The sequence below is a fragment of the Streptomyces sp. NPDC101393 genome (genome assembly GCF_044767385.1).
Lineage (GTDB): Bacteria > Actinomycetota > Actinomycetes > Streptomycetales > Streptomycetaceae > Streptomyces.
Genome location: NZ_JBIWNU010000007.1, coordinates 1 through 56805, shown reverse-complemented (window position 1 = coordinate 56805; position 56805 = coordinate 1). Strand labels below are relative to the sequence as shown.

Genomic DNA, 56805 nt, shown 5'->3' with positions numbered 1-56805 from the left:
GTCCCCCCGATGCCGTAGGCATTATGAATCAGGAATGAGATGTGCATCCGTCCCCGTGTCCCCTGGTCTTCCGGTCATTCTTGGTCTCCCCGTGGACCACGTCGCGCGCCGGTCACGGCGGCGCCATGTGTCCCCTGTTGATTAGTAGGACCGCGAAAAGAGGTTCCGGGTTGGGGCCTTTCGCCAAGTTGTTCCGAAAAAGTTAGGGCATCGGTAGCCGGGCGAAGGAACCCCGGCGTCGCAGAATCCCTCCCCCCTCACACATCAGGGCCGGTGAGGGCGTCGAGAGCACCGAAACCGGACATCGCCCTGTCACCGCACCGAGTGACGAGGCCCGCGGCGCGCCCCCGCCGGTTTCCCTAAGGGAGCGTCAGCCGGGTCCCGATGACGAGCCGTTCGGGGCGCGACCCGATGACTTTCCGGTTGGCCTTGTAGAGCGCCTGCCAGCCGCCCTTGACGTGCTGGGCGCGGGCGATCTTGTCCAGCGAGTCACCGCGGCGGACGACATAGGTCCGGCCGACGGTGCCGGTCCCGCCGGCGTCCTCGCCCTCCCCTGTCTCTTCGCTCTCCCCCGTCTCATCGGTCTCGCCGGTCTTCGGGGGGTCCAGGGTCTTCGGGGGGTCGATGCGCTTCCCGCTCAGCCCGTATCGCTTCGCACAGACGGGCCAGGCGCCCCAGCCCTGCTCGGCGAGCACCTTCTCGGCGACCGCGATCTGCTCGTCGCGGGTGGCGAGATCGGCCCGCCGCGCGTAGGCGAGACCGCCGAAGCGCTCCCAGGTGGGCTGCCAGAACTGCAGGCCGCCGTAGTAGCCGTTGCCGGTGTTGATGTGCCAGTCACCGCCGCTCTCGCACTCGGCGATGCAGCCCCACGGCCAGTACTTCTCGGCGCAGGCGTACACCGGTGTGCCGCCGTCCCCGCCGCCCCGCGCCCCCTCGGCACCGGCACCACCGGGCAGGCACAGGACCAGGGTGGCGGCCGCGGCGAGCAGCCCTGCGGGTACCACGGAGCGCCGGGGCGCCGGAGAGTGGTCAGCCATAGCGGATGACGCTAGGCAGCGTTTCGCGGGGGGACCGCCGCGCCGCGCCCCCGGCTCCGCGAGCCCACCCGGTCCGGTGTACCGCAGGCGGCCACCTGCGCCGGGCTCTGCGCAGGAGTTGGCACTGCGTGACCGTCCCGCCGCCCCTCCCCCGCTCGCACCCCCTCCACTGCCCCTCATTGCCCCCCTCTGCCCTTACCTGTCCCCCGCCCCCTCGTCCTGCTGTGCGCCGATTGGTTCGATTCTGTTCCCGTACGCGCGTGACTCCGGCCGCAGCTCACCCGTTGTCCCTGTACGAGCCGGGAGACCGCCCGGCAGCCGCTCAGAGATCGAGGAGCCACCCGTGCCGCGCATGCTCGACGTCAGCGAGGACGTTCGTGCCGAGATCGGCGACGAAGAAGCCGACCGCTTGCTGGCCGGTGGCGACGCCCCCGGCCATTACGACTGCACCTCCTGCCGCACCCCGGGCGACAGCGAGCAGGAGCGCACCAGCACCGTCCTGTTCGTCGGCGAGGAGACCGCGGTGCTCGCGTTCGCGCACGCGACATGCATCCCCTCGCAGGTCGTCCCGGTGTCCGAGGAGCAGCTCCAGGGAGCCGTGCGCTCCATCACCGGCGAGGACGCCGCCGCTCCCCGCGACCCCGGATCGGGCCCCGCCCTGCAGGCCCCGGTCCCCACCGCCGACCGCCAGGCGACCCTCGGGATCACCTGCGGCCTGGTGCTGATCGAGGGCGAACTCCGCCCGGCGCTGGTCGTCGAGCCCAACGGCCCGATCGCCCGCCCCGGTTCGGTCAGCCTGGACGACGACTTCCTCCCGCTGCTCCTGGAGCAGGGCTTCGGCCCGGTGACGGACATGACCCAGCTGCCGGCCCCGAACCCGGGCTGGTCCGCGCTGCTCGCCATGGGCAAGCTGCACGCCGTGCTGCAGCCGGCCGCGGCGGGCAGCCAGTCGGCGTGGTGGCAGGCGCACCAGCCGCTGGCCGTCTCCGACGGCTGGCGCTCCGCGGCGACCAAGTACCAGTCGGTGCTGATGTACGCCGCGCCCGCGGGCACCATCGGACATCAGCCGCGCGAGGACCTGATGCGCCAGGCCCTGGAGCAGGCCGCGGCCAAGGGCGCGCTGGTCGCCGCGGCGATGCCGCTGGCCGGCACCTGACCTGACCTGACCTGCACCACCCCGATCGCGGGAGCAGTACAGTCCGTTGTGGCTGGATTGCTCCCGCGATCAGCCATTTCCGGCCGAAAGCCGCATCCCGTGGCGATCAGGGTCGTTGGCACCTACGTGCACGCATACGACCCGTCCTCCCGCGCCCAGTACCCCCACCCGATCCCCGGAATGCGTCCGTCGCACGAACCCGGGGCCGCACACCACGCGGACCACAGCTCGGCCACACCGATCTATGACGCGCTGTACGCCGAGTACCGCCGCTCCTTCCGGGCGCTGCCCGGGGACCGTACGGACGAGGCGGAGGTACCGGACGGGCTGCGCGGCACGGCGAGTTGGGGGCGGACCACCGCGTCGACGGGCCACTGGGAGGTCGTCGGGCGGCAGCCGTACCAGCCGCGGCACGTCCCGGCGGCGCTGCCCCCCGGACAGCGCGACGCCCGGCCGCACGGGCGCTGATCCGCCCGCGGCAGCCGGGCCGCCGTCTGCCGTCCGCCGTTACTTCTTGCGGCTGCGCTTCTCCCGCACCCGCACCGAAATGTGGATCGGCGTCCCCTCGAAGCTGAACTCCTCGCGCAGTCGGCGCTCGATGAAGCGGCGGTAGCCGGCCTCCAGGAAGCCGGAGGCGAAGAGGACGAAGCGCGGCGGCTTGGTGCCGGCCTGGGTGCCGAAGAGGATGCGGGGCTGCTTGCCGCCGCGGATCGGGTGCGGGTGGGAGGCCACGATCTCGCCGAGGAAGGCGTTCAGCCGTCCGGTGGGGATACGGGTCTCCCAGCCGGCGAGCGCGGTCTCGATGGCCGGGACGAGCTTCTCCATGTGGCGGCCGGTGCGCGCGGAGACGTTGACCCGCATCGCCCACGGGATCTGCACGAGGTCGCGCTCGATCTCCCGCTCCAGGTAGAAGCGGCGCTCCTCGTCGAGGTTGTCCCACTTGTTGTACGCGATGACCAGGGCGCGTCCGGCCTCGACGGCCATCGTGATGATGCGCTGGTCCTGGACGCTGATGGACTCGCTCGCGTCGATCAGGACGACGGCGACCTCGGCCTTCTCCACGGCCGCCGCGGTGCGCAGCGAGGCGTAGTAGTCGGCGCCTTCCTGGAGGTGCACCCGGCGGCGGATGCCGGCGGTGTCCACGAACTTCCAGGTCTTGCCGCCGAGTTCGATCAGCTCGTCGACCGGGTCGCGGGTGGTGCCGGCGATCTCGTTGACGACCACCCGCTCCTCGCCGGCGACCTTGTTCAGCAGCGACGACTTGCCGACGTTCGGGCGGCCGATCAGCGCGATCCGGCGGGGGCCGCCGAGGGCCGCGCCGAAGGTCTGCGCGGGGGCCTCGGGCAGCGCCTCCAGGACGGCGTCGAGCATGTCGCCGGTGCCGCGGCCGTGCAGCGCCGAGATGGGGTGCGGCTCGCCGAGGCCCAGCGACCACAGTGCGGCCGCGTCGGCCTCGCCGGACAGGCCGTCGACCTTGTTGGCGACCAGCACGACGGGCTTGCCGGAGCGGCGCAGCAGCTTGACGACGGCCTCGTCGGTGTCGGTCGCGCCGACCTTGGAGTCGACGACGAAGACGACCGCGTCCGCGGCGTCGATGGCGAACTCGGCCTGGGCGGCGACGGAGGCGTCGATGCCGAGGACGTCCTGCTCCCAGCCGCCGGTGTCGACGACCTTGAAGCGGCGGCCGTTCCAGTCGGCCTCGTAGGTGACGCGGTCGCGGGTGACGCCCGGCTTGTCCTCGACGACCGCCTCGCGGCGGCCGATGATGCGGTTCACCAGGGTCGACTTGCCGACATTCGGGCGGCCGACGACGGCGAGGACGGGCAGGGGGCCGTGGCCGGCCGCGGCGATGTCGCCCTCGACCTCCTCGGGGTCGAAGCCCTCCAGCGCGGCGAGCTCCATGAACTCCGCGTACTCGGCGTCGCCAAGCGCACCGTGCTCGTCGCCGGTGTGGATCTGGTCGTTCATGAAGTCCGTTCCTCGTTCATCTTCGTCATCGGTGGACCGCTCGTACGCGGTCCACTACTCAAGTGTGTCGGTCAGCGCCCGGTGAGGCGCCTGGCCGCTGCCAGGTGGGCGGTCAGCCGCTCCTGGATCCGCACGGTCGCCTCGTCCAGCGCCTTGCGGGTGCGCCGCCCGCTGCCGTCGCCCGCCTCGAAGCCGTCACCGAAGACGACGTCGACGCGGCCGCGCAGCGGTGGCACGGACGGGGACAGCCGGCTCCTGCCGTCGGTGCTGCCGAGCACCGCGACGGGGACGACCTGTGCGCCGGAGCGCACCGCGAAGTACGCGAGGCCGGCCCGCAGGGACGCGAAGTCGCCCTCGCCCCGGGTGCCCTCCGGGAAGATCCCCAGCACCCCGCCGCCCGCCAGCACCCCGAGCGCGTCGGTGATCGCCTTGCGGTCAGCGGTGCTGCGGTCCACCTTCAGCTGCCCGATGCCGCGCAGGAACGGGTCCAGCGGGCCGACGAAGGCTTCTTTCTTGATCAGGAAGTGCACCGGCCGGGGCGCGGTGCCCATCACCATCGGGCCGTCGAGACCGTGCGAGTGGTTCACGGCGAGGATCACCGGGCCCGCCGACGGCACCCGCCAGGCGCCCAGCACCCGCGGCTTCCACAGCCCGTACATCAGGCCGATGCCGATCCGCCGGCCGGTCGCGGCGCCGGCCGGGCTCGGCGCCTGGCTGCGCATCGGCTGCCCGGCGGCGCGGCTCGCGGGCACCCTGGCGGTTTCGGTCACCGAACGACCCGTCCCGCCTTTTCGGCCCGCGCACCCTCGATGAGGGTGACCACGCACTCGATGACCTGCTCCAGGGTCAGCTCGGTGGTGTCCACCTCGACGGCGTCGTCCGCCTTGGCCAGCGGGGAGGTCTTGCGGGAGGAGTCCGCGGTGTCCCGCTTGATGAGCGCCTCGCGGGTGGCGGCCAGGTCTCCGGCCTCCTTGCCCTTGAGCTCGCCGCTGCGGCGGGCCGCCCGCGCCTCGGCGGAGGCGGTGAGGAAGACCTTGAGGTCGGCGTCGGGCAGGACGGTGATACCGATGTCCCGGCCCTCCACGACGATGCCGTTCGGGGCCTCGGCGGCGATGGAACGCTGCAGGTCGGTGATGCGGGCCCGCACCTCGGCGACGGCGCTGACGGCGCTGACCGCGGCGGTGACCTCCTGGGTGCGGATCGGGCCCGCGGCGTCCAGGCCGTCGACCGCGATGGTCGGGGCGGCCGGGTCCGTGCCGGAGACGATCATGGGCTTGGCGGAGGCGTCGGCCACCGCCGTCGCGTCATTGACGTCGATGCCGTTGGAGAGCATCCACCAGGTGATCGCGCGGTACTGGGCACCGGTGTCGAGGTAGCCGAGGCCGAGGTTGGCAGCCACGGCCTTGGACGTGCTGGACTTGCCCGTGCCAGCGGGGCCGTCGATGGCGACAATCACTGCAGCCGGGGCGGTCCGGGCGGCGGTTTCCACGGTGACGAACACCTTTCTTGTACACGGGGCGGGGGTCCAAGGCCATACAGGCCTCGGACAAGGTTACTGGCTCACCCGCCCCGCGCCGTCCACGGTGTCACTGCCGGATGGACCAGCCCCGCTCGCGCAGCTCCGCGGTCAGCGCCGGCACCGCCTGCGGCTCGACCATGAGCTGGATGAAGCCCGCCTGCTGCCCGGTCGCGTGCTCGATGCGGACGTCCTCGATATTGATCCCGGCCCGGCCGGCGTCGGCGAAGATCCGGGCCAGCTCGCCCGGCTGGTCACCGATGTGGACGGCGACGATCTCGTAGACGGCAGCGGCGGCTCCGTGCTTGCCCGGCACCCGCTCGCGCCCGGAGTTCCCGCGCCGCAGCACGTCCTCGATGCCGCCGACGCCGCCGTGGCGCTTGTCCTCGTCGGCGGACTCCAGCGCCCGCAGGGAGCGCACCGTCCGGTCCAGGTCGGCGGCGACCTCGGAGAGGACATCGGCGACCGGGCCGGGATTGGCGGACAGGATGTCGATCCACATCGCCGGGTCGGAGGCCGCGATCCGTGTCACATCGCGGATGCCCTGACCGCAGAGCCGGACGGTCGTCTCATCGGCGCCCTGGAGGCGGGCGGCGACGAGGCTGGAGAGGAGCTGCGGGGTGTGCGAGACAAGGGCCACGGCGCGGTCGTGGGCGTCCGCCTCCATGACCACCGGGACGGCCCGGCACAGCGCGACCAGCTCCAGGGCGAGGTTGAGCACCTCGGTGTCGCCGTCGCGGGCCGGGGTCAGCACCCAGGGGCGGCCCTCGAAGAGGTCGGCGGTCGCGGCGAGCGGCCCCGACCGCTCCTTGCCCGCCATCGGGTGGGTGCCGAGGTAGGCGGTCAGATCGCCGCCCCGGGCCTCCAGCTCGCGGCGCGGGCCGCCCTTGACGCTGGCCACGTCGATGTAGGCGCGGGCGGCACCGCGCTCCATGGCGTCGGCCAGAGCCGCCGCGACATGGGCGGGCGGCACGGCCACGATGGCGAGGTCGACCGGGCCGGGCGGCGCCTCGGCGAGACCGGCGCCGAGCGCCGCGGCGGTGCGGGCCTGCGCCTGGTCGTGGTCCTCCAGGAAGACCTGCACACCGCGCGCGTGCAGTGCCAGAGCGGCGGAGGTGCCGATCAGGCCGGTGCCGATGACGAGTGCGGTCCTCACTGCGCGATGTCCTTCCGCAGGGACCCGGCGGCGCCGAGGTAGACATGGGCGATCCCGGCCTTCGACAGGCCGGTCTCGACATGGGCGAGCACCCGCACCACGCGCTCCATGGCGCCGGTGACGTCCAGCTCCTGGGCGCAGATCAGCGGGACGTCGGTGATGCCCAGGCCACGGGCCGCGGCGGCCGGGAAGTCGCTGTGCAGATCGGGGGTGGCGGTGAACCACACGCTGATCAGGTCGTCCGGGACCAGGTCGTTGCGTTCGAGGAGGGCGGTGAGCAGTTCGGCGACCTGCTCCTGCATGTGCTCCGCGTCGTCCCGCTCCAGCTGGACGGCCCCGCGGACCGCTCGTACCGCCACGTCACTGCTCCCCTGCTCCGTGTCCGCGCGCACCTGCACGCAGCTTCAGCGTAACCAGCCGCGCCGACATCCGTACGCGGCGCCCGGCCACCGGGACGGTGCCGGAGCCCGCGCGCACCGGGACACCGACCGCGCCGTGCGCACGGCCCGCCGAATCCGGGTGACAGCCGCCTGCGCCGGCGGCGACAATCGCCGCCATGTCCGCCGATACCGCAGGTCACGCCCTGGTCGCCGAGCACACGGTGTATGCGTGTGTGATGGGCTCGCGCGCCTTCGGGCTGGCCACCGAGGACAGCGACACCGACCGGCGCGGGGTGTATCTGGCGCCCACCGCCCTCTTCTGGCGCTTCGACAAGCCGCCGGCCCATGTGGAGGGCCCGCGCGAGGAGGAGTTCTCCTGGGAGCTGGAGCGGTTCTGCGAGCTGGCGCTGCGCGCCAACCCCAACATCCTGGAGTGCCTGCACTCCCCCTTCGTCGAGCGCGCCGACGCCACCGGCCGTGAGCTGCTCGCGCTGCGCGGCGCGTTCCTGTCCCGGCAGGTCCACCGCACGTTCGCCGGTTACGCCACCGGGCAGCTCAAGAAGCTGCGGGCGGATGTGCGGCAGCACGGCGCGCCCCGCTGGAAGCACGCCATGCATCTGCTGCGGCTGCTCGCGAGCTCGCGTGATCTGCTCCGTACGGGGGTGCTTACGCCGGATGTCGGCGACGCCCGCGCGCAGCTGCTCGCCGTCCGGCGCGGTGAGGTGGCGTGGGACGAGGTGGAGCGCCGGATGGCGGTGCTGACGGATCAGGCCGCCGCGGCGGTGTCGCGGTCACCGCTTCCGGAGGGGCCGGACCGGGACCGGGTGGCGGATTTCCTGTTCCGGGCCCGGCGCGGGTCGGCGCTCGCCGCCCCGGACGGTCCGGGCGCGCACGATCAGGTCGTGTAGCGCGTCCCGGCCCGCGGGGGTGTCGGGGAGGGAGGTCGCCTCCTGGGCGGCGTCCAGCCGGGCGTGCAGCGCCTCGATGTCGGCGCGCAGCCGGGCCGTGTCCACCACTTCGGCGGCCGGGCCGTGCTCGGCCGCCTCCTTGGCCGCGATCAGCTCCGGCACGTAGGCGGGCGCGGTCAACTCTCCGACCAGGGTGGGTAGATGGGGCTGGAGCTCGCCGCTGTCCATGAGGAGGATGCCGGTGAGCAGCACCCGCAGGGTGTAGAGCAGCGGCTTCAGCTCGCCGGTCTTCTCGAAGAGCCGCCACTGGGTGGTGGCGAAGCCGCGGTAGTGATGGGCGTGGTGGGCGGTGAGCAGGCCGGGGGCGAGCGCGGTCAGCTCGTCGTGCACGGGTGTGGTGTGCACGATCAGCGGGGAGAGCAGCTGCTCCAGTACGTAGCCGTTGCGGCGCAGCAGCAGCCGGGCGAACTTGCGCAGGTCGTGCGTGACCAGGTCCATCTCGACGCCGTCCCGGTCCCACATCAGGGAACGGGTCTCGGCCGGCTCGTGCAGGCCCACCAGATCGGCCACCGGCAGCAGATGCGTGCCGCGCAGGTCGACGTCGGAGTCGCGGGAGGGGAAGCCGTAGAGGTGGGCGCCGGAGACCGTCGCGAAGAGCAGCGGATCGCGCTGTTCGGCGATCACCGCGCCCAGGTCCACGACGGGCAGCCCGGCCGCCCGGAGGACGGCCTCCCGGGCGGCCGTGTCCGCCGGCGCTCCCGCGGGCAGCCGCCCGGTCGTTTCCGTCCGTGGCTCAGGCATCCCAGGCCTCCCCCAGTGCCAGCAGTTCGTCGCGGTACTCGACCCGGCCGGCCCACTCCTCGGGCCAGGCACCGGCTCCCAGGTGCGCGCCCGCGAAGGCGCCGGTGAGGCAGGCGATCGAGTCGGAGTCGCCGGAGGTGCAGGCGGCGCGGCGCAGTGCGGTGAGCGGCTCCTCGGGGAAGAGCAGGAAACACAGCAGCCCGGTGGCCAGCGCCTCCTCCGCGATCCAGCCGGCACCGGTGGCCAGGCAGGGATCGCTCTCCGGGTCGGGTGCGCGCAGCGCCGCGTCCAGCCGGTCCAGAACGCCGAGGCAGTCGTCCCAGCCACGGGCGGTGAACGCCGCGACCGACGGGTCCTGGCTGCGCCGCCACAGGTCGCCGAGCCAGTCCTGCGGATAGTCGGTGCGGTGGTCGTGGGCGTACGAGCGCAGCAGGCCGGTCAGCTCGGCGGGGCGGGCGCCGGAGGCGAGGACGTGCACGGCGTACGCGGTGAGGTCGCTCGCGGCGAGCGCGGTGGGGTGCCCGTGGGTCAGCGCGGACTGGAGTTGCGCGGCGCCGGAGCGCTGCCGCGGGCTCAGGCCGGGTACGAGCCCGAGGGGCGCGACCCGCATGTTGGCGCCGCAGCCCTTGGACCCGATCTGGCTCGCCTCGGTCCAGGGCAGCTCCGGTGTGCTGAGCAGCGCACAGGCCCTGAGGCAGGTGGCGCCGGGGGCGCGGTCGTTGTCCGGGGAGCGCCACCAGTCGACGTACTCCGCACGGACGGGTGCGGCGAAGCGCTGCGGGGCGAGGGCGCCGCGTCCCATGGCCGTGCGCAGTCCGCGGGCCAGGGCGAGGGTCATCTGGGTGTCGTCGGTGACGAAGGCGAGGTCGGGCAGCGCCATGTCCCGCCAGGGGCCGGACCTGGCCAGGATCGCGGGCACGTCGTGGAACTCGGTGGGAAAGCCGAGCGCGTCCCCGAGAGCGAGCCCGATGAGCGAGCCGGTAGCAGCGGACCCCATGGAAAAACCACCCCTTAACGTCATGGTGACCATAAGGGGTGGTGTCCCGGCGCCGCAAGGGAATTCGCGGGCCGTGCGGGTCCGGTGCGTACCGGACCCGGTGCGTCCTACAGCTCGACCTCGCGCATCAGCATGCCGACCTCGGTGTTGGTCATGCGGCGCAGCCAGCCGGACTTCTGGTCGCCCAGCGGGATCGGGCCGAAGCTCGTACGCACCAGCCGCTCGACGGGGAAACCGGCCTCGGCGAGCATCCGGCGCACGATGTGCTTGCGGCCCTCGTGGAGGGTCACCTCGACCAGGTAGTTCTTGCCGGTGTTCTCCACCACCCGGAAGTGGTCGGCGCGGGCGTAGCCGTCCTCCAGCTGGATGCCGTCCTTGAGCTGCTTGCCCAGGTCACGCGGGAGCGGGCCCTGGATCGCGGCGAGGTAGGTCTTCTTGACGCCGTAGCGCGGGTGGGTCAGACGGTGGGCCAGCTCGCCGTGGTTGGTGAGCAGGATGATGCCCTCGGTCTCGGTGTCCAGCCGGCCGACGTGGAACAGCCGCGTCTCACGGTTGGTGACGTAGTCGCCCAGGCACTGGCGGCCGTCGGGGTCCTCCATCGTGGAGACGACACCGGCGGGCTTGTTCAGCGCGAAGAAGAGGTACGACTGGGTGGCGACCGTCAGGCCGTCGACCTTGATCTCGTCCTTCTGCGGGTCGACCCGGACACCCTGCTCCATGACGATCTGGCCGTTGACCTCGACGCGCGCCTGGTCGATCAGCTCCTCACAGGCACGCCGCGAGCCCATACCGGCCCTGGCGAGCACCTTCTGCAGCCGCTCGCCCTCTTCGTCACCGAAGGTCTTGGGGGTCTTGACCTGCGGCTTGTTGTGGCGGGCGCGGTTGCGCTCCTCGATCTTGGCGTCCAGCTCACGGGGCCGCGAGGGCGCCTGGCCGCGGCCGCGCGCGGGCGCGCCCTTGCCGCTGGTCTTGCCCGCGCCGGTGCGGGGGCCGCCCTTGGCTCCGCCACGGGCCGCCGCGCCCCGGCTGCCGCTGCTCTTGGGGCCGCCGCTCCTGGGGCCGCCCTTGCGCTCGTCGTCACGGGCCGAGGAGCCGCCCTGCCCGCCGCCGGATCCGCCCACGTCGTAGCGGCGCTCCTCGGGACGGGGCCGTCCCGCGCGCTTCTGCTGGTCGTCGCGGCCCCCCGTGCCCGAGCGTCGGCGGTCGCCGCCGGCGTCGCCCGCGCCCCCGTTGTTCCGGTTTCCGCTGTTCCTGCCGCTGCTTCGCATCAATGATCCGTCTGAGAGTCGCCGCTGTCGTCTACGTCGAACGACGGGATACCTTCCGGGGAGTCGCCCTCGACCGCGTCCGCCTCCGGGAGGAACGGTGCGAGCTCCGGGAGCTCTTCCAGGCCTCGCAGGCCCATCCGCTCCAGAAAGTAATTCGTCGTCCTGTACAGGATCGCACCTGTTTCAGGTTCCGTCCCCGCCTCCTCCACCAGACCTCGCTGGAGCAGGGTGCGCATCACACCGTCACAGTTGACGCCGCGTACGGCCGAAACCCGGGAACGGCTGACCGGCTGACGGTACGCGACCACGGCCAGAGTCTCCAATGCGGCCTGGGTGAGCCGGGCCTGCTGCCCGTCCAGGACGAAGCTCTCCACCGCGTCCGCGTACTCGGCACGGGAGTAGAAGCGCCAGCCGCCGGCCACCGGCCGCAGGTCGAAACCGCGCCCCTGACGTGCGTAGTCCTCGGACAGCTCGCGCAGCGCCAGGGCGACCGCGCGGCGGCTGCGCTGCAGTACACGGGCCAGGTGCTCCTCGGTCGCGGGCTCGTCGACGACCATGAGCACGGCCTCCAGAGCGGGCTTCAGCTCCAGCTCGGTGACCCCGAGCGCGCCGGCGGGGAGCCGCGGATCCCCGGCCGCCGCCGGGCCGCCGCCGGCCTGCGCGAGGCTCTCGGTGATGTCATATGTCTCATCGGCGGATGCCGCAGCACTCGCGCCGCCGTCGTGCCCGCTCATGGCCGCTCCTCCTCGTGTGCCCGCTCCTCGTCCGGGCCTGCCGCGGCCCGTGGACCTGCCGCCCGAGCGCCGCGCGGGCCGGATTCCTGGTCGAACTCGTCCGTGACGACCGGATCGGCCCCCTCGTCGCCCGTCCAGCGGACCGTCAGCGCCCCCAGGGCCTCGTCCTGGTCCAGGACCACCACCCGCTCGCGGTAGAGCTCCAGCAGTGCGAGGAAACGCGCCACGACCGTGAGGGTGTCCGGCGCATCGGCGACCAGCTCCTGGAAATCGGCCTCGCCGGCCTCCCGCAACCACGCCATCACCACCGCGGCCTGCTCCCGCACGCTCACCAGGGGGGCGTGAATGTGGTCGATGTAGACCTGTGGTTCGGCCTTGGGCTGCATCGCCTTCACCGCGAGCCGCGCGAATCCCTCGGCACCGATGCTGATGACGACCTCGGGCAGCAGCTCGGCGAGCTCCGGCTCCAGACCCACCGTGCGGGGATGGCGCCGCGCCTCGTTGGCCAGCCGCCCGCTGAAGATGTCCGCGATCCGCTTGTACGCGCGGTACTGCAGCAGGCGGGCGAAGAGCAGGTCGCGGGCCTCCAGCAGCGCCAGGTCGGCCTCGTCCTCCACCTCGGCGGCGGGCAGCAGCCGGGCCGCCTTCAGATCCAGCAGCGTCGCCGCGACGACCAGGAACTCCGTCGTCTGGTCCAGGTCCCAGTCCGGCCCCATGGCCCGGATGTGCGCCATGAACTCGTCCGTCACCTTCGACAGCGCGACCTCGGTGACGTCCATCTTGTGCTTGGAGATCAGCTGCAGCAGCAGATCGAAGGGCCCCTCGAAGTTGTCCAGCCGGACGGTGAACCTGCCGTCGTCGCCCTCGGCGGGGGAAGCGGCCTGGTCGGCGGCGGACTCGGCAGTGGACTCGGCCGCGGACTCGGCCGCGGGGGCCGGAGCCTCGCCCGTCTCGGTGGAGCCGACCGGGCCGGTCGGCTCCACCGAGACGGCGGGCTCCGGCTCGTCCGCCGGGCCGGAGCCCGGGTCCGCCCCGGGGCCGCGCCCGAGGGTGCGGCGGGCGCGGGGCGAGGAGGCGTCGTCGTGGGTCGTCGGCATCGTGGTCCATGGTGCTGCGGTCCCCGCGCCGGGGCGACGGGCTGGTCACGGCGGGGCTCCCCTGGCGCCGCCAGGAAATCCGGCCGAGGGGGCAGGCTATCCGGCCGGGCTCGCGCCCCCGGGGACGCCGGGCGGCAGGAGTCGGGGTACTACCGCCCGCGCAGCCGCCGCACCAGGATGCTGGCGTCGCCGCGCGACTCCAGGTCGGCGAGGACGACGGCCACCGCCTCACGCACTATCCGGCCGCGGTCGACGGCGAGGCCGTGTTCGCCGCGCAGCACCAGGCGCGCGTGCTCGAGGTCCATGAGCTCCTCGGCGGAGACATAGACGGTGATCTTCTCGTCGTGGCGCTCCCGGCCGCTGGGACGGCGGTTGGCGCCGCGCCCGCCGCCGCGCCGGCGGCCCTGCCCGCCGGCCTGGGTGGCCGCGGCGGCGGCGTCCGCGCCGGCCTGACCCGCCTGGGGGCGGAGCCCCTTGGAGCTGTCCTGGTCCGCCTCGCGGCCACTGTGCTCGGCGGGTACGGCGGACGGCGGGGCCGTGCGCGCGCCGGACGCTCCGCCGTCGCCCGACGGCGGAGCGGGAATGTCGGCGCCGGTCTCCGGTCGCCGCCGCACCGCGGTGGAACCCTCGGGCGCCTCGGCCACCGGGTCGGCCTCACCGGCCGGCGAAGGCACCCGGGGCGCCTCGCCGTTGGCCGTGGAGCCGCCCGCCGCCCTACGGGGAGACGAGGACTGCAGTCCCATCCCCCCGGTGGTGCGGAACAGTTCATCGGCTCCCGGCAGACTCACTCGGCGTGACACCGGGCGAGCACCTCCCTGGCGAGCTGGCGATAGGCGGCGGCACCGACGGAGTTGGAGGCGTACGTGGTGATCGGCTCGCCCGCGACCGTGGTCTCGGGGAAGCGGACCGTGCGGCCGATGACGGTGTGGTAGACGTGCTCGTCGAAGGCCTCCACGACGCGCGCCAGCACCTCGCGGCTGTGCACCGTGCGGGAGTCGTACATCGTCGCCAGGATGCCGTCCAGCTCCAGCTCGGGGTTGAGCCGCTCCTGCACCTTCTCGATCGTCTCGGTGAGCAGCGCCACACCGCGCAGCGCGAAGAACTCGCACTCCAGCGGGACGATGACCTTGTGAGCCGCCGTCAGGGCGTTGACGGTGAGCAGGCCGAGAGAGGGCTGGCAGTCGATGACGATGTAGTCGTAGTCGGCCAGCAGCGGCTTGAGGGCCCGCTGCAATGTCGACTCGCGCGCGACCTCGCTGACCAACTGCACCTCTGCCGCAGACAAGTCGATATTGCTGGGCAGCAGGTCCATGTTGGGGACCGCGGTCTTGAGGAGTACGTCGTCGGCCGACATGCCCCGCTCCATGAGCAGGTTGTAGACCGTCAGGTCGAGTTCCATCGGGTTGACGCCGAGCCCGACCGACAGGGCACCCTGCGGGTCGAAGTCGACGAGCAGCACCCGTCGTCCGTATTCGGCGAGTGCGGCGCCCAGGTTGATGGTCGAGGTGGTCTTGCCGACCCCGCCCTTCTGGTTGCACATCGCGATGATCTTGGCGGGACCGTGCTCCGACAGGGGGCCCGGGATCGGGAAGTACGGGAGCGGGCGCCCGGTCGGGCCGACGCGCTCGCGGCGCTGGCGCGCCGCGTCGGGCGCGAGCGTCGCCGCGTACTCGGGGTCCGGTTCGTACTCCGCGTCCGGATCGTAGAAGTGCCCCTCGGGCAGGTCGTCGTAGTCGGCGAGACGGGCGGGTTGTCCACTGCCCCGGTCGCCGGCCATGGCGTTCACGTGATGGCCGTCCATGCTGTGGTGGGCTGTCGTGGTCGTGCTCTGGTGGGCTGCGAAGGTCCGGGTCGCGACGGAGCCGACAGCCTGGAGCCCCGAGGGGCCCTGGCCCCGTGCAACCTCTCCTGGTCGACCACCTCCGGGAGTAAATGTCGACTCATTCACAAGTCGTCTTACCTCCTTGGATGTGACCAGGAAACTTATCGATAGGTCAGCGTGACACCATGCCGACGGTTGGCGACTCTATGGCGTGTCGGGCGTCCGCAGCAACACAATCCACCGGACCCGGCCCGATGTGTCGGTGACGGAACCCTCCGATGTCAAGGGCGTAAGGGGCGTCGGACCGATGTTTCGGGGGTGCGCGAATCGGTTAAAGGGTTACGTTCGCGGCGAGTTGAGAGACCGTCGCGCGATGGCGGGCCGACCGCGTGTCGCACATGCTTCCGGCCGGGCCTTGTCGACAAGGCCCGGCCGGAAGTGGCGCGTTGGTGCGCTCGGTTGACGCCTCAGCCGAGGAGCGAACGCAGTTCGACGGACTCCAGGCCGTGCGCCTCGGCGACAGAGGTGTAGACCACCTTGCCGTCGTGCGTGTTCAGGCCCTTGGCCAGCGCCGGGTCACGGCGCAGCGCCTCGACCCAGCCGCGGTTCGCCAGCTCCACGATGTAGGGCAGCGTGGCGTTGGTGAGCGCGTGGGTGGAGGTGTTCGGGACCGCGCCGGGCATGTTGGCCACGCAGTAGAAGACCGAGTTGTGGACCGGGAAGGTCGGCTCGGCGTGCGTGGTGGGACGCGAGTCCTCGAAGCAGCCGCCCTGGTCGATCGCGATGTCGACAAGAACACTTCCGGGCTTCATCTTGGCGACCAGCTCGTTGGTGACGAGCTTGGGGGCCTTGGCGCCGGGGATCAGCACCGCGCCGACGACGAGGTCGGCCTCGACGACGGCATTCTCCAGCTCGTAGGCGTTGGAGACGATCGTCTGCACCTTGGTGCCGAAGATCTTGTCGGCCTCGCGGAGCTTGTTGATGTCCTTGTCGAGCAGCGTGACGTGGAAGCCGAGGCCCACGGCGATCTGCAGGGCGTTCCAGCCCGAGACGCCGCCGCCGATGATGACGGCCTTGCCGGCGTGCACGCCCGGGACGCCGCCCGGCAGCACGCCGCGGCCACCGGCCTGGCGCATCAGGTGGTACGCGCCGACCTGCGGGGCGATCCGGCCCGCGACCTCGGACATCGGGGCGAGCAGCGGCAGCTGGCGGCCGGCCGTCTCGACGGTCTCGTAGGCGATGGCGGTGGTGCGGGACTCCAGGAGCGCGTCCGTGCACTCGCGGGAGGCCGCGAGGTGCAGGTACGTGAAGAGCGTCTGGTCCTTGCGGAGGCGGTGGTACTCCTCGGCGATCGGCTCCTTGACCTTCAGCAGCAGGTCGGCGGTGCCCCAGACCTCATCGGCGGTGCCGAGGATGGTGGCGCCGGCGGAGACGTACTCCTCGTTCGTGATGGACGAGCCGAGGCCGGCGTCCTTCTCGACGAAGACCTGGTGGCCGTGGCGGACGAGTTCGTTCACACCGGCGGGCGTGATTGCCACGCGGAACTCGTTGTTCTTGACCTCGCGGGGGATGCCGACCTTCACGTCGATCACGGTCCTTGAAAGAGAGCTTGCAGGAGGAATTATCCCCTCATGCGGCGCATGACGGAACTGACCGCGCCGTACGCGGCCCACCCAGTCTATTGAAGGATCTCTCGTTGTCTAGCCTTGCAAAGCTTCAATTCTCACCAGAGCCACTACCGATTTCGTAGGCTACTGGGGGTGATCTTCGAGGAGTCCCTCCCCGAGAGCCCGGTGGAGCCGTGCCGCTGCTGGGTCGCCGAGCCGCTCCAGGGTGTCCGCAATCCGCAGTTGCAACGCCGCCTCCAGTCGTCCGGCACCCGCGCCGCGGGCGATTTCCAGGGCGGACAGGCAGGTCCGCAGCGCCTCTTCCGGCCGTCCCGCGTACTCCTGCACCCGGGCCACCTCACCCGTCGCCCGCGCCTGGCCCTGCGCGTCGCCGAGCCTGCGATAGGTACGGGCGGCGGAGCGCCACTCCCGCAGCGCCTCGCCCCACCGGCCCGCGTAGGAGTGCACGGCGGCGATCCGGCCGCGCAGCCGGGCCGCGTCGGCGCTCTCGTCGCGGGCCAGCCGCAGCTCCAGCGCCCGCCCGTACCAGTCGGCGGCCCGCTGCCAGTCGCCCAGCTCGGTGTACGTACCGCCCAGCGACTCCAGGGCCCGGCCGGTGGCCGCCGGATCCTTCACCGAACGGGCCGCCTCCAGCGCCTCCCGGTAGCGGGCGAGCGCGTCGACGGTCCGGCCCGACTGGCCGTCCAGATCGGCGAGGTTGAGCAGCGCCGCGGCCTTCTCGTGTGCCAGACCGCGCCGTTCGGCGACCTCCAGCACCAGTCCGTGCAGCGTGTACAGGTCGGGCGCGGCGGCCTGCGCGCCCTGGTGCGCCAGCAGCGTCCGGGTCAGCGCGGCCATCAACCGCCGGTCCAGGGTGTCCAGTTCACCGTCGGCGACGGCGATCCGGGCCGCGTCCAGCAGCGCCGTACGGCGGCTGCGCAGCCAGCCTGCCGCCTCGGCCGCGGAGGTGAAGCGCAGCGAGCGCGGCAGCCCGGCGACCTTCTGCCGCGCGGGCGAATCGACCGGCTCCCCCATCGCCCGGCAGGACTGCAGCAGCCGTACGGTCCGCTCCAGCATCCGGGCGCGGGCCAGCTGGATCTCGGCGGGCCGCTCGTGTTCCTGGAGCAGCGAGCGCGCGAGCGGGTCGAGGCAGCCCGGCAGCCGGAACTGCGGGTGCGCCGCGGCACCGGGCGTACGGACGGCGGGCTCCTCGCCGCTGCCGCTGCCCTGCACCGTGCCGTCGCTCTCCGCGGCCGGCCGCAGCAGTCCCAGGGCGGCGAAGTCGTGCAGCGTCGTCGACGCCGCCGCGACCGAGCAGCCGGCCAGCGCCGACGCGATATGCGCGTCCACCAGACCGCCGGGCGCCAGGGTGATCAGCCGCAGTATCCGGGCGGCCGGGGCCGGCAGCGCACCGTAGGTCAGCAGGAAGGCCCGCAGGAGCGGGCGCGCCCCGGTGGGCAGGTCCTGGGGCAGCACGACCTCGCGCAGCGCCCGGTACAGATCGGAGAGGGACGCCTTGGGGCGGGCGGCGAGCCAGCCGCCCGCCAGCACCAGCGCGGCGGGCTGGCCGCCGCACTCCTCGGCGACGCTGTCCGCGGTCCGCGGGTCGACGGTGATCCGGGTCGGTCCGGCGTAGCGGGCCAGGATGGCGACGCCGGCGGCGCTGTCCAGGCCGCCGAGGGCGCACGGCCGGACATCGGGGATCCCGGTCAGCGGCCCCTGCGAGACCACCACGACCAGGCAGTCGGGGGCGTCGGGGAGCAGCGGGTCGACCTGTTCGGCGCCCGGTGCGTCGTCCAGGAAGAGCAGGGTGTGGCGGCCGGCGAGCGCGTCGCGCAGGCTCGCGGTCAGCTCGTCCTCGGCGGCGCCCGGCGGGGCGTCGACGCCGAGCCCGGCCAGCAGCTCGCGCGCGGTGCGTTCGGTGCTGACCGGCTCGCCGCCCGGACCGGTCAGCACGGCCCGCAGCACACCGTCGGGGTAGTCGCCGGCGAGGCCGGCGAGGAGTTCCCCGGCCAGGGCGGTGCGGCCGGAGCCGGGCCGGCCGGCGATCAGCAGCACGCGGCTGCGGCTGCCCTTGCGGCCGGAGAGGGTGTCCAGGCCGGCGCGCTCGATGTCGGCGCGGAGCGCCTGGAGTTCACGGCGGCGGCCGGCGAACCGGGTGTCCGGGACGGGCCCCGCCACGGTGGCGGCCGGTCCGGGCGCCGCGTCCCGGCGCGTTTCCGGGGTGCGGGGCCCGCGCGCGGCCGTGGTCGCCGCGGCCGGCCGGTCCGTCGTTCCGGTCGGGAGGTGTCCCTCGCCCACCGCCTGATCCGTCACCGGCCACGCTCCCGTCCACCTGCGCGTACGAGCCCGCCGCGGTCGCGGACGGGAACGCGATCGAGCGTAGTTCACACCCCGTCACGAGCCGTGCGGAGCACGGCGGTTGAGTCACCCGATCGGATCAGCGGATGATCCGACCGGGCTGTCGCGGAGCGCCCCGGTGACGGGCGGGCCGTGCGGGGGGCCGCTCCGTCCGGCTCAGGCCTCGAAGGGGCGGGCCGGCCAGGGCGCGTCGGCCGGCCGGAGCGCGTCCAGGCCCTCGCCCGCCTGCGCGGCGGTCAGCGCGAGGACGCCCACCACCAGGCAGTTGTTGTGCAGCTCGCCCGCGAGCGCCCCGCGGACCAGCTCGGCGAGCGGCACCCGCGCCAGCTCCATGTCGGCCTCCTCCTCGGAGACCTCGAACCGCTCCCCCTCCGCCTCGGACAGGCCGCGGGCGAGGAAGATCCGCACGGCCTCGTCGCAGCCGCCGGGCGTCGTGTAGACGTCGGTCAGCACCCGCCAGTCCTCGGCCTTGACGTGCGCCTCCTCGTACAGCTCCCGCTGCGCGCCGTGCAGCGGGTTCTCCCCGGGGATGTCCAGCAGCCCGGCGGGGATCTCCCACAGCTTGTGCCGTACGGGGTGGCGGTACTGGCGCAGCACCAGCACCCGCCCCTCGTCGTCAAGGGCGAGCGCGGCCACCGAACCGGGGTGAACCTGGTAGTCACGCTTGACGGTGGAGCCGTCCGGCATGACGACCTCGTCGGTGCGCACACTGGTCTTGTTTCCGGTGAACGGCGTCGTGGTCGCGGTGACCGTCCACTCCTCGGGGGTGTCCTTGATCGCCATGCGTCCTCCTGTGTGAGCCTTACCAACGCAGAAACCGGGGCACGGACCTCGAAAGATCCCTGCCCCGGCAACCGTATCCGTCGTGCCCTGCGCTACTTGACGGTGCCCGCCTCGCGGGCCGCGAGCTGCTGCTGCACGGCCGCCTTCACCAGACCGGCGAAGAGCGGGTGCGGGCGGGTCGGGCGGGACCGCAGCTCCGGGTGCGCCTGGGTGGCGACCAGGTAGGGGTGCACCTCGCGGGGGTACTCGACGTACTCGACGAGCTTGTTGTCCGGGGACGTGCCGGAGAACAGCAGCCCGGCCTTCTTCTCCAGCTCACCGCGGTAGGCGTTGTTGACCTCGTAGCGGTGGCGGTGGCGCTCCTCGACGTACGGCAGGTCGTCGTAGACCTCGCGCACGATCGAGCCCTCGGCGAGCTTGGCGGGGTACATCCCCAGCCGCATGGTGCCGCCCATGTCGCCCTCGCCGGCGACGATGTCCATCTGCTCGGCCATCGTGGAGATGACCGGGTCGGCCGCCGCCGGGTCGAACTCGGTGGAGTTCGCGCCCTCGATGCCGGCCAGGTTGCGGGCCGCCTCGATGACCACGCACTGCAGGCCCAGGCACAGGCCGAGCAGCGGGAGCTTGTTCTCGCGGGCGTAGGTGATCGCGCCGACCTTGCCGTCCACACCGCGGTCGCCGAAGCCACCGGGGATGCACACGGCGTCGCAGTCCGCGAGCTGCTCGGCGGCCCCGGCCGGGGTCTTGCAGTCGTCGGAGGTGACCCACTTCAGCTTCACGCGGGTCCTGTTCGCGAAGCCGCCGGCGCGCAGCGCCTCGGTGACCGAGAGGTAGGCGTCGGGCAGGTCGATGTACTTGCCGACCAGCGCGACCTTGACCTCGTGGTCGGGCTTGTGGACGCGCTCGAGCAGGTCCGCCCACTGCGTCCAGTCGACGTCGCGGAAGGGCAGGTCCAGCTTCCGGACGACGTACGCGTCCAGGCCCTCGGCGTGCACGACCTTGGGGATGTCGTAGATGGACGGCGCGTCCGGGCACGCGATGACCGCGGCCTCGTCGACGTCGCACATCAGCGAGATCTTGCGCTTGATCGCGGTGGGCACCTCGCGGTCGGCGCGCAGCACGATCGCGTCGGGCTGGATGCCGATGTTGCGCAGCGCCGCGACGGAGTGCTGGGTCGGCTTGGTCTTCAGCTCGCCGGACGGGCCGATGTACGGGAGCAGCGAGATGTGCACGACGAAGACGTTGTCCCGGCCGACCTCGTGGCGGACCTGGCGGACGGTCTCCAGGAACGGCAGCGACTCGATGTCGCCGACCGTGCCGCCGACCTCGGTGATGACGACATCGACGTCGTCGGTCGCCATCCGCCGGATGCGGTGCTTGATCTCGTTGGTGATGTGCGGGATGACCTGCACGGTGTCGCCGAGGTATTCACCACGGCGCTCCTTGGCGATCACGGTGTTGTAGACCTGGCCGGTGGTCACGTTCGCGGAGCCGTCGAGGTCGACGTCGAGGAACCGCTCGTAGTGGCCGATGTCCAGGTCGGTCTCGGCGCCGTCGTTGGTGACGAAGACCTCGCCGTGCTGGAACGGGTTCATCGTTCCCGGGTCGACGTTCAGGTACGGGTCGAGCTTCTGCATCGTGACCCGCAGGCCGCGCGCCTTCAGGAGCGCACCCAGGCTGGAGGCGGTGAGCCCCTTGCCGAGCGAGGAGGCGACGCCCCCGGTGACGAAGAGGTGCTTGGTCGTCGTGGATTTGGGCGGCATGGCCAAGAGGGAGCTCCCGTGGTCGCGAGGTGGAGAGGTGCGAAGCGGCGCCGCCCTGGGAATTCAGGGGTGCCGTCGCTGCGGTTCGGGGGTGCCGTGACATCTGCCGTGACAGCTCTGGGGTCCCACCGGTCCACGGGATACCAGGCTATCAGCGCTCGGGCATGGTCGCTCCCGGCCACGCATGTGACCTTGCGCGTGACCGAGGCCACCCGATCGGACCCGCCCCACTCGCGCGAGCGTCGCGCGGATCACTTGCGTGCGTCGTATCCTGCTCGGACACTCGCTACGAGCCGTCCGGGAAGGCACCACCCCCGCCGCCCGATTTCCGGTCCCGCTGCTCGGCGACGTTTCATGGGCAGGACGGACAGACACACGTCCCATGGGGGGCGTCACTCCAGTTCGACGGGAGAGGCACGTGGCCGGGCGCATCGAGGACTACGCACTCATCGGCGATATGCAGACCGCCGCTCTAGTGTGCCGGGACGGCACGGTCGACTGGCTGTGCCTGCCCCGCTTCGACTCTCCGGCGGTCTTCGCGGGACTGCTGGGCACCGAGGAGCACGGATTCTGGCGGATGGGACCGGTGAACGGTTCCGAGGAGCGGCCGCTGCCGGCCGACCGCCGCCGCTACCGAGGCGATTCACTGGTACTGGAATCCGAGTGGGACACCCCGCGCGGCACGGTACGGGTGATCGACTTCATGCCGCCGCGCGACGGCGCGCCGCAGGTCATCCGCATCGTGGAGGGCGTCAGCGGCCGCGTTCCGATGCGCTCGGAGCTGCGGATGCGGTTCAGTTACGGCTGGGTCGTGCCGTGGGTCCACAAGGTGGACGGCCGGACGGTCGCGGTCGCCGGGCCGGATTCGGTGTGGCTGGACTCGCCCACCGACACCTACGGCAAGGACCTGACGACGTACTCCGACTTCACGGTCGGTCCCGGCGAGCGCATCGCGTTCACGATCAGCTGGGAGCCCTCGCACCACCGGCCGCCGGCCCTGCCGGACCCGGAGGGGTCCCTGGAGGCCACCGAGGACTTCTGGCGCGAGTGGGTCGAGCACTGCACCTACCACGGCCCCTACCGCGACGCGGTGGTCCGTTCGCTGATCACGCTCAAGGCCCTGACGTACGCGCCGACCGGCGGGATCGTGGCGGCGCCGACGACCTCGCTGCCGGAGTGCGTGGGCGGCGTACGCAACTGGGACTACCGCTTCACCTGGCTGCGGGACGCCGCGATCACGCTCTCCTCGCTGCTGCGCACCGGCTACCGCGAGGAAGCGCGGGCGTGGCGCGAATGGCTGCTGCGCGCGGTGGCCGGCGATCCGGAGAACCTCCAGATCATGTACGGCATCGCCGGTGAGCGGGAGTTGGGCGAGAACGAGCTCAGCTGGCTTCCGGGGTACGAGAATTCGCAGCCCGTGCGGGTCGGCAACGGCGCCGCGGGCCAGCTCCAGCTCGATGTCTACGGCGAGGTCACCGAGGCGCTGCACCTGGCGCACATGACCGGCCTGGCCCGCAACGACTACGCCTCCCTCCTCCAGCTGAAGCTGATCCGCTGGGTGGAGAAGCACTGGGACGAACCGGACGAGGGAATCTGGGAGGTGCGCGGCCCGCGCCGCCACTTCGTGCACTCCAAGGTCATGACCTGGGTCGCGGTGGACCGCACCGTCAAACTGATCGAGTCCGGGGACGTGGACGGTCCGCTGGAGCGGTGGAAGGACCTGCGCGAGACCATCCACCGCGATGTGTGCGAGAAGGGGTACGACAAGGAGCGGAACACCTTCACCCAGTCCTACGGCTCGCAGGAGCTGGACGCCTCGCTGCTGCTGATCCCGCAGATGGGCTTCCTGCCGCCGGACGACAAGCGCGTCATCGGCACGATCGAGGCGATCCAGCGGGAGCTGGGCACCGAGGACGGCTTCGTCCTGCGCTACCCCACGTCCGGCGCGGACGACCTCGGGGTGGACGGCCTGGAGGGCGAGGAAGGGGCCTTCCTGGCCTGCTCGTTCTGGCTCGCCGACGATCTCGCGATGATCGGCCGGGTGGAGGAGGCCCGCAAGCTCTTCGAGCGGCTGCTCTCCCTCCGCAACGACCTGGGGCTGCTGGCGGAGGAGTGGGACCCGAAGCTGAAGCGCCAGGTGGGCAACTTCCCGCAGGCGTTCAGCCATGTCCCCCTCATCGACACGGCCCTGCGGCTGACGGCGAGCGGGGCCTACGGGGGCGGGTAGCGCCCGGCCCCCGCAGATCCCAGCACCTCTTCGTTCTCCGGTCCGCCCCGGTCGTCGTCCGCACACGCGGCGTACGGCCGGGGCGGACCCGTTTTCGCCGTACGTCAGGTGCGGGAGCGGGGGGCCAGGGCGAGGACGAGGACGGGGAGGATCAGGAGGCTCGCGGCGGCGTTCAGGCCGCTGTAGCCGATCAGGGCGACGAGGCCGCCGGCGAGCGCGCCGCCGGCCGCGCCGGCCAGGTTCATCAGGGTGTCGGCCAGGCCCTGGACCTCGGAGCGGTGCTCGGGCGCGGTGGATTCGGTCAGCAGGGTCGAACCCGCGACGGTGGCGCAGGACCAGCCGAGGCCGAGCAGGAACAGCCCGGTGACGACGGCCCCTTGGGAGTCGCCCGCCGTACCGGCGACGACGGCCGCGCAGACGTAGATCAGCTGGCCGGCGAGGATCACCCGGATCCGGCCGATCCGGTCGGTGAGCCAGCCGATGAGCGGCGACAGCGCGTACATCCCGGCGATGTGCAGGCTGATGCTGAAGCCGACGACGCTCAACGCGGCGCCGTGGTGGGCGAGATGGATGGGCGACATGGTCATCACGGACACCATGACGGCATGGCCGAGCACGGTCGCGACCAGTCCGAGCAGCGCCGCGGGCGAGGCGCGCACATGGCGCAGCGCGGCGGCGATCCGGGTGGTGAACGGGGCGGGGCGCGTGCCGGTGGGCGTGGGGCCGCCGGGGAGTGCCGGCCGCCCGTCGGCGGGCGCGTCCTCGGTCTCCCCTCGTGCCAGGGCGGCGGCCAGGCGCAGCGGGTCCGGGCGGAGGAGGAACCAGATCAGTGCCCAGCCGATCAGGAACGCGCCGACGGAGAAGACGAAAGTGCCCGCCTCCTGGGGCTCTCCCAGGGCGCGGGCGACCGGCTCTCCCGGGCCGCTGAGGTTGGGGCCGATGACGCTGCCCAGGGTGGTGGACCAGACGACCAGGGAGAGGGCGCGGGCCCGGTGGGCGTCCTCGGCCAGGTCGGCCGCGGCGTAACGGGACTGGAGATTGGCTGCCGTGGCGGATCCGATCAGCAGGCTGCCGGCGAGCACCAGCGGGACCCAGCCGAGCCGGGCGGCGACGAGCACCAGCACCGAGCCGGCCGCGGCGATCAGCCAGCCCGTGCCCAGGCCGATCCGGCGGCCGCGGGAGCGGGACAGCGTGGCGAGCGGGATGCCGAACAGTGCGGCGCCGAGGGTGGTGCAGGTGGTGGCGAGGCCGGCTCCGGCGTCGGATCCGGTGAGCCTGCCGACCAGCAGCGACCCGGAGGCGAGCATCGAGCCCATGCCGATGCCGGCGATGATCTGGGCGGCCATCAGGACCCGGACCGTACGGCGCTGCACGACGGCAGCCCGCGCGCGGTCCGGGTCCTGGGGTATCCCCGGTGGGCCCGGCCGCCCTGGTGTCCCGGGCGGGCCGGCCGTCCCGCCGTCGGGACATCGGCCGCCGGCGGGATCATTGCGGGGGTGTGCGGTACCTGACATGCGGCACAGCGTAAGAGCGGGAAGGTGCCTGGTACAACGACTTCACGCCGGACCGGCCGCCCGGCGGCCGCGGGTCAGATCAGAACGGGGTGAGGGTGAGGGTGATCTCCTTCGGGGCGCCGTCCTCGATGTACGAGGCGAAGCCGACGACGTCGTCGAAGGCGAAGCCGTACGCCTTGCCGTCCTCGGTCGCGGCGTGCATCGCCTTCGCGTAGTGGTGGGTGAGCTGCTCCTGGTAGAAGGCGGCCGGGTCGGTGGTGGGCTGGGCGGCGTTCGCGGTGAGCGTCGAGCGGTTGAGGGCGGCGCCCAGGATGGCGGCGACGGGGCCCAGGGTGCCGTCGTTGGGGGCGGCCAGGGTGCCGTCGCAGAAGAGGACGTCGCGGGTGGAGGGCTTGTCGAAGGAGACCGAGCCGGGGCCGGTGAAGGCCAGCTTGCCGCCGCTGACCCGGCCGGTGAAGGTGCCCGCGTTGGTGGTCACCTTCAGGTCCTTGCTCTCGTAGGCGGACCAGGCGTCGTCGATGGCCGGCCCCAGGTAGTCCTTGCCGAACAGGCCGCTGTCCAGGCCGTGTCCGGGCGCGATGACGCGCTTGTCGCCGATCACCAGCTTGTCGAAGCCGTCGGCGCCCTTGACGTCCGCGAAGATCTTGGCGCGCGCACCGTCCTTCAGCGTCCCTGCGGTCTGGTCCTTGGCGCCGGTGAGCTTGATGGCGAGCGGGACGCTGAACATGTCCACCATGGTGGTGTTGCAGTACATGCCACCGGAGTTGTAGGTGAACTCCGCGCAGTCGTGGATGACGTCGTAGTTGGGGTCGGAGGAGACCCAGCCCGCGGGGTAGGCCAGCGCGGCGTTGCCGTTGCCGTCCTCGACGGCCTTGAACTTCAGCTTGGCGCCGAGCGCGGTGTAGATCCGGCCGGACATCTGCGGCAGTTGCAGGGTCGTGGTGCCGCTGCCGGCGAGCGGTATCGCGTAGTCGGTGAAGCCGTCGGAGCCGTTGTCGGACATGGCGACCGGCTTCAGCTCGCCCTCGGGGGTGACCCGCACCTGCTGCTTGCCGTCGTTGCCGACGATGTAGACGTAGACCGAGGAATTGGCGTACTCGCCCGAGTTGTTGACGATGTGCAGGGGCATGCCGGCGGCGGCCCGGCCGGTGGGCGCGGGCGAGCCCATGGCACGGCCGGCCAGGACGATTCCGGAGGCGGTGGCGGCGCCGGCGGCGATACCGCCGAGCAGGCTGCGGCGAGAGATCATGAGGTGGCTCCTTGCGGGGCGAGGCGCTGAGCGGTGGGGGCGGAGGCGAGGTGCGGGGCGTCGGCGCGGGAGGCGCCGGTCCTGGAGCTGCCGGTCTTCGCCGACTGTTCGACGGAGACCGCGACGTGGTCGACGAGCAGGGAGGCGCCGGACCTGGTGGCGTCGGTGGGGGTGGCGGATCCTGCGGCGCCGTCCGGGAAGGCACCGCCCATCGCGAGGTTGAGCAGCAGGAAGTGCCCGTGATGGGTGGCCTTCGCCCAGGTGTCGGCGTCCATCTCGGACGCGGCCACGGTGTGGAACTTCTGGCCGTCGACGTACCAGTTCAGCGATTCCGCGGCGCTGTCGGTGCGGTCCAGCTCCAGCGCGTAGGTGTGGTAGCCGGCCTGGCAGGCGGTGTCCGGGCAGGCGCGTGAATTGCCCTTGCCCTGCGTCTCGTTGCACGGCCCGCCGGGATTGACGCCGCAGTGCAGGACGCCCCAGACTTTGTTGATGCCGTTGACGTTCTCCATGATGTCGAACTCGCCGACGCCCGGCCAGTTCTGGTAGTTGCCGCGGTAGTCGGCGCCGAGCGTCCAGAAGGCCGGCCAGTAGCCGAGCGCCTCGTCGCCGGAGACGTCCGGCATCCGGATCTTCGCCTCGATGCGGAGCTTGCCGCCTTCCGGGGCGGCGAAGTCGGTGCGCTGGGTCTCGATGCGGGCGGAGGTCCATTCGGCGCCGTCCTTCAGCGCCGTGATCTTGAGGTGTCCCGAGCCGTCGAGCTGGAGGTTCTCGGGGCGGTCGGTGTAGTTCTGGCGCTCGCCGGTGCCCCAGTTGCCGGGGCCTCCGGGGTAGCCGTGACCGGTGTCGATGATCCAGTCGCCGGCGGAGGGGCGCGATCCGGCAGCGCCGTCGAAGTCCGTGCGCCAGACTTCCTGGAAGGCGGCGGGGGTGGCCTTCCCGGCGGCGGACTTCCCGGCCCCGGAGGGCACCTCCCCGGCCGAGGCCGTGGGGAGGGTGAGGGCGCAGGTGGTGACGAGGGCGGTGCTCGCAGCGAAGATCAGTGCTCTCGTTCGGAATCTCATGCTCATGACATTCTCTCCTCGGCACAGTGGGGGGTCATGAGGAGTTCTCTGGGGGTACACGTTGTGAGAGCGCTCTCATATCGTGTGTGAGGGAACCCTGCCGACTCGACGGCACACCGTCAAGTCACCGCGTGAAAAAAGGAGTTGGATGGTGTCTGAACCGAACGGTCCGCGACCGACCCTGGAGGCGGTCGCGGCCCGCGCCGGGGTCTCGCGCGCGACGGTGTCCCGCGTGGTCAACGGCGGTGCGGGCGTACGCGCCGCGGTCCAGGAGAAAGTCCGCCAGGCGGTGACCGAGCTGGGATACGTGCCGAACAGCGCGGCCCGCTCGCTGGTCACCCGCCGTACCGGCGCGGTCGCCGTGGTCATCGCGGAACCCGAGACCCGGGTCTTCAGCGACCCGTTCTTCGGCCGCCAGCTCCGCGGCATCAGCCGCGAACTGGCAGCCGCGGACACCCAGTTGCTGCTGCTGTTCGTCGAGCACCGCGCCGACTACGACCGGATCGGCCGCTATCTGTCGGCCGGCCATGTCGACGGCGCGCTGATGTTCTCGCTGCACCGCGACGACCCGCTCCCCGAGATCGCCCGCAACGCCGGACTGCCCACGGTCTACGGCGGCCGGCCCGGCTGGGCGGACGCCGACCGCGCGCCGCGCCCGCTCTACGTCGACACCGACAACCGCGACGGCGCCCGCCAGGCCGTGCACCACCTCCTCGGCAGCGGCCGGCGCCGGATCGCCGTCATCACCGGGCCGCTGGACCAGACCTCGGCGCTGGACCGCCTCGACGGCTACCGCGACGCCCTGGGCACCGCCGCACCGGACCCGCGGCTGATCGCCGACGGGGCCTTCACGGCGGCCGGCGGGGAGCGCGCGATGGCCGAACTCCTGGACAGCGCACCGGACCTGGACGCCGTCTTCGCCTGCTCCGACCTGATGGCGAACGGCGCCCTGCGCACCCTGCGGGCCTGTGGCCGGCGGGTGCCGGACGACGTGGCGGTGGTCGGCTACGACGACCTGGAGCCCGCCGCCTGGGCGGATCCGCCGCTGACCACGGTGCGGCAGGACGTGGAGGAGATGGGCCGGATGATGGCCCGGCTGCTGCTGCGCCGGCTGGCACCGGGGGCGGACGACACGGACCGGGCAGACCTCGCACCGGTGATCACGGGGGCGAAGCTGGTGGTGCGGGAGTCGGGGTGAGGGGGCCGGGCCGGGGGCCGGGCAGGCGGGGCCGGGCTGCCGCTCGGCGGGGAGCGGCTCGTCCCCGTGGCCCGCGCCCCCGGACGGGACGACTCCGGATAGCGGACTACGGGTACCGTTCCAGGCCATGGGGCCGGAAGCGAAGATCGAAGCCGAGATCACGGTACGCCGGGCACTGGAGCTGCCCGCGCTGCGGCGCGGGCTGCCCGAGGTGCTGGCCGGTGAGGACCGGCTGGACCGCGCGGTGCGCTGGGTGCACGCCGGGGAGGTTCCGCATATCGCCTCCCTCCTCAAGGGCGGCGAGCTGCTGCTGACCACCGGTCTCGGGCTGAGCTCCCGGCCGGCCGAGCAGCGGGCCTTCATCCGCAAGCTCGCGGACCGCGAGATCGCTGCTCTCGTCGTGGAGCTCGGATCGCGTTTCGAATCGCTGCCCTCCGCGATGGTCGACAGCGCACGGGACTGCGGCCTCCCGCTGATCCAGCTGCACCGCGAGGTCCCCTACGTCACGGTGACCGAAGAGATCCACACCGAGATCATCAACAGTCACTACACCCTGCTGCGGCGGGCCGACGAGATCCTGCGCCGCTGCACGGACGTCCTGCTGCGCGGCGGCGGCGCTCCCGAGGTACTCCGGCTGCTGGCCGTCTTCACCGGCAACCCGCTCTGCCTTGAGGCCCCCGACGGCAGCCCGCTCTACGCCGCGGGGCCGGACGGCGACGACGACAGCGGCGGCCCCGCCGACGCCGACCCCCTGCTGGCCTGGGAGGGGCTGCGCGACACGGGCGTACGCATCGACGTCCCCGGCGGCGGCCACGGCCCCGACGCCGTCCGCGCCCGCCTCGTCCTGCTCCCCGTCAACACCCCCCTGGCGCCCGTCCACCGGATCACCGCCGAACGCGCCGCCGACCTGCTCGCCGTCGTGATGCTGCAGTCCCGCCAGGAGGAGGTGCTCGCGGCACGCGGGCGGGGCGACTTCCTCGCCGACCTCTCCGAGGGCCGCATCTCCGCGACCGAGGCCCCGGCCCAGGCCCGCCTGCTGGGCTTCCGGCCCGGCTCGGACCCCGTGCTCCCGGTGGTCATGAGGCTGCCCGCCGGGCTCCCCACCCCGGGCAGCTGGGCGCTCCTCGCGCAGGCACTGCGTACGGAACTCGCCGCCCCGGGCGTGCCCGTCCTGCTCGGCGTACGCCCCGTGGAGGGCCGGGTCCCGGTGCTCGTGGCGCTGCGCGCCGGACAGGACCGCGACGCGCTCGCCGACCGGATCGCCGAGGCGCTGCGCGCGGGCGTCGTCCGCGCCGGCCTGGACCGGCCCGCCGCGCACCGCCCGGTGGTCGTCGTCGGCACGGCGGGCGACTGGGCCGCGGCCGGCCCGGGGCTGCGGCACGCGGCGGAGGCGGCGGCCGCGGCCCAGGGGCTGCCCGACCAGCCCTGGTACGACGCCCGCCGCCTGGACATCGAACTCCTGCTGTGGCGGATGCGCGAACACGGCGAGCAGGGCGTCCTGACGGACTTCGTGGAACGCGCCATCGGCCCGCTGCTCGCCCACGACCGCGGCGCCCGCCAGCCGCTGCTGCCGACGCTGGAGGCCTATCTGGCCAGCGCCGGGCGCAAGGCCGAGACGGCGCGCGACCTCAACGTCAACCGCCAGACCCTCTACGACCGCCTGGCCCGCATCGCCCATCTCCTGGGCACGGATCTGGACGACCCGCAGACGGTACTGGGCCTGCGACTGGCCCTGCGCGCCCGCCGCCATGCGGACAAGGGGTGAGCGGAGAGGGAACGAGGAAGGGATCGGGCGGCCGGCTGCCCGGACAGAGGGGACGGTCAGGGGCTGCCTGCGCCGGCCTGCCCGGCGATCGTCGGCCCGGCCATCGTTCCGGCGCCGGGAGTCGGCAATTCACCCGGCGGTTGCGCGCTCCGGAATCGCGGTGCACCCGGAGGCGCCGCCGTCGCCACCGCGGTGAGCAGCGCCGGGCAGCCGGACGGACGCCGCATGCCGCGTCCGTCGCGGCGGCTCTCCTCGCGTACCCGGCTCCGGTCCGGGGCCCTGGCCGGCCGCCGCGCCTCCTCGGTTGACGCACTACGGCCAGGCGGCCCGGCAGCCCGCCGCCCCCGACGGCCGCGCGCTAAATCGGCTGTGCCAGCTCGTCGTAGACGCTGAGGACCTGCGCGACCGTGTCGTCCTCGCTCGGCCAGCCGGCGGCCTGGGCGCGTCCCGCGGCGGCGAGTCCGTCGCGGCGGGCGGGGTCGTCGAGGAGGCCGAGGACGGTGCGGGCCAGGGCGGCGGCATCGCCGTAGCGGACGAGTTCCGCGGCGCGGCCGACCAGTTCGCGGGTGCCGCCGGTGTCGGTGGCGACGAGCGGCACACCGGCGTGCAGCGCCTCCTGGGCGATCAGGGAGCGGGCTTCCCAGCGGCTGGGCAGCACCACCAGGTCGGCGGCGGCGAGGAGTTGGGGTACGTCGTCGCGGCGGCCGAGCAGCTGGACGGGCAACTGCTCGGCGTCGATGCGCCGCTGGAGCGCCGCCCGTTGGGCGCCCTCCCCCGCGATGGCCAGCAGTGGCTGCGGATCGAGGGCGCACCACGCGTGCGCGGCGTCCAGCAGCAGGTCAAGGCCCTGGTGCGGGTCGAGGCGGCCCACCGCGAGCAGCAACGGGCGGTCCACGGCGCCCAGTTCCGCCCGCTCCTTGTGGCGCATCCGGTCGTGTTCCTCGGGCTCGGACGGCGCTCGGCCGCCGCGCCGGGGGCGGGGGATCGCCACGGGGGCCAGGCGTGCGTCGCGTGCGCCGCGCTCACGCGCCCGGTCCACGAGATCGGAGCAGACGCCCAGCACCACGGCTGCCGCGCGCGCCACCCGCCGCTCCATCAGGTGCACGAGGCCGGCCCGCGCGCCCGCGGTGTGCGCCTTGGTGTGCCAGGTGATGACCAGGGGGACGGGCCCGCCCCGGGGGCCGCGCAGACCGCGCAACGCCATCGAGGCGCGCATGCCGGCCCGCAGGCCGTGGGCGTGGACGAGGTCGGCGTCCCAGCAGGCGCTGCGCAGCGCGGCCACCGAGGCCGGGTCCATCCGCGGGGCGACCGGCGCGAACCGTGCGCCGGCGCCCACGAAGTCGTAGGTCTCCTCGGCGCCGGGGGTGGCGCAGACCGTTACCCGCACCCCGCGGGCGACCAGTCCTTCGGACAGCGAGCGGACGTGCGCGGCGCTGCCCGCGCTGCCGTGTCCGAGCACCTGGACCGTGCGCAGCGGCGACTGCCCGTGCGACGAGGTCGGGGTGCTGGTCACGTGGTCGGAGCTCCTGGGTCGGAAGGTATGGACCGTACCGGTGGGGCGGTCGGTGCGGGGTAAGGCGAAGCGGTGTACGGCGCGTTGCCCGCGGCGACGCCGTGCGCAGCCGTACGGACGTCCCTCCCGACGGGTGGGACACCACTGGCCGGGCAGGCCGGGCAGGACGCCGCGAGGGTGCCCGCTCTGCGCACCGCGCCCAGGATGCCAGTCCGGCGGCGCCGATTCGGTACCGTCCGGCCGCCGTTCCGGTGGGATGTCTCACCCGCAACTCCACGGGATCACCCACATGGGCGACAAACCGCCCGCTCCGTTCACCATTTGGTTGACGCCCCGCGGGCGGTCCGGTCACGATCCCGCCCTCCGGGAGGCACCGGGCCGGGGGCCCGCGCGTCAGATCGCGGCGGCCGCCCGGCTGATACGGTCCCCTGCCACCGCGGCGGCGACCACGGCGGCGGCGTGCACGGCCAGTCCGTTACGTCCGTTTCCGGCGGCGACGGCCAGCCCGAGGGATGCCCCGAGGGCGTGCACGCCGGAGTCCCCGAGCATCGTGCGCTCCCCCAGGTCGTCCCGGACGACCGCGGCGACGGCGCCGATGGGCGCCGCAGCCAGCGTGCCGGCCGGGCCGCCGCGCAGCAGCCCGCGGGCGCCGAGGGCCAGTACGGCGCCGGCCGCGCGGCCCGGCCTGACGTCGAGGAGGTTCACCAGATGGGCCGACCCGGCGATCACGACGCCCGCCAGCAGCTTGTCGGCCGGGCGCTCCTTGAGCAGGGCGCCCGCGGCGAGCCCGGCGGCGCCGATCCCGAACAGCTTCACCGCTCCGCTGGTCACCTCGCCGTGGCGGAGCGCCGAGAGGTGAGCGCGAAACCCGCGCCGGGGGTCGCCGGCCCCGGACACGTCGTCGTACGCCCCGCAGGCACCGGCGGCCGACACGGCCAGGGCCGCCGCGGTGCGGGTGCGGGCGGGCAGCCCCGGGGCGGTGACGGCGGCGAGCGCGGTGCCCGCGGTCGTCGCGAGCCCCGCGTGCAGGTGCACGGTCCGGCCGGCGTAGTTCTTCCGCTCCCAGAAGGCGGCGGCGCCCGGTGGCCGGCTCCGCAGCGCCCCGTACACGGCCCGTGTCGCCCCCGCCGCCCCGAGCAGCGCCGAGATCGGTCCGCGCACCCTGCCGCCTGCCACCATGTCTCTCCTCTCGCGCGGCACGCTGCCCCGCTCGACTCCCGTCACCCTGGAGGGCGAGATCATCGCGGCGCCTCCAGGATTACTGCTCTGGCCTGGGCCGATGCGCGTGTCCGTAAGGCAGGGTCCGAGCCGAACGCGGCGGGCGCCGGGCCGCACTCCGGCCGGGAGCGGCACGCCAAGAGGCGCCGCCGGGCCTGCCGGCCGCTTCGGTGACGGCTACCGCCCCGTGCGCGCCGTCTCCAGGAGTTCCTCGGCGTGCGCCCGAGCCGTTTCGGAGTCCTCCTGGCCCGCGAGCATCCGGGAGAGTTCGCGGACCCGCTCCTCGCCCTCCAGGACGGTGACCCCGCTCCGGGTGACCGACCCGTCGTTCGTCTTCTCGACCAGCAGCTGGCGGTCCGCGAACGCCGCGACCTGCGGGAGGTGGGTGACGACCACGACCTGCGCCGACTTCGCGAGCCTGGCCAGCCGCCTGCCGACCTCGACGGCCGCCTTGCCGCCGACGCCCGCGTCGACCTCGTCGAAGAGGTACGTCGGCACGGGGTCGGACCCGGCGAAGACGACCTCGACGGCGAGCATCACCCGGGACAGTTCACCGCCGGACGCGCCCTTGGCGACCGGCCGGGGCGGGGCGCCGGGGTGCGGGGCCAGCAGGAGTTCGACCTCGTCGGCGCCGGCCGGGCCGTAGGCGACGGTGCGGCCGCCGACCTCGACGCCGTCCGCCCCCTCCGCCACCTCGGTCTGGCGGATGTCCACGCTCACCCGGGCGTGCGGCATGGCGAGTTCGGTGAGTTCGGCGGTGACCGCGTCGGCGAACCGCTCCGACGACGCGGTCCGGGCGTCGGTCAACGCCTGTGCCAGCTCGCCCAGTTCGGCGCGGAGGGCGTCACGCTCCTCGGTCAGCTCCCCGATCCGGTCGTCGTCGCCCTCCAGTTCGGCGAGCCGCGCGGCGCTCTCCTCGGACCACGCCAGTACGGCGGCGATGTCCTCGCCGTACTTGCGCGTCAGATGCGTCAGGGCGGCGCGGCGCTCCTCGACCGCCGCGAGCCGCAGCGGGTCGGCATCCAGGCCGTCGGCGTAGCCGGCCAGCTCGCCGGCGATGTCGGACATCAGGATGCCGACCTCGCCGAGCCGCTCGGTCAGGGTGGACAGCACCTGGTCGTGGCTGCGTACGGCCTCCAGGGCGCGGTGGGCGCCGGCGACCAGGGTGGCCGCGTCCACCGCCTCCAGGTCCTCCAGGTCGCCGGCCAGCGCGGCGTGCGCGGCGGTGGCGGCGGAGGCGAGGGCCTCGGCGTGCCCGAGCCGTTCGGCCTCGGCGGCGAGTTCGACGTCCTCACCGGGAAGGGGTTCGGCCGCCGCGATCTCCTCCAGGCCGAAGCGCAGCAGGTCGGCTTCCTGGGAGCGCTCGCGGGCCAGCGTCGTCAGTTCGTCCAGCTCGGTGGCGACGGCACGCAGCCGCCGGTGGGCGGCCGCGTACTTGGCGAGCGGGACCGCGACCGCGTCCCCGGCGTAGCGGTCCAGGGCCTGGCGCTGGCGAGCGGGCCGCAGCAGGCCCTGCTGGTCGGTCTGGCCGTGCACGGCGACCAAGTCGTCCGCCAACTCCCCCAGCAGGCCGACGGGGACGGACCGGCCGCCGACGTGTGCGCGGGAGCGGCCCTCGGCGGAGACGGTGCGGCTGATCAGCAGCGCACCGTCGTCCAGTTCGGCGCCGGCCTCCTCGGCCCGTACGGCCGCCGGGGCGCCGGGCTCCATGGTGATCCGGCCCTCCACCACCGCCGACTTGGCGCCGATCCGCACCAGGGCGGGGTCGGCGCGGCCGCCGAGCAGCAGGCCGAGGCTGGTGACGACCATGGTCTTGCCCGCGCCTGTCTCGCCCGTCACCGCCGTGAAGCCCGGGGACAGCTCGACAACGGCGTCATCAATGACACCCAGGGACCGGATCCGCATCTCCTCCAACACGGATACGACCTTACGAGGTCCGGGGACCGCCCCGCGACGGCCTCCCCCTCCCTCCTGCCCAGGACCCTGCGGAAAACCCCACCGAAAGCCGGGTGGATCCCTCATGGTGCGGGGTCACGCACGGCCGCCAGGCTGATCACGGAACGGAACGGGTGGGCGCGACGAGTGGGTCGCGGAAGTGATCGAAGGGTGTGCTCATGGCCAGCGGATTGGCGCGTGCGGCGTTGCGCGGCCACCGGCCCGCGTTCGTGGGGACGGCGGTGGCGACGCTGTTCGCCGCGACGGTCGTCGGTGCGTCGACGACGATGCTCGTGGCGACCGGCACGGACAGTGTCCCGTCCACCGCGCGGCGGGCGATGGAGGCCGCACACGTCGGGGACATGGCAGTCGTCCTCCTCATCGGTTCGATCTATATGTCGATTTTCGTGGTCGCCTCGACGATGGGCACGGCCGTCACCCAGCAGCACCGCGAGTTCGCGATGCTGCGCGCGATCGGTGCCCGGCCGTGGCAGATCCGCCGGGCGACCGCGGCCCAGGCGGTGGTGGCCGCCGTCCCGTCGGCGCTCGCCGGGTGTGCGCTCGGTGCCGTACTGGCGCGGTGGTGGTTCGGCGGCATGGTCGACCAGGGGCTCGTCCCGCGCGCGGTTGCCTTCCATTTCAGCTGGGTGGCGCTGCCGGTATGCCTGGCGGTGGCGGTGATCACCTCGGCGGTGGCCGGGCTGCTCGCGGCGAGCCGGTTCGCGGCGCTCCGTCCCGCGCGGGCCCTGGAGGAGGCGGCGGCGGGGCGACGGGAGCTGGGGCTGTTGCGGCTGCCGCTCGGGCTCGTCGCGGTGGCGGGCGGGGTGGTCGTCTCCCGGCTGCTGGCGGGCCAATCGTCCGATGAGGCGAGCCAGGGGGCGTTCCTGGTGCTGCTGCTCTTCTGCTTCGGCGCGGGGCTGTTGGGGCCGCGCCTGGTCAGCCCGGCGGCCTGGCTGGTGTCCCGGCTGATCGGCCGCTTCGGCAGCGCCGCCGAACTCGCGATGCAGAACGTCACCACGCAATCGCGCCGCTTCTCGGCCGCGGTCGTCCCGCTGGTCCTGGTGGTGGCGTTCGGCACCACCAAGATCGCGGTGCGTACGACCGCTCAGCACGCGACCGGTTCGGCGGGACCCCCGGGCGAGGTGTGGCTGGACTACATCGGCACCGCCCTCTATGCGGGCTTCGCCGCCATCGCCGCCGCCAACACCCTCGCCATGATCACCGCTGAGCGGCGCCGCGACATGGCGCTACTGCGGCTGATCGGCTCGCATCCGCGCCAGGTGCGGGCGATGGCGGCCTGGGAGGCGGCCGTGGTCGCGGGGACGGCCCTGGTCCTCGGCGCGGCCATCGCGCTGTTCACCCTCGCCCCGATGCTGCGGCAGGCGTTCGGCAGCCCGCTGCCGTACCTCCCCTGGACGACGGCCGGGGCGATGGCCGGCGGCACCCTCCTGCTCGCCCTGCTCGCCACCGGCCTGCCCGTCCACGTCATCCTGCGCCGCCGTGCCACGGAAACCCTGGCAACGGCCTGACTCCCAGCGAGGTACCCCCATGCGAGACCCTGAGCCGGACCCCGGGACGCCCCCGGTTCACGCCCCCGAGATCCCCCGCGGTCCGGGCCGCCGCCGCACCCCACCGCCGGCCCGTACGGGAGGACCGGCCGCCGCGGACCCGTCCGGGCCCGGCACCGGGGCCCGGCCGGCCGAGCCGGAGGCCCGGCGACGGCCCCCGCGCCGCCCGGGACGGCCGGCCCTGCTGGCCGCCGTGGCCGCCCTCGTCACCGCTGCCGCGTGCTCGGCTCCGGCCGGCCCGCACCGCGCGGACGGCGCCGCCCCGGCAAACGGAAAGCCCGCGGACCGGGCCGGGCGCGGGCCGTCGCCGGAGGGCATCTGGCGGATGGACGGCTACGGCACCCTCGTCGTCATCAAGGGCCGCAGCCTGAAGAGCTACGACATCACCGCGGTCAGCTGCCTGCCCGGCACGCTCACCGGCACCAGGACGGGCGCCGCCGATGCGCACGGGAGCGTGTTCACGTCCGGCGATGCGGCCCCCGTCAGCGTGACGCCGGAAGGCAAGGACCGCGCCCGGCTGTCCCTCGCGGACAACGTCGGCCGCCGCGTCCTGCACCGCACCGGCGCCCTGCCCGGCCGCTGCCGCACAAGCCCGCCGCGCGACCCCCGGGCGGTCTTCGACGTCTTCTGGCAGACCTACGCCGAGAATTACCCGTTCTTCCGGGCGAAGCACATCGACTGGAACGCGGTCCGCGACCGCCATCGCCCCCGCGTCACGGCGAAGACCACCGACGGTGAACTCTTCGCCGTGCTCCGCGAGATGATCGAGCCGCTGCACGACGCCCACACCCGGCTGGTGGCCTCCGAAGACCTGTGGTTCGCCGGCACCCGCCCCGGCACGGTCCTGCCCACACCCGGATCCATGGCCCGTACCGACAAGGCGATCGCCGCGAACCTCGGCCCGGGGGTCCGCCTGCGGCACTGGGCCGGCGGAAAACTCTCCTACGCCGATCTCCCGGGCCGTATCGGCTACTTCCGCGTCACCCAGTTCGCCGGATACACCGAGAAGGGCGACTACGCCGGCGATGTCGCCGAGCTCGACCGGGCGCTGGACGCGGTGTTCACCAAGGCCCGCACCCACGGCCCCGCGGCGCTGCGCGGCCTCATCGTCGACCTGCGCCTGAACGGCGGCGGTGCGGACCCCCTCGGCCTGCGGATCGCCTCGCGCCTCACCGGCCGCCCGTATCCCGCGTACACCAAGCGGGCGCGCAACGATCCGCACGATCCGGGGAAGTTCACCGCACCGCAGCCGATCCGGGTCGCCCCGCACCGAGGCCCGGCCTACACCGGCCCGCTCACGGTGCTCACCGGGCGGCTGACGATCAGTGCGGGCGAGACCTTCACGCAGGCCCTGATGGAACGCGCCCCCGCGCCCGTCCGCATCGGCGAGAACACCCAGGGCGTCTTCTCCGACACCCTCGGCCGCACCCTCCCGAACGGCTGGTCCTTCGCCCTCCCCAACGAGGAGTTCCTGACCTCCGACGGCCGCACCTTCGACGGCGCGGGCATCCCCCCGCAGATCCGCACCCCGGTCTTCACCGAAGGCGAGCTCGCCGCGCACCGCGACTCCGCCCTGACCCGCGCCCGTGCGCTCCTCGCGCACCGGCCGCCGGGGAGGTGACGACGCTGCCGTCCCCGCCCGGCCCCGGCCCGCCGGGGCGGGTCTCAGTGCGGCGCTCCCCGCCACCCCGCCACCGGAAGGGCGAACTTGGCGACCAGACGATCGGTGAAGGAGGCATGGTGCAGTCGCGCGAGACGTACGGGCACCGCGCCGCGGCGGACCTCCACCCGGGCACCGGCCGGGAGTTCGACACTGCGGCGGCCGTCGCACCACAGCACCCCGTGCGGGGTCTTGGGCTGCACCTCGACCGCGAGCACCGAGTCCGGCGAGGTGACCAGCGGCTTGGCGAACAGCGCATGGGCACTGATCGGGACCATCAGCAGCGCCTCGACCTCGGGCCAGACCACCGGCCCGCCGGCCGAGAAGGCGTAGGCGGTCGAGCCGGTCGGGGTCGCGCAGACCACGCCGTCGCCGCCGAAGCGGGACACGGGCCGGCCGTCGACCTCGGTGACGACCTCCAGCATCCGCTCCCGTGCGGCCTTCTCCACCGACGCCTCGTTCAGCGCCCAGTCGGTGTGCACGACGCTGCCGTTGTTGCGTACGAGGACGTCGAGCGTCATCCGCTCCTCGACCTCATAGGTGCGGGTGACGACCCGGTCGACGACCTTGTCGAGGTCGTCGCGTTCGGCCTCCGCCAGGAAGCCGACCCGCCCGAGGTTGACGCCGAGCATCGGCACCCCGGAGGTCCGGGCGAAGTCGGCGCCGCGCAGCAGCGTCCCGTCCCCGCCGAGCACCACCAGCAGTTCGCAGCCCTCGGCCGCGCACTGCTCCGACTCGACGCGTTCGACGGACGCCGGCAGCGGCAGATCCGCGGCCTCCTCCGCCAGCACCCGTACGCCGATGCCGCTGCGCAGCAGCCCCTGGACGACGAGTTCGGCACTGCGGATGGCCGCCGGGCGGCCGGTGTGCGCGAGCAGGAACACCGTCCGCCCGGCGCCGCTGTCCTCGCGTGCTGCGCTGCCTTCAACTGTCTGGGATGTGGTCAACGGGGCCCCTCCGCCACTGCACGGTCGACATCCGCCGGGTCGAGTGCAGGCGCCCCGGCGCGCAGCCACAGAAAGTACTCGACATTTCCCGAGGGGCCCGGCAAGGGGCTCGCAGTTACGCCAAGAATGCCAAGTCCCAGCTCCGCCGCCCGGCCGGCGACGGCGCGCACCGCCTCGGCCCGCAGCTCCGCGCTGCGCACCACTCCGCCGCTGCCCAGCCGCTCCTTGCCGACCTCGAACTGCGGTTTGACCATCAGCACCAGATCCGCGTCGGGCGCCGTGCAGGCGACGAGTGCGGGCAGGACGATGCCGAGCGGGATGAAGGAGAGATCACCGACGACGATATCGACGGGCTGCGCGTCGATCTGTTCGAGCGTCAGCTCGCGTACGTTCGTCCGGTCCTTCACGGTGACCCGGTCATCGCTCTGCAGGGACCAGGCCAGCTGTCCGTAGCCCACGTCGACGGCGACCACGTGTCCGGCGCCGGCCCGCAGCAGGACGTCGGTGAACCCGCCGGTCGAGGCCCCGGCGTCGAGTGCCCGCCGGCCCTCGATCCGCAGACCGAGCGGGACGAAGGCGGCGAGCGCGCCGGCGAGCTTGTGGCCGCCGCGCGAGACGTAGTCGGGGTCGCTCGCGTCCTCGCGGACGACCACCGCGGCGCTGGTCTCCACCTGGGTGGCCGCCTTGGTCGCGGTCCCCCCGCCGACGGTCACCCGGCCCGCGGCGATCAGCTGGCTCGCGTGCTCGCGCGAGCGGGCCAGCTTGCGGCGCACCAGCTCCGCGTCGAGTCGGCGTCGTGCCACTCCTGCCACCTGTGGTTCAGCTCCTGATGTCGTGCGTCGTCGAGGAAGGGGCGGGCGGCCCGGGGCGCTGGTCGAGGGCGGCCAGCGCGTCGCGCAGCCCACGGTGCACATCCTCGTACACCTCCAGGTGGCCGCTCGCGGGGAGGTGGTCGGCGTCGGCAAGCCGCCCCAGCCGGGCGTCGATGGCGGCGTCGCCGGTCGGTGTGACCACGACGCCGAGCGGCTGCGGCTCGGCGGGCCCGACCGCTTCGGCAGGCCCCGCGGGCAGGCCGGGACCGCCGGGCCCCGCGACTGCCTCCGGCTCCGGGCCGGACATCGGCTCTTCCATGTCCCTGACGCTACCTTGACCAACGGTGCCGACGACGAACGAGCCGCCCCCGACCTGGCGTATCGTCGATCACGATGGCAACCCTCGACCAGTGCCGCGCCGCTCTCGACCGGCTGGCCAAGAATCTCTCCTCGGCGGACGGCGACGTACGCAGCGCCGCCGCGCTCGACCGTTCGCTCAGCTGCCGCATCACGGACCTGGACGTCACCTTCCTCGGGCGCCTGACCGACGGCACCATCCGGGAGCTGACGCACGTCCCCGGTCCACCGCCGCAGAAGGCCGAAATCCGTCTCACGATGAGCGGTGACGACCTCGTCGCGCTGGTCGACGGGCAGCTGAACTTCGCCAAGGCGTGGGGCAGCGGCCGGGTGAAGCTGGAGGCCGGCCTGCGCGACCTGCTGCGCCTCAGGACGCTGTTGTAGACGAGGCCGTGGCCCGGTCCGCGGCCGGGCCGTCCGCCGCGGAGCCCTCCTCGGCGCCGTCCGCGCCCTTCCCCTTGCGGGGCTTGCGGGCCGCCGGGATGACCAGTGGCGTACCGGTCTCCGGGTCGTCGATGACCTGGCAGCCGAGCCCGAAGACGTGTTCCACCAGCTCCGCCGTGACGATGTCGGCCGGTGCGCCCTCCGCGACGATCGCGCCGTCCTTCATGGCGATCAGGTGGGTGGCGTAGCGGGCGGCGTGGTTGAGGTCGTGCAGCACGGCGACGAGGGTGCGCCCCTGCTCCTCGTGCAGTTCGGCGCACAGGTCCAGCACCTCGATCTGGTGCTGGATGTCCAGGAAGGTCGTGGGCTCGTCCAGGAGGAGCAGCGGGGTCTGCTGGGCCAGTGCCATCGCGATCCACACCCGCTGGCGCTGCCCGCCGGAGAGTTCGTCGACATAGCGCTCGGCGAGTTCGCCGATGCCGGTGGCGGCCAGCGACTCCTGGACGATGCGCTCGTCCTCGCCCGACCACTGGCGCAGCAGCCCCTGGTGCGGGTAGCGGCCGCGCGCCACCAGGTCGGCGACGGTGATCCCGTCCGGGGCGATCGAGGACTGGGGCAGCAGCCCGAGCGTCCTGGCGACCTTCTTGGCCGGGAGGGAGGAGATCGCCGCGCCGTCCAGCAGCACCGATCCGGCGGTGGGCTTGAGCATCCGGGAGAGGGCGCGCAGCAGCGTGGACTTCCCGCAGGCGTTCGGGCCGACGATGACGGTGAAGGAGTGGTCGGGGATGGTGACCGAGAGGTTCTCGGCGATGACCCGCTGGTCGTAGGCGAGGGTGACGTTCTCGGCCGTGAGACGGCTCACTTCAGGGCTCCTGGGGGTGGTGGTCGTATCGCTGCTGAGTGCCGTGCGCGGGGCGGGGCGGCCGGGGCGCGCAGTACGGGGTGCGGGGGCCGGACGGTCCGTGCGTGTCCCGTCCGGCCATCATCTCCGTCCGGCCCTCATATCCGTCCGGCCTTCCGCTCGGTGGCCAGCAGCCACAGCAGGTAGCCGCCGCCGAGGACTCCGGTCAGTACGCCCACGGGCAGCTGGTCGGCGCCGAAGAGCCGCTGCGAGGCCCAGTCGGCCGCGACCAGCAGCAGCGCCCCCATGAGGGCGGACGGCAGCAGGTTGGGGCCGGGCGAGCGGGTCAGCCGCCGTGCGAGCTGCGGTGCGGTGAGCGCCACGAACGAGATCGGCCCGGCCGCGGCGGTGGCCGCGGCGACGAGCACGACGGCGGCCAGCAGCACCACGAGGCGGATCCGGTCGACCCGTACGCCCAGCGAGTACGCGGCGTCGTCGCCCATCTCCAGCATCCGCAGCGGGCGGCCGAGGATCAGCACCAGCGGGACGAGTACGGCGCTGACGGCGGCGAGTGGCCAGACCTGGTCCCAGTCACGGCCGTTGAGCGAACCGGTCATCCAGGTGGTGGCGCGGGTCGCCTCGACGATGTTCGCCTTGGTCATGAGGTAGAGCACGATGGCGTAGAGCATCGCGGAGGCACCGATGCCGACCAGGACGAAGCGGTAGCCGTGGATGCCGCGCTTCCAGGCGAGCGAGAAGATGGCGATGCCGGTGGCGATGCCGCCGACGACCGCGCCCGCCGCGACCGCGTAGCTGGTGCCCTGGAAGTAGACGATGACGATCAGCGCGCCGACCGACGATCCCTGGGCGAAGCCGAGGACGTCGGGGCTGCCCAGCGGGTTGCGGGAGACGGTCTGGAAGACGGAGCCGGCGATCCCGAAGGCGGCGCCGACCAGCAGCCCCACCAGGACCCGCGGCAGCCGCAGCTCGTGCACGATGAAGGCCTGGCCGGCGTCGCCGCCGCCGGTCAGCGCGCCGAGCACCTCACCGGGCGTCATCGGGTAGTCGCCGGAGCCGATCAGCGCGACGCCCGCGGCCAGCGCGACGATCAGCAGCAGCGCGCCGACGAGCACGGCGCGCACGTCCAGCCGCAGCGAGAGCCCGCCGCCGGTGCGTACGGGCCGCACCCGACGGGTCGTCCTCGCCCCGGAGTTGCCGCCGCCTGCCGGGCCGGTCGTCCCGGGCGCGGTTCCCTGCGCAGGCTTTGCCCCCTGCTCGGGCTTCACGGTCGAGCTCACAGCTGGGCCATCCTCCGACGCCGTACGAGATAGATGAAGACCGGACCGCCGACGACCGCCGTGACGATGCCGACCTGCAGCTCGCCGGGCCGGGCCACGACCCGGCCGAGGATGTCGGCACCGAGCAGCAGGACCGGCGAGAGGACCGCGGAGTACGGCAGGATCCAGCGCAGGTCGGGTCCGGTGATGGCCCGTACGACATGCGGAACCATCAGGCCGACATAGACGATCGGGCCGCAGGCTGCGGTCGCCCCGCCGCACAGCAGGGTGATGGCGACCATCGCCAGCACCCGGGTGCGGGTCAGCCGGGCGCCCAGCGCACGCGCCTGGTCGTCGCCGAGGGCGATGGCGTTCAGCGGGCGGGCGAGCAGCAGCGCGAGGAGGCCGCCGGCGATGAGGAACGGCGCGATACGGCTGACCGTCGGGGTGGTGGCGGCGGCCAGCGAACCGACCGTCCAGAAGCGCATCTTGTCGAGCGCCGCGGTGTCCATGAGGTTGACGGCGTTGATGTAGCCGGTGAGGACCGCGGTCAGCGCGGTGCCGGCGAGGGCCAGCCGTACGGGCGTGGCGTTACGGGTGCCGCCGAGGACGTACAGCGCGACGGAGACGACCGCGGCGCCGGCGAACGCGAACCACACATATCCGGACAGTGAGGTGACGCCGAAGAAGCTGATGGCGGAGACGACCGCGGCGGAGGCACCGGCGTTGATGCCGAGAACTCCGGGGTCCGCGAGGGGGTTTCGCGTCAGGGCCTGCATCACGGTGCCGGCCAGGCCGAGGGCGGCTCCGACGATCAGGCCGAGGAGGGTGCGCGGCAGGCGCACATCGCGGATGACGACGTCGGTGTCGGAGCCGGAGTAGTGGAACACCCCGTGCCACACCTGGTCGAGGGGTATCTGCTTCGCGCCGACGGCTATGCCCAGGACGGTGACGACCGCCAGCACGGCGACGGAGGCGAGCAGCCCCATGGAGCGCGTGACGAGCCGTCGCTGCGGCGCCGCGGGGGCCGGGGCCTTCGTTGCTTCGGGGGGACTGTCAACCAACACGGGAGTTAGGTTAGCCTACCCTCACAGTTGACCCGCAGGCCCTCCCAGAGAGAAGCGCATCCCGCATGAGCACCCCCCGAAGCGTATCTGTGTCCCGCCGAGGCGTCCTCGCCGCGTCAGGTGCCGTCGGCGTCGGCGCGCTGCTCGCGGCCTGCGGCGCCGGCAAGGGCCCGGGGAGCGGCGGGGGCAGCGGCAAGGGCGGCCCCTGGTCGTTCACCGACGACCGCAAGAAGAAGGTGTCCCTCGACGGCAGGCCGCAGCGCATCGTCGCCTTCACCGGCACCGCGGCCGCCCTGCACGACTTCGGGATCGACGACCAGATCGTCGGCGTCTTCGGCCCGACCAAGCTCAAGAACGGCAAGGCCGACCCGCAGGCGGGCGACGTGGACGTCGACAAGGTCACCATCATCGGCAACGCCTACAACCAGTTCAACGTCGAGAAGTACGCGGGCCTGCGCCCCGACCTGCTCGTCACCAACATGTACGAGCCGGGCGCCCTGTGGTTCGTGCCGGACGACAGCAAGGACAAGATCACCCAGCTCGCCAAGAGCGTCGCGATCACCTCGTCCCGCACCCCGCTCGTCAACATCATCGAGCGCTACGCCGAGCTGGCGAAGTCACTCGGCGCCGACCTCGGGGCCAAGAAGGTCACCGACGCCAAGTCCCGCTTCGAGAAGGCCTCGGCGGCGCTGCGCGAGGCCGCCAAGTCGCACCCCGTCAAGGTGCTCGCCTGCTCCGGCAGCCCCGACCTCTTCTACGCGTCCAACCCGGGCATCAACGCCGACCTCATGTACTACAAGTCCCTCGGCGTGGACCTGATCGTCCCCGACCACCTGGACAAGGGCGGCTACTTCGAGAGCCTGAGCTGGGAGAACGCCGACAAGTACAAGGCCGACGTGCTGATGCTCGACAACCGCACCGCCACCCTCCAGCCCAAGGACCTCGCCGCCAAGCCCTCCTGGGCCAAGCTCCCCGCCGTCAAGGCCGGGCAGATCACGCCCTGGTCGAGCGAGCCGCGCTTCTCCTACGCGGGCGCCGCGCCCCTCATCGAGGCGCTCGCCAAGGCGATCGAGGACGCCAAAAAGGTCAACTGACGCAGCATCACCGCCTGTTCAGCGCCGCACACCCCGCCACCGAGAGACCGCAGCACGTTCCGGGAGGTTCTCCGTATGACCACGACCGTCGCCCCCGCCACCGCGCCCTTCCGCTTCTTCGATGTGCATGTCGTCCGCTCGCAACGGGTCAGCACCTCCGTCGTCCGGATCACCTTCGGCGGCGAACGGCTGGCCGAGCTGGCGTCCGGCGGTCGTGACCAGCGCTTCAAGCTCTTCCTGCCGCAGCCGCACCAGGACATGCCGGTCTTCCACGACACCGGCGACGGCTGGTACGCCGCCTGGCGGGCGCAGGACCCGGCCGAGCGGGCGGTGATGCGCTCGTACACGATCCGCGAACAGCGCCATGAGCCGCGGGAGTTCGACGTCGACTTCGCGCTGCACGGTGACGGCGGGCCGGCCTCCCGCTGGGCCTTCCGCGCCCGGCCGGGCGACCGGCTGTCCGTCCTCGCCCCGGCCGTCGAGGACAACGGCGGCGTCGACTTCCGCCCGCCGCACGGCACCGACTGGATCCTGCTCACCGGCGACGAGACGGCGCTGCCCGCCATCGCCGGCATCCTGTCCTGGCTCTCCCCCGGCACCCGCGCCAAGGTCTGGATCGAGATCGGCCACGAGGACGACCGGCAGCCGCTGCCGGGCTTCGCCGACGCCGACATCACCTGGATCGTCCGGGACGGCGCTCCGGGCGCGCGCCAGGAGCCGGTGCTCGACGCACTGCGCGCCGCCGAACTGCCCGAGGGCACGCCGTACGCGTGGATCGCCGGTGAGGCCGGCACCGTCAAGGCGCTGCGCCGGCACCTCGTGCGCGAGCGCGGAATCGACCGCAGGGCCGTGAAGTTCACCGGTTACTGGCGCCGCGGCGCCACCGAGGAGGACCTGATCGCGGAGCTGACGGCGGGCACCGCGCAGGCCGACGAGGACTGAGCCGGCGGCGGACGGTGGCTCGCCCCCCGCCACCGTCCGCCCGGCGCGCCTCAGCGCCGCCTCACATCCCGATACGCGCCAGCGCCTTGCCCGCTTCGGCCGTGCACCTGCCGTCCCCCGCCGCCGCCCAGGCCGCCGCGCACAGCGCCCGCAGCCCGTCCAGCGGGTCACCGTCGCCGTCCAGGACGAGCGCGTCGCCGTCCGTGCGCGCGCTCCAGCCGCCGCAGCGGAAGCCACCGTCCGCCTCCTCGACCGACGGCTGCGGCCCCAACAGCCCCCGCAGATCGGCGTCCACGTACGTGGGCCGGTGCTCCGGCGGGGCGGCCAGCAGTTCGGCCGCCGTGGTGACGCCGGTGAGCACCAGCAGCGAGTCCACCTCGCCGTTGAAGGCGCCCTCGATGTCCGTGTCGAGCCGGTCGCCGATCACCAACGGCCGCTCGGCGCCGGTCCGCAGGACCGTCTCACGGTGCATCGGCGGCTGCGGCTTGCCCGCCACCTGCGGCCTGCCGCCCGCGGCGGTACGGACCACCTCCACCAACGCGCCGTTTCCCGGGGCGATCCCGCGCTCCTTGGGGATCGTCAGATCGGTGTTGGACGCGAACCACGGCACCCCGCGCTGCACGGCGTACGCGGCCTCCGCCAACCGCTCCCAGTCCAGGGCCGGGTCGAAGCCCTGCACCACGGCCGCCGGGTCGTCGTCGGCGGACTCCACCGGATCCAGGCCCCGCTCGCGCAGCGCCACCCGCAGCCCCTCGCCCCCGATGGCCAGCACCCGGGAGCCCTCCGGCACCTGCTCGCTGATCAGCCGCGCCACCGCCTGCGCCGAGGTGATCACGTCGTCGGGCCCGGTCGGCAGCCCGAATCCGGTCAGCTGTCCGGCGACCGTTTCCGGCGTGCGGGCTGCGTTATTGGTCACATATGCGAGGTGCATCCCGCCGTCCCGCGCCGTCGTGAGCGACTCCACCGCGTGCTCGATGGCCTGCCCGCCGGCGTAGACGACGCCGTCCAGATCCAGCAGCGCCGTGTCATACGCCACGCTCAGGGCGCGCTCGCACCCGCCGGGCAGCCTGCGAACCTGCTCGTTCATGCCGTTTTCGCTCCTCACGCCCGCGCCCGGCACCGAGTGCCCCGTTCCGCATCGCGGAGGCCGCACCGTACCGCGCGTCCGCTGGTCTCCGTATCGCGCATACCGGTATTTCCAGCCACGCACTGGCTGTCCCCCGATCATCCCTCACGGGGTCAGCGGCATAGCATTATTCAATGACCAGCACCGACGGCCTCCGCCTCCTCCCGTTCCGCGGACTGCGCTACGCCCCGGACCGTGTCAGCAGCCTCACCGCCGTCACCTCGCCGCCCTATGACGTCGTGGTACGGCCCGACGGCGTGCGCCACTTGGAGACCGCCGACCCGTACAACATCGTCCGGCTGATCCTGCCGCACGCCGCCGACCCGGCCACCCGCCACCGCCAGGCCGCCGACACCCTGCGCCGCTGGCGCGCCGAGGGCGTCCTCGCCACGGACGACCGGCCCGCGCTGTACGTCTACGAACAGCGCAGCGGCGAGGTGCTCCAGCGCGGGCTGATCGGCGCGCTGCGCCTGGACGGACCGGTGCTGCCGCATGAGGGCGTCATCCCCGAGGTGGTCGAGGACCGGGCCGCCCTGATGCGCGAGGCGGCGGCCAACTTCGAGCCGCTGCTGCTGTCCTACCGCGGCCAGGGCACCGCCAATGGCGCCACCGCCGTCATCGAACGCAGCGTGCGCACCACCCCGCTGCTGTCCACCACCACGGAGGACGGCTTCGCGCACCGCCTGTGGGCGGTCACCGACCCCGCCGACCTCGCGGCCGTCGACGCCGATCTCGCCGGCCGGCAGGCCCTGATCGCCGACGGCCACCACCGCTGGGCGACCTACCAACGGCTGTACGAGCAGCTGCCCGGCGCCACCGCGCGGTCGCCGTGGGCATCCGGTCTGGTGCTGCTGGTCGACACCGCCCGCTATCCGCTCCAGGTCCGCGCCATCCACCGCGTACTGCCGCATCTGCCGCCCACGACGGCGCTGGCGGACCTGGCGGGCGCGTTCCGCGTGCGTCCGCTGCCCGGCGAGCTGTCCGCGGCGCTGGAGGCGCTGGAGAAGACTCCGGGGAACGCCTTCGTGCTCGCGGAGGGCCCGGGGGCCTTCCATCTTCTGGACCGGCCCGACCCGGAGTTGCTCGACCGGACGATCCGCGCGGACCGGCCGGAGGCCTGGCGGCGGCTGGACGCCACGGTGCTGCACTCCGTCCTGCTGGACGAGGTGTGGCGGATCCCCGACCACCCCTCGGACATCAGCTATCTGCATCACACCGAGGCGGCCGTCGAGCAGGCCGCCCGGCACGGCGGTACGGCCGTCCTGATGCGGGCCACCTCCGAGGAGACGGTGCGCCAACTCGCCGAGTACGGCGTGACGATGCCGCGGAAGTCCACGTCCTTCGGACCCAAGCCCGCCACCGGTCTGGTGCTGCGCACCCTGGACGACTCCGCGTCCTGAGTCCGGCCGGCCGGCCGACGGAATGCGGCTGCGGCGGGCCGCCGGAGGCACCCCGTGCCCACCCCGATGACTAGTTAGGTTAGGCTTACCTCACTGCGTCATCGGGCGGGGTGTTGTGCCTTGGCACCATCCCCCCTGAGCAGGACGTGGTCAAGTCCGCATCAGGGAGGACACCTTCATGACTCTCCTCGCGTACCCCGCCGAGGATCCGTCGACCGCCGGCACCCCCGGGGCGACACCGCAGAACACCCGCACCACCGCGCGCGATGAGCCCGTCGAAAGCCGGACCTATCTGCTCAACAACGGCACGGCCGAGCAGTACCGGCACGCCGTCACCGACAGCGTCCAGCGCGTCAGCGCGAAAATCGCCGGCACCGCGCGCCCCTTCACCGGCATCTCCGTCGACGGTCTCACCCCGACCGTGGCCGGCGTCGACCTCGAAACGCCGCTGCACGACCCGGCCGCCGCACTCGACGAACTCGAAGAGGTCTACCTCCGCGACGCCGTCTACTTCCACCACCCGCGCTACCTCGCGCACCTCAACTGCCCCGTGGTGATCCCCGCCCTGGTCGGCGAGGCCGTGCTCTCCGCCGTCAACTCCTCCCTCGACACCTGGGACCAGAGCGCCGGCGGCACCCTCATCGAACGCCGCCTGATCGACTGGACGGCCGCCCGGATCGGCCTCGGCGAACACGCCGACGGCATCTTCACCAGCGGCGGCAGCCAGTCCAACCTCCAGGCCATGCTGCTCGCCCGCGACGAGGCCTGCCGCCGGGAGCTGACCCGCGAGGACTCCCCGGCAGGCGCCACCCGCGCCGACGTCCTGCCCCGGCTGCGCATCCTCAGCTCCGAGTGCAGCCACTTCAGCATCCAGAAGTCGGCCACCCTGCTCGGCATGGCCCCGGAGTCCGTCATCTCCGTCCCGTGCGACGAGAACCGGCGCATGAGCATCCCCGCCCTCGCCGCCGAACTGGCCGCCTGCCGCCGCGACGGGCTCATACCCATGGCCGTCGTCGCCACCGCCGGCACCACCGACTTCGGCAGCATCGACCCGCTTCCCGAGATCGCCGGCCTGTGCGCAGGCCACGGCGCCTGGATGCACGTCGACGCCGCCTACGGCTGCGGTCTGCTGGTCTCCCGCCGCCGCGAGCTGCTGGACGGCATCGAGCGCGCCGACTCGGTGACCGTCGACTACCACAAGTCGTTCTTCCAGCCGGTCAGTTCGAGCGCCGTCCTGGTCCGTGACCGCACCACCCTGCGGCACGTCACCTACCACGCGGACTACCTCAACCCGCGCCGGATGGCGGAGAAGCGCATCCCCAACCAGGTCGACAAGTCCCTCCAGACGACCCGCCGCTTCGACGCGCTCAAGCTCTGGCTGACGCTGCGCATCATGGGCGCGGACGCCGTCGGCGAACTCTTCGACGAGGTCATCGACCGCGCCGCGGACGCCTGGAAACTCCTCCACGACGACCCGCGCTTCGACGTCGTCGTCGAACCCGTGCTGAGCACCCTGGTCTTCCGCTACGTCCCCAGCTCCGACCAGGACCCGCAGCTCAGCGACCGGGTCAACCTGCACGCCCGGGAGGCCCTGTTCGCCTCCGGCGACGCGATCGTGGCCGGCACCGTCGTCGACGGCCGCCACTACCTCAAGTTCACGCTGCTCAATCCGGAGACCACGCTCGACGACATCGCCACCGTCCTCGACCTGATCGCCGAGCACGCCGGCAGCTACCTGGCCGAACAGCCCGAGCCGGCCCTCAGCGCGCGCTGACCCTCCCCGCAGCTTCCCCTCCCCCATCGGAGACCCTCGTGTCCGCCCCATACGACTTCATCGCCATCGGCCTCGGCCCCTTCAACCTGGGCCTGGCCTGCCTGACCGAGCCGATCGACGGACTCGACGGCCTGTTCCTCGACAACAAGGCGTCGTTCGACTGGCACCCCGGCATGATGCTGGACAGCACCCACCTCCAGGTGCCCTTCATGGCCGACCTCGTCACCCTCGCCGACCCCACCTCGCCCTTCTCCTTCCTGAACTACCTGAAGGAATCGGGCCGGATGTACTCCTTCTACATCCGCGAGAACTTCTATCCGCTGCGCGCCGAGTTCAACGACTACTGCCGCTGGGCCGCCGGAAAACTCGACTCCATCCGCTTCGCCCACCAGGTCACCACCGTCGAATACGACGCGCGCGAAGAGCTGTACGTGGTGCACGCCGAACACACCCCCACCGGCGAGCGGAAGACCTACCGCGCCCGCAAGATCGTGCTGGGCACCGGCACCCCGCCCCACATCCCCGAGGCCTGCCAGGGCCTGGGCGGCGACCTGCTGCACAACGCCGACTACCTCGACTCCAAGGCCGCCCTCCAGGCCAAGGACAGCATCACCATCGTCGGCAGCGGCCAGAGCGCGGCCGAGGTCTACTACGACCTCCTCCAGGACATCGACAGCCACGGCTACCACCTGACCTGGGCCACCCGCTCCCCCCGCTTCTTCCCCCTCGAATACACCAAGCTGACGCTGGAGATGACCTCCCCGGAGTACGTGGACTACTTCCACTCCCTCCCCGCGGCCACCCGCGACCGCCTGAACGCCTCGCACAAGAACCTCTACAAGGGCATCGACTCCGAACTCATCAACGGAATCTTCGACCTGCTCTACCAGAAGAACCTCGGCGGCCCCTGCCCCACCCGGCTGCTCACCAACACCGCGCTGCACCAGGCCGGTTACGACGAGGCGTCCGGCACCTACACCCTCGGCCTGCGCCAGGAGGAACAGGGCCAGGACTTCTCCCTCGACACCCAGGGCCTGATCCTCGCCACCGGCTACCGCTACCGCACCCCCGAATTCCTGGCCCCGGTCCACGACCGCATCGCCTGGGACGACGCCGGCCGCTACGACGTGGCACGCAACTACAGCATCGACACCGGCGGCCACAGCATCTACGTACAGAACGCCGAGCTGCACACCCACGGGTTCGTCACGCCCGACCTCGGCATGGCCGCGTACCGCAACTCCTGCATCATCCGCGAACTGCTCGGCCGTGAGTACTACCCGGTCGAGAAGTCCATCGCCTTCCAGGAGTTCTCCGCACCGGCCGGCCCGCACCACCCCATGGAGGTATCCGCATGAGCGCCCCGCTCTTCACCCGCACCGACGCCACGCTCGGCGAATTCTCGCTCCGCCCCGTCGACCCGGCCGCCGACGCAGCGCTCCTGCACAGCTGGGTCACCCATCCGAAAGCCGTCTTCTGGCTGATGCAGGACTGCGACCTGCCGGCCGTCGAGAAGGAATTCGCGCGGATAGCCGCCGACCCGCACCACCACGCCTACCTCGGCCTGCACAACGGCACCCCGGCCTTCCTGATGGAACGCTACGACCCCGCGCACCGCGAACTGGTCGGCATCCACGCGGCCGAACCGGGCGACGTCGGCATGCACTTCCTGACGGCCCCCACCGGCGCCCCCGTGCACGGCTTCACCCGCGCCGTCATCACCACCGTCATGGAGATGCTCTTCGACGACCCGGAGACCCGCCGCGTCGTCGTCGAACCGGACGCCCGCAACACCGGCGTCCACGCCCTCAACAAGGCCGTCGGCTTCGAGATCCTCCGCACCGTCTCGCTGCCCTCCAAAGACGCCTACCTCAGCACCTGCACCCGCGACCAGTTCCTGGCCACCCGAGGAGAGAACTGATGCCGAACCCCTCCCACGGCGCCCCGCACATCCCCGCCCGGGACGCGGTCGCCCACCTCACCCCCGACCTGTGGGCGACGGCCAACCGCCTCCTCATCCGCAAGGGCCTGGCCGAATTCGCCCACGAACGGCTGCTCGCCCCCAAGCGCCTCCCCCAGGACGGCCACTACGCCGTACGCAGCGATGACGGCACCGTCGAGTACCGCTTCGCCGCCCGCCGGCTGAGCCTGGACCACTGGCAGGTCGACGCCGACAGCATCACCCGCCACCGAGGCGACGCCGAACTCCCCCTGGACGCCCTGGAGTTCTTCATCGAACTCCAGCAGGCCCTGGGCCTGGGCGAGGAGATCCTCCCGGTCTACCTGGAGGAAATCAGCTCCACGCTCTCCGGCACCGCCTACAAACTCACCGCGGACCCCCTCAGCGCCGCCGAACTCACCAAGGCCCCCTTCCAGGCCATCGAGACCGGCATGACCGAGGGCCACCCCTGCTTCGTCGCCAACAACGGCCGCCTCGGCTTCGGCATCCACGAGTACCACGCCTACGCCCCCGAGACCGCCGCCCCCGTGCGGCTGATCTGGCTCGCCGCCCGCCGCGACCACTCCACCTTCACCGCCGGCGCCGACCTCGACTACGACACGCTGGTACGCGACGAACTCGGCGAGGACACCCTCACCCGCTTCGCCGCGACCATGACGTCCCTCGGCCTCGACCTCGCCGACTACCACCTCATCCCCGCCCACCCCTGGCAGTGGTGGAACAAGCTCTCGGTCACCTTCGCCGCCGAGGTCGCCCAGCAGCGCCTGGTCTGTCTCGGCACCGGCGACGACGACTACCTCGCCCAGCAGTCCATCCGCACCTTCTTCAACACCACCGAGCCCACGAAGCACTACGTCAAGACGGCCCTCTCCGTCCTCAACATGGGCTTCATGCGCGGCCTGTCCGCCTCGTACATGGAGGCCACCCCGGCCATCAACGACTGGCTGGCCCGACTGATCGCCGGCGACGAGACCTTCCAGGCCTCCCGCTTCTCGATCATCCGCGAGCGCGCCGCCATCGGCTACCACCACCGCCAGTACGAGGCCGCCACCGCCAAGGGCTCCCCGTACCTCAAAATGCTCGCCGCCCTCTGGCGCGAAAGCCCCGTCCCCACCCTGGAACCGGGCCAGCGCCTGGCCACCATGGCCTCGCTCCTCCACATCGACCGCGACGGCAACTCCTTCGCCGCCGCCCTCATCGAGGAATCCGGCCTGGCACCGGCCACCTGGCTGCGCCGCTACCTCGAGGCGTACCTCACCCCGGTCCTGCACAGCTTCTACGCCTACGACCTGGTCTTCATGCCGCACGGCGAGAACGCCATCCTGGTCATCGAGGACGGCGCGGTGAACCGCGTCATCTTCAAGGACATCGCCGAAGAGATCGCCGTCATGGACCCCGACGCGGTCCTGCCCCCCGCCGTCGAACGCATCCGCGCGGACGTCCCCGAGGACAAAAAGCTCCTCTCCATCTTCACCGACGTCTTCGACTGCTTCTTCCGCTTCCTCAACGGCACCCTCGCCGACCTGGACGTCATCGACGAGGACACCTTCTGGCGCACGGTCGCCGAGTGCGTCACCGACTACCAGAAGTCGGCCCCGCACCTCGCCGACAAGTTCCGCCAGTACGACATGTTCGCCGACGAGTTCGGGCTCTCCTGCCTCAACCGCCTCCAGCTGCGCAACAACCAGCAGATGGTCGACCTCCAGGACCCGGCAGGCGCCCTCCAGATGAGCGGCACCCTCCGCAACCCGATAGCCCCGTACGCTCCCTGACCCCCACCACACACACCAAAGGGCGGGATCCACCAGGATCCCGCCCTTTGCCGTCTCACCTCACCGAGGTCACTTCTCCTCGGAAGGCGGCTCCTCCGTCACCTCGGACTCGGCAGCGGCCTCCGCACCGGCCTCGGCCTCCACCTCGTCCACGATCTCATCGGCCACGTCGCCGATCTCGGCCACCGCGACGGACTCCACCAGATCCGCATCCACCGAAGCGGTCGCCTCGGGGTCACCGTCCGACCCGGCCTCGTCCTCGTCCTCGTCATCGTCCCCGAGGGCGTCGGTGAACTCCACACCGTCCAGCTCGGCAAGCCGGTCCGACGCATCCGTCGTACCGCCCTGGTCGGCCTCCAGCGCCTTCGCGAACCAGTCGCGCGCCTCGCCCTCACGCCCCACCTCAAGCAGCGCGTCGGCGTACGCGTACCGCAGCCGGGCCGTCCACGGGTGCACCGCGTTCGACGCCAGCTCAGGACTCTGCAGCGTCACCACCGCCGCGTCCGCCTGCCCCATGTCCCGACGGGCACCCGCAGCGACCAGCCGCATCTCGACCTGCCCGGCCTTGTCCAGCTTCGCCACCTCGGGCTCACCGGCCATCGCCATGGCCTTCTCCGGCCGGCCCAGACCGCGCTCGCAGTCCGCCATGACGGGCCACAGCTCGACGCTGCCGGTCATCCGCCGCGACGCCCGGAACTCGGCCAGCGCCTCGCTGTAGTTGCCCACCGCGTACGCCGCGAAGCCGGCAGCCTCCCGCACCGCGGCCACACGCGACGCCAGCCGCAGCGCCACCCGCGAGTACCCGTAAGCGCGCTCCGGGTCCTCGTCCAGCAGCTTCGCGACCATCACCAGGTTCTTGGCCACATCCTCGGCAAGCGTCTTCGGCAGGCTCAACAGCTCCTGCCGCACATCCTTGTCGATCTCGTCACCGGTGACGTCCTCAGGAATCGGCAGCCGCTTGATCGGCTCCCGATCCCGGTCCCGCCGGTCATCCCGACGATCGTCCCGCCGGTCATCCCGCCCGCGCCCGGCCCCATACGGCCGCCGCCCCCGCTCCTCATCCCGCCGGAACCCACCACGGTCCCCACCGGAGGAACGGTCGTCACGCCGGAACCCACCACGGTCCCCACCGCGGTCGCCGCCGGAGGGACGGTCATCGCGACGGAACCCACCACGGTCACCGCCCGAGGGACGGTCATCGCGACGGAACCCACCACGGTCGCCACCGGACGGACGGTCATCACGACGGAAGCCACCGCGGTCACCGCCCGAGGGACGGTCATCGCGACGGAAGCCACCGCGGTCACCGCCCGAGGGACGGTCATCGCGACGGAACCCGCCACCACGCTCGTCATCGCGACGCGGCCCACGCGGCCGATCGTCACGACGGTCACCACCGGAGGGACGGTCATCGCGACGGAATCCACCGCGGTCGCCACCCGAGGGACGGTCGTCACGACGGAATCCACCGCGGTCCCCACCGGAAGGACGGTCATCACGACGGAACCCACCACGGTCCCCACCGCGGTCGCCACCCGAGGGACGGTCGCTGCGCCCGGCGTAACCGCCACCACCGCCGCCACCCGACGGACGACCACCACGGTCATCACGACGGAAACCACCACGGTCCCCACCAGACGGGCGGTCATCGCGACGGAACCCACCACGGTCGCCACCCGAGGGACGGTCATCACGACGGAAACCGCCACGGTCCCCACCAGACGGGCGGTCATCGCGACGGAAGCCACCGCGGTCGCCACCGGAGGGACGGTCGTCACGACGGAAGCCACCGCGGTCGCCACCGGAAGGACGGTCGCTGCGCCCGGCGTAACCGCCACCGCCGCCGCCACCCGACGGACGACCACCACGGTCATCACGACGGAAACCACCACGGTCCCCACCGGACGGGCGGTCGTCACGACGGAACCCGCCACCACGCTCGTCATCGCGACGCGGCCCACGCGGCCGATCGTCACGACGGTCACCACCGGAGGGACGGTCATCGCGACGGAATCCACCGCGGTCGCCACCGGAGGGACGGTCGTCACGACGGAAGCCACCGCGGTCGCCGCCGGAAGGACGGTCACTGCGCCCGGCGTAACCGCCACCACCGCCGCCACCCGACGGACGACCACCACGGTCATCACGACGGAAACCACTACGGTCCCCACCGCGGCTATCACTACGACTGTCATTGCGGCTGTCACGGCCTGCGTAGCCGCCCCCGCCGCCGGCCGGGCGGCCACCTCGGTCGTTGTCACGACGAGGCCCCCGGTCGTCACGCCGGAAACCACCGCGGTCACCGTCGTCGCGCCGCTGCGGCCGGCGCTCCGAACGATCGTCGGAAGAGTTGGTGGACATCGACGTGCTCCTGTCTTAGGTACTGCATTCATTCTCACGCACCGACCACTTCGGCGCGCTTCGGCAAAACAAAAAGGACCCTTGGTCCCAGCATGAACGCTGGGACCAAGGGTCCTTGAAAGATTGTTCGGCGGCGTCCTACTCTCCCACAGGGTCCCCCCTGCAGTACCATCGGCGCTGAAAGGCTTAGCTTCCGGGTTCGAAATGTTACCGGGCGTTTCCCTAACGCAATGACCACCGAAACCCTATCGGGTTCTAGCGAACAAGCACACTTTTTAGTTAAGAGTGAAACTTGGTTCAACCAGCGATTGCGACTGTTCGCAACCCGGGAACCACACAGTGGACGCGAGCAACTGAGGACAAGCCCTCGGCCTATTAGTACCAGTCAACTCCAACCGTTACCGGTCTTCCATATCTGGCCTATCAACC

At 72.5% G+C, this 56805-nt stretch carries 49 protein-coding genes, 1 rRNA gene and 1 pseudogene (1 of these 51 only partly in view); 16 read left to right on the top strand and 35 right to left on the bottom strand.

All coding sequences use genetic code 11. The features are described 5' to 3' along the window. On the bottom strand, positions 1 to 47 hold the 5' end (the start) of the coding sequence (locus ACIRQ7_RS22520) for a glycosyltransferase family 4 protein (protein ID WP_401473898.1). The gene continues 1213 nt to the left of window position 1, outside the view; the window shows 47 of its 1260 coding nt (coding positions 1–47); it begins with the start codon at positions 45 to 47; the stop codon falls past the left edge of the window. A gap of 312 nt (positions 48 to 359) precedes the next feature. Further along, positions 360 to 1037: a transglycosylase family protein gene (locus ACIRQ7_RS22515; protein WP_404264622.1), complete on the bottom strand. Its 678-nt coding sequence runs from the start codon at positions 1035 to 1037 to the stop codon at positions 360 to 362. 343 nt (positions 1038 to 1380) lie between these two features. Here ACIRQ7_RS22515 and ACIRQ7_RS22510 point away from each other — a divergent pair, with 343 nt between their 5' ends. Together ACIRQ7_RS22510 and ACIRQ7_RS22505 are read left to right on the top strand one after the other, a co-directional pair. Next, positions 1381 to 2193, top strand: a complete 813-nt coding sequence (locus ACIRQ7_RS22510; RefSeq protein WP_401473904.1) for a hypothetical protein — start codon at positions 1381 to 1383, stop codon at positions 2191 to 2193. 99 nt (positions 2194 to 2292) lie between these two features. Beyond that, positions 2293 to 2661 (top strand): hypothetical protein, encoded by a 369-nt coding sequence (locus ACIRQ7_RS22505; RefSeq protein ID WP_404264621.1) that lies wholly within the window; start codon positions 2293 to 2295, stop codon positions 2659 to 2661. Between the two features lie 39 nt (positions 2662 to 2700). Here the strand turns inward: ACIRQ7_RS22505 and der are convergent, their stop codons facing one another. The 5 genes from der to aroH all read right to left on the bottom strand — a co-directional run bounded on the left by der (position 2701) and on the right by aroH (position 7192). Then, complete coding sequence (der, locus tag ACIRQ7_RS22500) at positions 2701 to 4161, bottom strand: ribosome biogenesis GTPase Der (protein ID WP_401473910.1); 1461 nt, start codon at positions 4159 to 4161, stop codon at positions 2701 to 2703. 71 nt (positions 4162 to 4232) lie between these two features. Then, a complete protein-coding gene (locus ACIRQ7_RS22495) occupies positions 4233 to 4883 on the bottom strand; it encodes a lysophospholipid acyltransferase family protein (RefSeq protein ID WP_404264947.1) in 651 nt (216 codons plus the stop codon). A 44-nt stretch (positions 4884 to 4927) separates the two neighbouring features. Next, the gene (gene cmk, locus ACIRQ7_RS22490; RefSeq protein ID WP_404264620.1) at positions 4928 to 5662 is read right to left on the bottom strand and encodes a (d)CMP kinase; all 735 of its coding nucleotides are present in this window, start codon (positions 5660 to 5662) and stop codon (positions 4928 to 4930) included. Between the two features lie 85 nt (positions 5663 to 5747). Further along, entirely contained in the window at positions 5748 to 6833 is a 1086-nt protein-coding gene (locus ACIRQ7_RS22485) for a prephenate dehydrogenase (protein ID WP_401473916.1), read from the bottom strand. Then, complete coding sequence (aroH, locus tag ACIRQ7_RS22480) at positions 6830 to 7192, bottom strand: chorismate mutase (RefSeq protein ID WP_404264619.1); 363 nt, start codon at positions 7190 to 7192, stop codon at positions 6830 to 6832. Before aroH ends, ACIRQ7_RS22485 begins: the two co-directional genes overlap by 4 nt. 197 nt (positions 7193 to 7389) lie before the next feature. On the opposite strand from aroH, the gene ACIRQ7_RS22475 reads away from it, so the two are divergent. Next, positions 7390 to 8121 (top strand): DNA polymerase beta superfamily protein, encoded by a 732-nt coding sequence (locus ACIRQ7_RS22475; protein WP_404264618.1) that lies wholly within the window; start codon positions 7390 to 7392, stop codon positions 8119 to 8121. Here ACIRQ7_RS22475 and ACIRQ7_RS22470 read toward each other — a convergent pair. From ACIRQ7_RS22470 to ACIRQ7_RS22420, 11 genes are all read right to left on the bottom strand, one after another. Continuing rightward, positions 8005 to 8922, bottom strand: a complete 918-nt coding sequence (locus tag ACIRQ7_RS22470; protein ID WP_404264617.1) for a DNA polymerase beta superfamily protein — start codon at positions 8920 to 8922, stop codon at positions 8005 to 8007. The two genes, ACIRQ7_RS22475 and ACIRQ7_RS22470, sit on opposite strands and share 117 nt — an antisense overlap. Continuing rightward, positions 8915 to 9919, bottom strand: coding sequence for an ADP-ribosylglycohydrolase family protein (locus tag ACIRQ7_RS22465; protein WP_404264616.1), 1005 nt, complete (start codon positions 9917 to 9919; stop codon positions 8915 to 8917). The genes ACIRQ7_RS22470 and ACIRQ7_RS22465 overlap by 8 nt, the downstream gene beginning before the upstream one ends. Before the next feature lie 107 nt (positions 9920 to 10026). Beyond that, a complete protein-coding gene (locus ACIRQ7_RS22460; RefSeq protein ID WP_401473931.1) occupies positions 10027 to 11187 on the bottom strand; it encodes a pseudouridine synthase in 1161 nt (386 codons plus the stop codon). Then, the gene (scpB, locus tag ACIRQ7_RS22455; protein ID WP_404264615.1) at positions 11187 to 11921 is read right to left on the bottom strand and encodes an SMC-Scp complex subunit ScpB; all 735 of its coding nucleotides are present in this window, start codon (positions 11919 to 11921) and stop codon (positions 11187 to 11189) included. The genes ACIRQ7_RS22460 and scpB overlap by 1 nt, the downstream gene beginning before the upstream one ends. Beyond that, positions 11918 to 13018, bottom strand: coding sequence for a segregation and condensation protein A (locus tag ACIRQ7_RS22450; RefSeq protein WP_404264614.1), 1101 nt, complete (start codon positions 13016 to 13018; stop codon positions 11918 to 11920). The genes scpB and ACIRQ7_RS22450 overlap by 4 nt, the downstream gene beginning before the upstream one ends. 149 nt (positions 13019 to 13167) lie before the next feature. Then, positions 13168 to 13806 carry a hypothetical protein gene (locus tag ACIRQ7_RS22445; protein ID WP_404264946.1) on the bottom strand — a complete coding sequence of 213 codons (639 nt, stop codon included), beginning with the start codon at positions 13804 to 13806 and terminating at the stop codon, positions 13168 to 13170. Next, the gene (locus tag ACIRQ7_RS22440; RefSeq protein ID WP_401473940.1) at positions 13803 to 14819 is read right to left on the bottom strand and encodes a ParA family protein; all 1017 of its coding nucleotides are present in this window, start codon (positions 14817 to 14819) and stop codon (positions 13803 to 13805) included. The genes ACIRQ7_RS22445 and ACIRQ7_RS22440 overlap by 4 nt, the downstream gene beginning before the upstream one ends. Before the next feature lie 488 nt (positions 14820 to 15307). Continuing rightward, entirely contained in the window at positions 15308 to 16423 is a 1116-nt protein-coding gene (gene ald, locus ACIRQ7_RS22435; protein WP_401474052.1) for an alanine dehydrogenase, read from the bottom strand. Positions 16424 to 16591: 168 nt separating this feature from the next. After that, the gene (locus ACIRQ7_RS22430) at positions 16592 to 18763 is read right to left on the bottom strand and encodes a tetratricopeptide repeat protein (RefSeq protein ID WP_404264613.1); all 2172 of its coding nucleotides are present in this window, start codon (positions 18761 to 18763) and stop codon (positions 16592 to 16594) included. A gap of 201 nt (positions 18764 to 18964) precedes the next feature. After that, on the bottom strand, positions 18965 to 19591 hold the full coding sequence (locus ACIRQ7_RS22425) for an NUDIX domain-containing protein (RefSeq protein ID WP_401473945.1): 627 nt from the start codon (positions 19589 to 19591) through the stop codon (positions 18965 to 18967). 92 nt (positions 19592 to 19683) lie between these two features. Continuing rightward, complete coding sequence (locus tag ACIRQ7_RS22420) at positions 19684 to 21354, bottom strand: CTP synthase (protein WP_401473948.1); 1671 nt, start codon at positions 21352 to 21354, stop codon at positions 19684 to 19686. 382 nt (positions 21355 to 21736) lie between these two features. On the opposite strand from ACIRQ7_RS22420, the gene ACIRQ7_RS22415 reads away from it, so the two are divergent. Beyond that, positions 21737 to 23581 carry a glycoside hydrolase family 15 protein gene (locus ACIRQ7_RS22415; protein ID WP_404264612.1) on the top strand — a complete coding sequence of 615 codons (1845 nt, stop codon included), beginning with the start codon at positions 21737 to 21739 and terminating at the stop codon, positions 23579 to 23581. 104 nt (positions 23582 to 23685) lie between these two features. On the opposite strand, the gene ACIRQ7_RS22410 is transcribed toward ACIRQ7_RS22415, so the two are convergent. From ACIRQ7_RS22410 to ACIRQ7_RS22400, 3 genes are all read right to left on the bottom strand, one after another. Then, positions 23686 to 25095: an MFS transporter gene (locus ACIRQ7_RS22410; RefSeq protein WP_404264611.1), complete on the bottom strand. Its 1410-nt coding sequence runs from the start codon at positions 25093 to 25095 to the stop codon at positions 23686 to 23688. 79 nt (positions 25096 to 25174) lie between these two features. After that, the gene (locus tag ACIRQ7_RS22405) at positions 25175 to 26344 is read right to left on the bottom strand and encodes a beta-1,3-glucanase family protein (protein ID WP_404264610.1); all 1170 of its coding nucleotides are present in this window, start codon (positions 26342 to 26344) and stop codon (positions 25175 to 25177) included. Continuing rightward, complete coding sequence (locus tag ACIRQ7_RS22400) at positions 26341 to 27411, bottom strand: glycoside hydrolase family 16 protein (RefSeq protein WP_404264609.1); 1071 nt, start codon at positions 27409 to 27411, stop codon at positions 26341 to 26343. Before ACIRQ7_RS22400 ends, ACIRQ7_RS22405 begins: the two co-directional genes overlap by 4 nt. A 142-nt stretch (positions 27412 to 27553) precedes the next feature. On the opposite strand from ACIRQ7_RS22400, the gene ACIRQ7_RS22395 reads away from it, so the two are divergent. Together ACIRQ7_RS22395 and ACIRQ7_RS22390 are read left to right on the top strand one after the other, a co-directional pair. After that, positions 27554 to 28603 (top strand): LacI family DNA-binding transcriptional regulator, encoded by a 1050-nt coding sequence (locus ACIRQ7_RS22395; RefSeq protein WP_404264608.1) that lies wholly within the window; start codon positions 27554 to 27556, stop codon positions 28601 to 28603. 127 nt (positions 28604 to 28730) lie between these two features. Continuing rightward, positions 28731 to 30368, top strand: a complete 1638-nt coding sequence (locus tag ACIRQ7_RS22390) for a PucR family transcriptional regulator (RefSeq protein ID WP_404264607.1) — start codon at positions 28731 to 28733, stop codon at positions 30366 to 30368. A gap of 358 nt (positions 30369 to 30726) precedes the next feature. On the opposite strand, the gene ACIRQ7_RS22385 is transcribed toward ACIRQ7_RS22390, so the two are convergent. The 4 genes from ACIRQ7_RS22385 to ACIRQ7_RS22370 form a co-directional block, all read right to left on the bottom strand. Further along, entirely contained in the window at positions 30727 to 31881 is a 1155-nt protein-coding gene (locus ACIRQ7_RS22385; protein WP_401473969.1) for a glycosyltransferase family 4 protein, read from the bottom strand. A gap of 393 nt (positions 31882 to 32274) precedes the next feature. Next, positions 32275 to 33060, bottom strand: coding sequence for a hypothetical protein (locus tag ACIRQ7_RS22380; protein ID WP_404264606.1), 786 nt, complete (start codon positions 33058 to 33060; stop codon positions 32275 to 32277). Positions 33061 to 33276: 216 nt separating this feature from the next. Further along, positions 33277 to 35004, bottom strand: coding sequence for a DNA repair protein RecN (gene recN / locus ACIRQ7_RS22375; RefSeq protein WP_404264945.1), 1728 nt, complete (start codon positions 35002 to 35004; stop codon positions 33277 to 33279). Positions 35005 to 35152: 148 nt separating this feature from the next. Then, on the bottom strand, positions 35153 to 35398 hold the full coding sequence (locus ACIRQ7_RS22370) for a hypothetical protein (RefSeq protein WP_404264605.1): 246 nt from the start codon (positions 35396 to 35398) through the stop codon (positions 35153 to 35155). Here ACIRQ7_RS22370 and ACIRQ7_RS22365 point away from each other — a divergent pair. Beyond that, a complete protein-coding gene (locus ACIRQ7_RS22365; protein ID WP_404264604.1) occupies positions 35397 to 36563 on the top strand; it encodes an FtsX-like permease family protein in 1167 nt (388 codons plus the stop codon). The two genes, ACIRQ7_RS22370 and ACIRQ7_RS22365, sit on opposite strands and share 2 nt — an antisense overlap. A gap of 19 nt (positions 36564 to 36582) precedes the next feature. Beyond that, on the top strand, positions 36583 to 38223 hold the full coding sequence (locus ACIRQ7_RS22360) for a S41 family peptidase (protein WP_404264602.1): 1641 nt from the start codon (positions 36583 to 36585) through the stop codon (positions 38221 to 38223). A 44-nt stretch (positions 38224 to 38267) separates the two neighbouring features. Here ACIRQ7_RS22360 and ACIRQ7_RS22355 read toward each other — a convergent pair whose 3' ends face one another. The 3 genes from ACIRQ7_RS22355 to ACIRQ7_RS22345 are packed head-to-tail and all read right to left on the bottom strand — an operon-like array spanning position 38268 to position 40328. Next, on the bottom strand, positions 38268 to 39146 hold the full coding sequence (locus ACIRQ7_RS22355) for an NAD kinase (protein ID WP_403677539.1): 879 nt from the start codon (positions 39144 to 39146) through the stop codon (positions 38268 to 38270). Positions 39147 to 39205: 59 nt separating this feature from the next. After that, positions 39206 to 40021, bottom strand: a complete 816-nt coding sequence (locus tag ACIRQ7_RS22350; RefSeq protein WP_401473982.1) for a TlyA family RNA methyltransferase — start codon at positions 40019 to 40021, stop codon at positions 39206 to 39208. Positions 40022 to 40028: 7 nt separating this feature from the next. Next, positions 40029 to 40328: a hypothetical protein gene (locus ACIRQ7_RS22345; protein WP_404264944.1), complete on the bottom strand. Its 300-nt coding sequence runs from the start codon at positions 40326 to 40328 to the stop codon at positions 40029 to 40031. 86 nt (positions 40329 to 40414) lie between these two features. Here ACIRQ7_RS22345 and ACIRQ7_RS22340 point away from each other — a divergent pair, with 86 nt between their 5' ends. Then, complete coding sequence (locus tag ACIRQ7_RS22340; RefSeq protein WP_404264601.1) at positions 40415 to 40762, top strand: SCP2 sterol-binding domain-containing protein; 348 nt, start codon at positions 40415 to 40417, stop codon at positions 40760 to 40762. On the opposite strand, the gene ACIRQ7_RS22335 is transcribed toward ACIRQ7_RS22340, so the two are convergent. From ACIRQ7_RS22335 to ACIRQ7_RS22325, 3 genes are all read right to left on the bottom strand, one after another. After that, the gene (locus tag ACIRQ7_RS22335; protein ID WP_404264600.1) at positions 40746 to 41624 is read right to left on the bottom strand and encodes an ABC transporter ATP-binding protein; all 879 of its coding nucleotides are present in this window, start codon (positions 41622 to 41624) and stop codon (positions 40746 to 40748) included. The genes ACIRQ7_RS22340 and ACIRQ7_RS22335 overlap by 17 nt on opposite strands. A gap of 137 nt (positions 41625 to 41761) precedes the next feature. Then, positions 41762 to 42901 carry a FecCD family ABC transporter permease gene (locus ACIRQ7_RS22330; protein WP_404264599.1) on the bottom strand — a complete coding sequence of 380 codons (1140 nt, stop codon included), beginning with the start codon at positions 42899 to 42901 and terminating at the stop codon, positions 41762 to 41764. Beyond that, a complete protein-coding gene (locus tag ACIRQ7_RS22325; RefSeq protein WP_404264598.1) occupies positions 42898 to 43947 on the bottom strand; it encodes a FecCD family ABC transporter permease in 1050 nt (349 codons plus the stop codon). The genes ACIRQ7_RS22330 and ACIRQ7_RS22325 overlap by 4 nt, the downstream gene beginning before the upstream one ends. Positions 43948 to 44012: 65 nt before the next feature. On the opposite strand from ACIRQ7_RS22325, the gene ACIRQ7_RS22320 reads away from it, so the two are divergent. Both ACIRQ7_RS22320 and ACIRQ7_RS22315 read left to right on the top strand, forming a co-directional pair. Continuing rightward, on the top strand, positions 44013 to 45041 hold the full coding sequence (locus ACIRQ7_RS22320; RefSeq protein ID WP_404264597.1) for an ABC transporter substrate-binding protein: 1029 nt from the start codon (positions 44013 to 44015) through the stop codon (positions 45039 to 45041). Between the two features lie 75 nt (positions 45042 to 45116). Beyond that, entirely contained in the window at positions 45117 to 45983 is an 867-nt protein-coding gene (locus ACIRQ7_RS22315) for a siderophore-interacting protein (protein ID WP_404264596.1), read from the top strand. Between the two features lie 61 nt (positions 45984 to 46044). Here ACIRQ7_RS22315 and ACIRQ7_RS22310 read toward each other — a convergent pair whose 3' ends face one another. Beyond that, a complete protein-coding gene (locus ACIRQ7_RS22310; protein ID WP_404264595.1) occupies positions 46045 to 47070 on the bottom strand; it encodes an HAD-IIA family hydrolase in 1026 nt (341 codons plus the stop codon). 173 nt (positions 47071 to 47243) lie between these two features. On the opposite strand from ACIRQ7_RS22310, the gene ACIRQ7_RS22305 reads away from it, so the two are divergent. The 5 genes from ACIRQ7_RS22305 (at position 47244) to ACIRQ7_RS22285 (ending at position 54015) form a co-directional block, all read left to right on the top strand. Further along, positions 47244 to 48509, top strand: coding sequence for a DUF1015 family protein (locus ACIRQ7_RS22305; protein WP_404264594.1), 1266 nt, complete (start codon positions 47244 to 47246; stop codon positions 48507 to 48509). Positions 48510 to 48687: 178 nt separating this feature from the next. Then, positions 48688 to 50283: a pyridoxal phosphate-dependent decarboxylase family protein gene (locus ACIRQ7_RS22300; protein WP_404264593.1), complete on the top strand. Its 1596-nt coding sequence runs from the start codon at positions 48688 to 48690 to the stop codon at positions 50281 to 50283. A 38-nt stretch (positions 50284 to 50321) separates the two neighbouring features. Beyond that, on the top strand, positions 50322 to 51641 hold the full coding sequence (locus ACIRQ7_RS22295; RefSeq protein ID WP_401474010.1) for a lysine N(6)-hydroxylase/L-ornithine N(5)-oxygenase family protein: 1320 nt from the start codon (positions 50322 to 50324) through the stop codon (positions 51639 to 51641). Next, positions 51638 to 52204: a GNAT family N-acetyltransferase gene (locus tag ACIRQ7_RS22290; RefSeq protein WP_404264592.1), complete on the top strand. Its 567-nt coding sequence runs from the start codon at positions 51638 to 51640 to the stop codon at positions 52202 to 52204. The genes ACIRQ7_RS22295 and ACIRQ7_RS22290 overlap by 4 nt, the downstream gene beginning before the upstream one ends. Then, on the top strand, positions 52204 to 54015 hold the full coding sequence (locus tag ACIRQ7_RS22285; protein WP_404264591.1) for an IucA/IucC family protein: 1812 nt from the start codon (positions 52204 to 52206) through the stop codon (positions 54013 to 54015). Before ACIRQ7_RS22290 ends, ACIRQ7_RS22285 begins: the two co-directional genes overlap by 1 nt. Positions 54016 to 54084: 69 nt before the next feature. On the opposite strand, the gene ACIRQ7_RS22280 is transcribed toward ACIRQ7_RS22285, so the two are convergent. The 3 genes and pseudogenes from ACIRQ7_RS22280 to rrf form a co-directional block, all read right to left on the bottom strand. Further along, positions 54085 to 54969 carry a hypothetical protein gene (locus tag ACIRQ7_RS22280; RefSeq protein ID WP_404264943.1) on the bottom strand — a complete coding sequence of 295 codons (885 nt, stop codon included), beginning with the start codon at positions 54967 to 54969 and terminating at the stop codon, positions 54085 to 54087. 87 nt (positions 54970 to 55056) lie between these two features. Beyond that, positions 55057 to 55911: pseudogene (locus tag ACIRQ7_RS22275) on the bottom strand (hypothetical protein); the annotation flags it as partial. A gap of 590 nt (positions 55912 to 56501) precedes the next feature. After that, positions 56502 to 56618 (bottom strand): 5S ribosomal RNA (gene rrf, locus ACIRQ7_RS22270). Positions 56619 to 56805 lie beyond the last annotated feature (187 nt).

Excerpts from the sequence above, each read along its gene's own strand:
- ACIRQ7_RS22515 (WP_404264622.1), bottom strand. The coding sequence starts at position 1,037 with ATGGCTGACCACTCTCCGGCGCCCCGGCGCTCCGTGGTACCCGCAGGG.
- der (WP_401473910.1), bottom strand. The coding sequence starts at position 4,161 with ATGAACGACCAGATCCACACCGGCGACGAGCACGGTGCGCTTGGCGAC.
- ACIRQ7_RS22495 (WP_404264947.1), bottom strand. The coding sequence starts at position 4,883 with ATGCGCAGCCAGGCGCCGAGCCCGGCCGGCGCCGCGACCGGCCGGCGG.
- ACIRQ7_RS22475 (WP_404264618.1), top strand. The coding sequence starts at position 7,390 with ATGTCCGCCGATACCGCAGGTCACGCCCTGGTCGCCGAGCACACGGTG.
- ACIRQ7_RS22470 (WP_404264617.1), bottom strand. The coding sequence starts at position 8,922 with ATGCCTGAGCCACGGACGGAAACGACCGGGCGGCTGCCCGCGGGAGCG.
- ACIRQ7_RS22465 (WP_404264616.1), bottom strand. The coding sequence starts at position 9,919 with ATGGGGTCCGCTGCTACCGGCTCGCTCATCGGGCTCGCTCTCGGGGAC.
- ACIRQ7_RS22460 (WP_401473931.1), bottom strand. The coding sequence starts at position 11,187 with ATGCGAAGCAGCGGCAGGAACAGCGGAAACCGGAACAACGGGGGCGCG.
- scpB (WP_404264615.1), bottom strand. The coding sequence starts at position 11,921 with ATGAGCGGGCACGACGGCGGCGCGAGTGCTGCGGCATCCGCCGATGAG.
- ACIRQ7_RS22450 (WP_404264614.1), bottom strand. The coding sequence starts at position 13,018 with ATGCCGACGACCCACGACGACGCCTCCTCGCCCCGCGCCCGCCGCACC.
- ACIRQ7_RS22440 (WP_401473940.1), bottom strand. The coding sequence starts at position 14,819 with ATGGACGGCCATCACGTGAACGCCATGGCCGGCGACCGGGGCAGTGGA.
- ACIRQ7_RS22425 (WP_401473945.1), bottom strand. The coding sequence starts at position 19,591 with ATGGCGATCAAGGACACCCCCGAGGAGTGGACGGTCACCGCGACCACG.
- ACIRQ7_RS22420 (WP_401473948.1), bottom strand. The coding sequence starts at position 21,354 with ATGCCGCCCAAATCCACGACGACCAAGCACCTCTTCGTCACCGGGGGC.
- ACIRQ7_RS22415 (WP_404264612.1), top strand. The coding sequence starts at position 21,737 with ATGGGGGGCGTCACTCCAGTTCGACGGGAGAGGCACGTGGCCGGGCGC.
- ACIRQ7_RS22410 (WP_404264611.1), bottom strand. The coding sequence starts at position 25,095 with ATGTCAGGTACCGCACACCCCCGCAATGATCCCGCCGGCGGCCGATGT.
- ACIRQ7_RS22405 (WP_404264610.1), bottom strand. The coding sequence starts at position 26,344 with ATGATCTCTCGCCGCAGCCTGCTCGGCGGTATCGCCGCCGGCGCCGCC.
- ACIRQ7_RS22400 (WP_404264609.1), bottom strand. The coding sequence starts at position 27,411 with ATGAGCATGAGATTCCGAACGAGAGCACTGATCTTCGCTGCGAGCACC.
- ACIRQ7_RS22395 (WP_404264608.1), top strand. The coding sequence starts at position 27,554 with ATGGTGTCTGAACCGAACGGTCCGCGACCGACCCTGGAGGCGGTCGCG.
- ACIRQ7_RS22390 (WP_404264607.1), top strand. The coding sequence starts at position 28,731 with ATGGGGCCGGAAGCGAAGATCGAAGCCGAGATCACGGTACGCCGGGCA.
- ACIRQ7_RS22380 (WP_404264606.1), bottom strand. The coding sequence starts at position 33,060 with ATGGTGGCAGGCGGCAGGGTGCGCGGACCGATCTCGGCGCTGCTCGGG.
- recN (WP_404264945.1), bottom strand. The coding sequence starts at position 35,004 with ATGCGGATCCGGTCCCTGGGTGTCATTGATGACGCCGTTGTCGAGCTG.
- ACIRQ7_RS22365 (WP_404264604.1), top strand. The coding sequence starts at position 35,397 with ATGGCAGTCGTCCTCCTCATCGGTTCGATCTATATGTCGATTTTCGTG.
- ACIRQ7_RS22370 (WP_404264605.1), bottom strand. The coding sequence starts at position 35,398 with ATGTCCCCGACGTGTGCGGCCTCCATCGCCCGCCGCGCGGTGGACGGG.
- ACIRQ7_RS22360 (WP_404264602.1), top strand. The coding sequence starts at position 36,583 with ATGCGAGACCCTGAGCCGGACCCCGGGACGCCCCCGGTTCACGCCCCC.
- ACIRQ7_RS22345 (WP_404264944.1), bottom strand. The coding sequence starts at position 40,328 with ATGTCCGGCCCGGAGCCGGAGGCAGTCGCGGGGCCCGGCGGTCCCGGC.
- ACIRQ7_RS22340 (WP_404264601.1), top strand. The coding sequence starts at position 40,415 with ATGGCAACCCTCGACCAGTGCCGCGCCGCTCTCGACCGGCTGGCCAAG.
- ACIRQ7_RS22320 (WP_404264597.1), top strand. The coding sequence starts at position 44,013 with ATGAGCACCCCCCGAAGCGTATCTGTGTCCCGCCGAGGCGTCCTCGCC.
- ACIRQ7_RS22315 (WP_404264596.1), top strand. The coding sequence starts at position 45,117 with ATGACCACGACCGTCGCCCCCGCCACCGCGCCCTTCCGCTTCTTCGAT.
- ACIRQ7_RS22310 (WP_404264595.1), bottom strand. The coding sequence starts at position 47,070 with ATGAACGAGCAGGTTCGCAGGCTGCCCGGCGGGTGCGAGCGCGCCCTG.
- ACIRQ7_RS22305 (WP_404264594.1), top strand. The coding sequence starts at position 47,244 with ATGACCAGCACCGACGGCCTCCGCCTCCTCCCGTTCCGCGGACTGCGC.
- ACIRQ7_RS22300 (WP_404264593.1), top strand. The coding sequence starts at position 48,688 with ATGACTCTCCTCGCGTACCCCGCCGAGGATCCGTCGACCGCCGGCACC.
- ACIRQ7_RS22290 (WP_404264592.1), top strand. The coding sequence starts at position 51,638 with ATGAGCGCCCCGCTCTTCACCCGCACCGACGCCACGCTCGGCGAATTC.
- ACIRQ7_RS22285 (WP_404264591.1), top strand. The coding sequence starts at position 52,204 with ATGCCGAACCCCTCCCACGGCGCCCCGCACATCCCCGCCCGGGACGCG.